This is a genomic window from Bradyrhizobium sp. SBR1B, assembly GCF_014198205.1.
Classification (GTDB): Bacteria; Pseudomonadota; Alphaproteobacteria; order Rhizobiales; family Xanthobacteraceae; genus Bradyrhizobium.
Genome location: NZ_JACIHC010000015.1, coordinates 1 through 57,050, shown reverse-complemented (window position 1 = coordinate 57,050; position 57,050 = coordinate 1). Strand labels below are relative to the sequence as shown.

Annotated in this window: 52 protein-coding genes (1 of these 52 running past the window's edge); 40 read left to right on the top strand and 12 right to left on the bottom strand. The window is 64.7% G+C overall.

Annotated features, from left to right (window positions below; genetic code table 11):
* The 5 genes from GGD61_RS29485 to GGD61_RS29465 all read left to right on the top strand — a co-directional run.
* Positions 1–1,239: the 3' portion of an ABC transporter substrate-binding protein gene (locus GGD61_RS29485; protein ID WP_179738782.1), read on the top strand. Its footprint begins 351 nt before the window's first position; the window shows 1,239 of its 1,590 coding nt (coding positions 352–1,590); the start codon falls outside the window, past its left edge; its stop codon occupies positions 1,237–1,239.
* A 60-nt stretch (positions 1,240–1,299) separates the two neighbouring features.
* On the top strand, positions 1,300–2,223 hold the full coding sequence (locus tag GGD61_RS29480; protein WP_183231736.1) for an ABC transporter permease: 924 nt from the start codon (positions 1,300–1,302) through the stop codon (positions 2,221–2,223).
* 274 nt (positions 2,224–2,497) lie between these two features.
* Positions 2,498–3,319 carry an ABC transporter permease gene (locus GGD61_RS29475; protein WP_018320167.1) on the top strand — a complete coding sequence of 274 codons (822 nt, stop codon included), beginning with the start codon at positions 2,498–2,500 and terminating at the stop codon, positions 3,317–3,319.
* Positions 3,316–4,296: an ABC transporter ATP-binding protein gene (locus GGD61_RS29470; RefSeq protein ID WP_183231709.1), complete on the top strand. Its 981-nt coding sequence runs from the start codon at positions 3,316–3,318 to the stop codon at positions 4,294–4,296. The genes GGD61_RS29475 and GGD61_RS29470 overlap by 4 nt, the downstream gene beginning before the upstream one ends.
* The gene (locus GGD61_RS29465) at positions 4,289–5,329 is read left to right on the top strand and encodes an ABC transporter ATP-binding protein (RefSeq protein ID WP_183231708.1); all 1,041 of its coding nucleotides are present in this window, start codon (positions 4,289–4,291) and stop codon (positions 5,327–5,329) included. Before GGD61_RS29470 ends, GGD61_RS29465 begins: the two co-directional genes overlap by 8 nt.
* Before the next feature lie 272 nt (positions 5,330–5,601).
* Here GGD61_RS29465 and GGD61_RS29460 read toward each other — a convergent pair whose 3' ends face one another.
* The 4 genes from GGD61_RS29460 to GGD61_RS29445 all read right to left on the bottom strand — a co-directional run bounded on the left by GGD61_RS29460 (position 5,602) and on the right by GGD61_RS29445 (position 9,718).
* Positions 5,602–6,630, bottom strand: a complete 1,029-nt coding sequence (locus tag GGD61_RS29460) for an ABC transporter permease (protein WP_183231707.1) — start codon at positions 6,628–6,630, stop codon at positions 5,602–5,604.
* A gap of 12 nt (positions 6,631–6,642) precedes the next feature.
* Positions 6,643–8,145: a sugar ABC transporter ATP-binding protein gene (locus GGD61_RS29455; RefSeq protein WP_092257268.1), complete on the bottom strand. Its 1,503-nt coding sequence runs from the start codon at positions 8,143–8,145 to the stop codon at positions 6,643–6,645.
* Between the two features lie 6 nt (positions 8,146–8,151).
* The gene (locus GGD61_RS29450) at positions 8,152–9,174 is read right to left on the bottom strand and encodes a sugar ABC transporter substrate-binding protein (RefSeq protein ID WP_018320172.1); all 1,023 of its coding nucleotides are present in this window, start codon (positions 9,172–9,174) and stop codon (positions 8,152–8,154) included.
* A gap of 139 nt (positions 9,175–9,313) precedes the next feature.
* Positions 9,314–9,718: a globin gene (locus tag GGD61_RS29445; RefSeq protein WP_177237142.1), complete on the bottom strand. Its 405-nt coding sequence runs from the start codon at positions 9,716–9,718 to the stop codon at positions 9,314–9,316.
* 482 nt (positions 9,719–10,200) lie between these two features.
* On the opposite strand from GGD61_RS29445, the gene GGD61_RS29440 reads away from it, so the two are divergent.
* The 10 genes from GGD61_RS29440 to GGD61_RS29395 all read left to right on the top strand — a co-directional run bounded on the left by GGD61_RS29440 (position 10,201) and on the right by GGD61_RS29395 (position 21,039).
* Entirely contained in the window at positions 10,201–10,575 is a 375-nt protein-coding gene (locus GGD61_RS29440) for a DUF2946 family protein (protein ID WP_092257261.1), read from the top strand.
* 96 nt (positions 10,576–10,671) lie between these two features.
* Entirely contained in the window at positions 10,672–13,074 is a 2,403-nt protein-coding gene (locus GGD61_RS29435; protein WP_183231706.1) for a TonB-dependent receptor, read from the top strand.
* Between the two features lie 26 nt (positions 13,075–13,100).
* Positions 13,101–14,312 (top strand): sialidase family protein, encoded by a 1,212-nt coding sequence (locus GGD61_RS29430; protein WP_092257255.1) that lies wholly within the window; start codon positions 13,101–13,103, stop codon positions 14,310–14,312.
* Positions 14,309–14,806, top strand: a complete 498-nt coding sequence (locus GGD61_RS29425) for a TlpA disulfide reductase family protein (protein WP_092257251.1) — start codon at positions 14,309–14,311, stop codon at positions 14,804–14,806. The genes GGD61_RS29430 and GGD61_RS29425 overlap by 4 nt, the downstream gene beginning before the upstream one ends.
* A gap of 27 nt (positions 14,807–14,833) precedes the next feature.
* Positions 14,834–15,370, top strand: a complete 537-nt coding sequence (locus tag GGD61_RS29420) for a copper chaperone PCu(A)C (protein ID WP_092257248.1) — start codon at positions 14,834–14,836, stop codon at positions 15,368–15,370.
* A 29-nt stretch (positions 15,371–15,399) separates the two neighbouring features.
* Positions 15,400–15,930 carry a YcnI family protein gene (locus tag GGD61_RS29415; RefSeq protein WP_092257245.1) on the top strand — a complete coding sequence of 177 codons (531 nt, stop codon included), beginning with the start codon at positions 15,400–15,402 and terminating at the stop codon, positions 15,928–15,930.
* On the top strand, positions 15,930–17,492 hold the full coding sequence (locus GGD61_RS29410) for a CopD family protein (protein WP_092257242.1): 1,563 nt from the start codon (positions 15,930–15,932) through the stop codon (positions 17,490–17,492). The genes GGD61_RS29415 and GGD61_RS29410 overlap by 1 nt, the downstream gene beginning before the upstream one ends.
* 144 nt (positions 17,493–17,636) lie before the next feature.
* Positions 17,637–18,956, top strand: a complete 1,320-nt coding sequence (proS, locus tag GGD61_RS29405) for a proline--tRNA ligase (protein WP_018320182.1) — start codon at positions 17,637–17,639, stop codon at positions 18,954–18,956.
* Between the two features lie 90 nt (positions 18,957–19,046).
* Positions 19,047–20,327 carry a lipoprotein-releasing ABC transporter permease subunit gene (locus GGD61_RS29400; protein WP_018320183.1) on the top strand — a complete coding sequence of 427 codons (1,281 nt, stop codon included), beginning with the start codon at positions 19,047–19,049 and terminating at the stop codon, positions 20,325–20,327.
* A 7-nt stretch (positions 20,328–20,334) separates the two neighbouring features.
* Positions 20,335–21,039 (top strand): ABC transporter ATP-binding protein, encoded by a 705-nt coding sequence (locus GGD61_RS29395; RefSeq protein WP_092257239.1) that lies wholly within the window; start codon positions 20,335–20,337, stop codon positions 21,037–21,039.
* A gap of 85 nt (positions 21,040–21,124) precedes the next feature.
* Here the strand turns inward: GGD61_RS29395 and GGD61_RS29390 are convergent, their stop codons facing one another.
* Entirely contained in the window at positions 21,125–22,204 is a 1,080-nt protein-coding gene (locus GGD61_RS29390; protein ID WP_183231705.1) for a zinc-binding alcohol dehydrogenase family protein, read from the bottom strand.
* A gap of 110 nt (positions 22,205–22,314) precedes the next feature.
* On the opposite strand from GGD61_RS29390, the gene GGD61_RS29385 reads away from it, so the two are divergent.
* Positions 22,315–23,094, top strand: a complete 780-nt coding sequence (locus tag GGD61_RS29385) for a helix-turn-helix transcriptional regulator (protein WP_092257230.1) — start codon at positions 22,315–22,317, stop codon at positions 23,092–23,094.
* Positions 23,095–23,142: 48 nt separating this feature from the next.
* Here GGD61_RS29385 and GGD61_RS40780 read toward each other — a convergent pair whose 3' ends face one another.
* The 3 genes from GGD61_RS40780 to GGD61_RS29375 all read right to left on the bottom strand — a co-directional run bounded on the left by GGD61_RS40780 (position 23,143) and on the right by GGD61_RS29375 (position 25,498).
* Positions 23,143–23,883: a hypothetical protein gene (locus GGD61_RS40780; protein ID WP_246786078.1), complete on the bottom strand. Its 741-nt coding sequence runs from the start codon at positions 23,881–23,883 to the stop codon at positions 23,143–23,145.
* Entirely contained in the window at positions 23,784–24,449 is a 666-nt protein-coding gene (locus tag GGD61_RS40775; RefSeq protein WP_246786077.1) for a hypothetical protein, read from the bottom strand. The genes GGD61_RS40780 and GGD61_RS40775 overlap by 100 nt, the downstream gene beginning before the upstream one ends.
* 140 nt (positions 24,450–24,589) lie before the next feature.
* Entirely contained in the window at positions 24,590–25,498 is a 909-nt protein-coding gene (locus tag GGD61_RS29375) for a LysR substrate-binding domain-containing protein (protein WP_092257223.1), read from the bottom strand.
* A 108-nt stretch (positions 25,499–25,606) separates the two neighbouring features.
* Here GGD61_RS29375 and GGD61_RS29370 point away from each other — a divergent pair, with 108 nt between their 5' ends.
* The 3 genes from GGD61_RS29370 (at position 25,607) to map (ending at position 28,818) form a co-directional block, all read left to right on the top strand.
* A complete protein-coding gene (locus tag GGD61_RS29370; protein WP_092257220.1) occupies positions 25,607–26,983 on the top strand; it encodes an FAD-binding oxidoreductase in 1,377 nt (458 codons plus the stop codon).
* A 53-nt stretch (positions 26,984–27,036) separates the two neighbouring features.
* The gene (locus GGD61_RS29365) at positions 27,037–27,936 is read left to right on the top strand and encodes a GNAT family N-acetyltransferase (protein WP_177237141.1); all 900 of its coding nucleotides are present in this window, start codon (positions 27,037–27,039) and stop codon (positions 27,934–27,936) included.
* A gap of 132 nt (positions 27,937–28,068) precedes the next feature.
* Positions 28,069–28,818, top strand: a complete 750-nt coding sequence (map, locus tag GGD61_RS29360; RefSeq protein WP_092257216.1) for a type I methionyl aminopeptidase — start codon at positions 28,069–28,071, stop codon at positions 28,816–28,818.
* 22 nt (positions 28,819–28,840) lie between these two features.
* On the opposite strand, the gene GGD61_RS29355 is transcribed toward map, so the two are convergent.
* On the bottom strand, positions 28,841–30,250 hold the full coding sequence (locus GGD61_RS29355; protein ID WP_092257213.1) for a PLP-dependent aminotransferase family protein: 1,410 nt from the start codon (positions 30,248–30,250) through the stop codon (positions 28,841–28,843).
* A gap of 108 nt (positions 30,251–30,358) precedes the next feature.
* Here GGD61_RS29355 and GGD61_RS29350 point away from each other — a divergent pair, with 108 nt between their 5' ends.
* Both GGD61_RS29350 and GGD61_RS29345 read left to right on the top strand, forming a co-directional pair.
* The gene (locus tag GGD61_RS29350; protein WP_018320193.1) at positions 30,359–30,820 is read left to right on the top strand and encodes a carboxymuconolactone decarboxylase family protein; all 462 of its coding nucleotides are present in this window, start codon (positions 30,359–30,361) and stop codon (positions 30,818–30,820) included.
* A 44-nt stretch (positions 30,821–30,864) separates the two neighbouring features.
* Entirely contained in the window at positions 30,865–31,503 is a 639-nt protein-coding gene (locus GGD61_RS29345; RefSeq protein WP_183231704.1) for an HD domain-containing protein, read from the top strand.
* 50 nt (positions 31,504–31,553) lie between these two features.
* On the opposite strand, the gene GGD61_RS29340 is transcribed toward GGD61_RS29345, so the two are convergent.
* Together GGD61_RS29340 and GGD61_RS29335 are read right to left on the bottom strand one after the other, a co-directional pair.
* Positions 31,554–31,820 carry a DUF3551 domain-containing protein gene (locus tag GGD61_RS29340; RefSeq protein WP_183231703.1) on the bottom strand — a complete coding sequence of 89 codons (267 nt, stop codon included), beginning with the start codon at positions 31,818–31,820 and terminating at the stop codon, positions 31,554–31,556.
* A gap of 1 nt (position 31,821) precedes the next feature.
* Positions 31,822–32,142, bottom strand: coding sequence for a DUF3551 domain-containing protein (locus GGD61_RS29335; protein WP_183231702.1), 321 nt, complete (start codon positions 32,140–32,142; stop codon positions 31,822–31,824).
* Positions 32,143–32,395: 253 nt separating this feature from the next.
* On the opposite strand from GGD61_RS29335, the gene GGD61_RS29330 reads away from it, so the two are divergent.
* From GGD61_RS29330 to fabZ, 16 genes are all read left to right on the top strand, one after another.
* The gene (locus GGD61_RS29330; protein ID WP_183231701.1) at positions 32,396–33,118 is read left to right on the top strand and encodes an outer membrane protein; all 723 of its coding nucleotides are present in this window, start codon (positions 32,396–32,398) and stop codon (positions 33,116–33,118) included.
* Positions 33,119–33,606: 488 nt separating this feature from the next.
* The gene (gene dnaE / locus GGD61_RS29325) at positions 33,607–37,110 is read left to right on the top strand and encodes a DNA polymerase III subunit alpha (protein ID WP_092257207.1); all 3,504 of its coding nucleotides are present in this window, start codon (positions 33,607–33,609) and stop codon (positions 37,108–37,110) included.
* 128 nt (positions 37,111–37,238) lie between these two features.
* Positions 37,239–37,982, top strand: coding sequence for a carbonic anhydrase (locus tag GGD61_RS29320; protein ID WP_092257205.1), 744 nt, complete (start codon positions 37,239–37,241; stop codon positions 37,980–37,982).
* Positions 37,983–38,126: 144 nt separating this feature from the next.
* Positions 38,127–38,654, top strand: coding sequence for a DUF2846 domain-containing protein (locus GGD61_RS29315; RefSeq protein ID WP_177237140.1), 528 nt, complete (start codon positions 38,127–38,129; stop codon positions 38,652–38,654).
* 141 nt (positions 38,655–38,795) lie between these two features.
* Positions 38,796–41,345, top strand: a complete 2,550-nt coding sequence (locus GGD61_RS29310) for a caspase domain-containing protein (protein ID WP_183231700.1) — start codon at positions 38,796–38,798, stop codon at positions 41,343–41,345.
* Positions 41,346–41,565: 220 nt separating this feature from the next.
* Complete coding sequence (locus GGD61_RS29305) at positions 41,566–42,561, top strand: 30S ribosomal protein S2 (RefSeq protein ID WP_018320203.1); 996 nt, start codon at positions 41,566–41,568, stop codon at positions 42,559–42,561.
* A gap of 132 nt (positions 42,562–42,693) precedes the next feature.
* Positions 42,694–43,617, top strand: a complete 924-nt coding sequence (tsf, locus tag GGD61_RS29300) for a translation elongation factor Ts (RefSeq protein WP_018320204.1) — start codon at positions 42,694–42,696, stop codon at positions 43,615–43,617.
* 60 nt (positions 43,618–43,677) lie between these two features.
* Positions 43,678–44,394: a UMP kinase gene (pyrH, locus tag GGD61_RS29295; protein ID WP_183231699.1), complete on the top strand. Its 717-nt coding sequence runs from the start codon at positions 43,678–43,680 to the stop codon at positions 44,392–44,394.
* 70 nt (positions 44,395–44,464) lie between these two features.
* Positions 44,465–45,028, top strand: coding sequence for a ribosome recycling factor (frr, locus tag GGD61_RS29290; RefSeq protein ID WP_026202318.1), 564 nt, complete (start codon positions 44,465–44,467; stop codon positions 45,026–45,028).
* 100 nt (positions 45,029–45,128) lie between these two features.
* Complete coding sequence (locus GGD61_RS29285) at positions 45,129–45,887, top strand: isoprenyl transferase (RefSeq protein WP_018320207.1); 759 nt, start codon at positions 45,129–45,131, stop codon at positions 45,885–45,887.
* On the top strand, positions 45,884–46,726 hold the full coding sequence (locus GGD61_RS29280) for a phosphatidate cytidylyltransferase (protein ID WP_092257199.1): 843 nt from the start codon (positions 45,884–45,886) through the stop codon (positions 46,724–46,726). The genes GGD61_RS29285 and GGD61_RS29280 overlap by 4 nt, the downstream gene beginning before the upstream one ends.
* 4 nt (positions 46,727–46,730) lie before the next feature.
* Entirely contained in the window at positions 46,731–47,954 is a 1,224-nt protein-coding gene (gene dxr, locus GGD61_RS29275) for a 1-deoxy-D-xylulose-5-phosphate reductoisomerase (protein ID WP_092257197.1), read from the top strand.
* A gap of 44 nt (positions 47,955–47,998) precedes the next feature.
* Positions 47,999–49,150, top strand: coding sequence for an RIP metalloprotease RseP (gene rseP / locus GGD61_RS29270; RefSeq protein ID WP_038949774.1), 1,152 nt, complete (start codon positions 47,999–48,001; stop codon positions 49,148–49,150).
* Positions 49,151–49,327: 177 nt separating this feature from the next.
* Positions 49,328–51,865, top strand: coding sequence for an outer membrane protein assembly factor BamA (gene bamA / locus GGD61_RS29265; protein ID WP_018320211.1), 2,538 nt, complete (start codon positions 49,328–49,330; stop codon positions 51,863–51,865).
* A 125-nt stretch (positions 51,866–51,990) separates the two neighbouring features.
* Positions 51,991–53,058 (top strand): UDP-3-O-(3-hydroxymyristoyl)glucosamine N-acyltransferase, encoded by a 1,068-nt coding sequence (lpxD, locus tag GGD61_RS29260; RefSeq protein ID WP_092257194.1) that lies wholly within the window; start codon positions 51,991–51,993, stop codon positions 53,056–53,058.
* Positions 53,055–53,516 (top strand): 3-hydroxyacyl-ACP dehydratase FabZ, encoded by a 462-nt coding sequence (gene fabZ, locus GGD61_RS29255; RefSeq protein WP_018320213.1) that lies wholly within the window; start codon positions 53,055–53,057, stop codon positions 53,514–53,516. Before lpxD ends, fabZ begins: the two co-directional genes overlap by 4 nt.
* 30 nt (positions 53,517–53,546) lie before the next feature.
* Here fabZ and GGD61_RS29250 read toward each other — a convergent pair whose 3' ends face one another.
* A complete protein-coding gene (locus GGD61_RS29250; protein WP_092257190.1) occupies positions 53,547–53,870 on the bottom strand; it encodes a KTSC domain-containing protein in 324 nt (107 codons plus the stop codon).
* A 174-nt stretch (positions 53,871–54,044) separates the two neighbouring features.
* Between GGD61_RS29250 and lpxA the strand changes: the two genes are divergently transcribed.
* The 3 genes from lpxA to lpxB are packed head-to-tail and all read left to right on the top strand — an operon-like array spanning position 54,045 to position 56,888.
* Positions 54,045–54,836, top strand: a complete 792-nt coding sequence (lpxA, locus tag GGD61_RS29245) for an acyl-ACP--UDP-N-acetylglucosamine O-acyltransferase (protein ID WP_092257187.1) — start codon at positions 54,045–54,047, stop codon at positions 54,834–54,836.
* A 19-nt stretch (positions 54,837–54,855) separates the two neighbouring features.
* Positions 54,856–55,713: an LpxI family protein gene (locus GGD61_RS29240; protein WP_049814974.1), complete on the top strand. Its 858-nt coding sequence runs from the start codon at positions 54,856–54,858 to the stop codon at positions 55,711–55,713.
* Positions 55,710–56,888 (top strand): lipid-A-disaccharide synthase, encoded by a 1,179-nt coding sequence (gene lpxB, locus GGD61_RS29235; RefSeq protein WP_092257185.1) that lies wholly within the window; start codon positions 55,710–55,712, stop codon positions 56,886–56,888. The genes GGD61_RS29240 and lpxB overlap by 4 nt, the downstream gene beginning before the upstream one ends.
* The last annotated feature ends 162 nt before the right edge of the window (positions 56,889–57,050 follow it).

Below are 57,050 nucleotides of genomic sequence, written 5' to 3'. Positions count from 1 at the left end.
ACCCGCATCATGGACGGCACCAAGGCCTATCCCGGCGCGCGGTTTGTCCGCGTGATCGAGGGTGCGGCCGCGGTCGAGAAGGGCCAGGCCAAGGAGATCTCCGGGCTGAAGAAGATCGACGATTTCACCGTCGAGATGAAGCTGACCGAGAAGGTCGATCCCGGCTTCTACTTCTTCACCGCGCTGACCTCGATCTATCCCGCCGACGAGGGTGCCAAGGAGAGTTTTATCCAGAAGCCGATCGGTCTCGGGCCCTTCAAATTCGTCGAGCACGTACCGGGATCGCGCATTGTCCTGGAGCGGTGGGACCGGTTCTACAAGCCCGGCAAGCCCTACGCCGACAAGATCGTCGTGTCGATCATGGGCGAGGCCGCGGCGCGCGATGTCGCCTTCCGCAACAAGGAGGTCGACACCTCGGTGCTCGGACCCGCGCAATATGTGGCCTACCAGTCCGACGCCAATCTCAAGGGCACCATCGTCGAGGTCGCCGAGGTCTTCACGCGCTACATGGGCATGAATCCATCATTCAAGCCGTTCGCCGACAAGCGCGTGAGACAGGCGATCAACTACGCGATCGATACCGACCTGATCATCAACAAGCTGGTCAAGGGCAAGGCCTATCGCGCCACCAGCTGGCTGCCGCTGACCTCGCCCGCCTACGACAAGGCGATGAAGCCGTACGCTTACGATCCCGCCAAGGCCAAGCAGTTGCTTAACGAGGCCGGCTATCCCAACGGCTTCGAGTTCGAATGGACCACCAGCCAGAACGAGAGCTGGGGCTTGCCGATCGTCTCGGCCGTGATTCCGATGCTGGACAAGGTCGGCATCAAGGCGAAGGTCAAGCAGGTCGAGACCGCGGTGCTGGCGGAGGTGGTTCGCACCGGCGACTACCAGGCCTTCATCTATTCCCAGGCGAGCGGCCCGGATCCGCAGGCGGCCCTCAAGTGCTTCCACTCGTCGACTCCGCAGCCAGCCTGCAACTACATGCTCTTCAAGAACGCCGATTTCGACAAGATCGTCGACGAGGCCGGGCAGGCCGACGACCCGGCAAAGCGCGCCCAACTGCTGCAAAAGGCCAATGCGCTGCTCTATGAGGAGGCACCGGTCTGGTTCTTCAACTACAACAAGGCGGTCATGGCGGTGCAGCCGTGGCTCAAGGGGATTCAGCTCAACGCGACGGAGCTGACCCATCAGAACGTCGAAGACCTCTGGGTCGACGAGACCTCGCCCGCGAAGTGACATGCGCTCTCGCGCTCCCTCCGTCGCCACAGACGATGGAGGGAGAGAGGAAAAGTGCCGATGCTCTCCTTCCTGTTCCGTCGCCTGCTGCAGACCATTCCGACCGTGCTTGCCGTCGTGCTGCTGGTCTTCGTGCTGTTCAGCGTGGTTCCCGGCAGCATCGTCTCCTCCATGAGCGACGACAGCGATCCGCAGGTCGAGCTGCGCATGAAGAAGCAGCTCGGCCTCGACGATCCCGTTTACGTGCGTTTTGGCGCATACATTGCCAAGCTCGCGACCGGTGATTTCGGCACCTCGTTCCGGACCCGCGAGCCTGTCACGACCATGATCGCCAAGCGGGCATGGCCGACGCTGCAACTGATCTTCGCGGCCATGGCGTTTTCCGTCGTGATCGGCGCGCCGCTTGGCTTCATCGCAGCACTGCGACCGGGCGGAATCGTCGATACGCTTGCCATGGTCGTCGCGGTATCGGGCCTTTCCATCGCCAAATTCTGGCTCGGACTGGTTCTGATGTATCTGTTCGCGTTGAAGCTCGGCTGGCTGCCGAGTTTCGGCTACGGCGATGGCGGACTGAAATATCTGCTCCTGCCGGCGGTGACGCTCGGCGTCTCGCCGATGGCGCTGTTTGCCCGGACGACGCGCGCCGCGGTCCTCGAGATCATGACCGCCGATTTCGTCCGCACCGCGCGATCCAAGGGCATGAGCGAGACGCGGGTGGTGAAGTGGCATGTGATGCGCAACGCGCTCGTCATCATTCTCACCACCGTCGGCTTGCAATTCGGTGGCCTGATGGGGCAGGCGGTCGTGGTCGAGAAACTGTTCTCGTGGCCGGGGATCGGCTCATTGCTGGTCGACAGTGTCTTGCAGCGCGACATTCCGGCGGTCCAGGGCTCCATTCTCGTCGTCGTGCTGGCCTTTCTCGCGATCAATCTGCTGATCGACGTACTCTACGGCGTGATCGATCCCAGGATCAGATACGCATGAGCGCGGGCGGGCTCCATCACGCTTGGACGGGAAGGCAATCGCATACGAGGCGCGCGGTGTGGCGTCACGGGTGCTGCGCCGCCTCTCCCGCCTGCGGGGGAGGGTTGGGGTGGGGGGGTCTCCGCATCGGGGTTCCCTGTGTGGCGAGAGCCCCCACCCGCCGCGCTCTCCGAGCGCGTCGGCCTCCCCCGCAAGCGGGAGAGGCCAAACGCGCCCGCGGCGAGTTCTCGCTAAAGCCACACACGATTATCCTTTTCGCGGTGGAGCGCTTGCAATGAAGCTCCGCGCCAATCTCGTCATCGGTGGGGTGTTGTTCGCGCTGGCGATCCTGGTCGGCCTGCTCGCACCCTGGCTGGCGCACACCGATCCCGTGATGGACGCCAATTTGATGAATGCGGAGGAGCCCCCGAGCTGGACCTGGTGGTTCGGGACCGACGACCAGGGCCGCGACATCTATTCCCGCGTCGTGTATGGCGCGCGGGTCTCGCTGACGGTCGGTATCATCTCTCAGCTCATCAACAGCGTCATTGGCGTGGCCTTGGGGCTGAGCGCCGGCTATTTTGGCGGCTGGTGGGACGATGTCGTCAACGCCCTGACCAATCTCATGCTCGCGATCCCCTCGCTGATCTTCGCGCTGGCGATCATGGCGGTGCTCGGACCTGGCCTGACCAGCCTGCTGATCGCACTCGGGCTGACCAACTGGTCCTTTACGTGCCGGATTGCGCGGGCCTCGGCGCTGTCGCTGAGGAGCCAGGGTTACGTGCAGGCTGCGACCGTGCTCGGCTACGGCGATTTGCGCATCATGATCACGCAGCTGCTGCCGAACATGCTGGGCCCCATCATCGTCATCGGCACGCTGGGCATGGGTAGCGCGGTGTTGTCCGAAGCCGCATTGTCGTTCCTCGGCCTCGGCGTCCGCCCGCCGTTTCCAAGCTGGGGCAGCATGCTGTCGGAGGCCCGCGAGCAGATCACGACGGCGCCGTGGCTCTCGGTATTTCCAGGCCTCGCCATCTTCCTGACGGTGCTTGGCCTCAACCTGCTCGGCGATGGCCTGCGCGACATTCTCGATCCCCAATCGCGGAGCCGGCGGACATGACCGGCGCACCGCTGATCGAAGTCGAGGACCTGCGCATCGATCTCGACGACGGATCGAGGCGCGTCGCGGCGGCCGAGGGCGTTTCGTTCCGCATCTCGCGCGGCGAGACGTTCGGCCTCGTCGGTGAATCCGGCTGCGGCAAGAGCATCACGGCGCTCGCGTTGATCGGGCTGTTGCGGCCGCCGCTCTCGATCGGCGGCGGCGTCATCCGGTTCGAGGGGCAGGAGATCCAGCACCTCTCCGCCGCCAGGCAGCGGGAGCTGCGCGGCAACCGCATTGCCATGATCTTCCAGGAGCCGATGACGGCGCTGAACCCGGTCTCGCCCGTGGGCCGGCAGATCGCCGAGATGTTCGTGCTGCACAAGGGCAAGAGCTGGCGGGAAGCGAGCCGGCTGGCGGTCGAGGCGCTGGCGAGCGTCCGCGTTCCCGCGCCTGAGCGCCGCGTCAACGATTACCCGCACCAGCTCTCCGGCGGCATGCGCCAGCGCGTGATGATCGCGATTGCGCTCGCCTGCGGTCCGGATCTCCTGATCGCCGACGAGCCGACCACGGCGCTCGACGTGACCGTGCAGGCCGAGATCATCGAGCTGATGCGGAATTTGTGCGCCGAGCGGGGAACGGCGATCCTGATGATCAGCCATGATCTCGGCCTGGTCGCGAACGTCTGCCGCCGCGTCGCCGTGATGTATGCCGGCCGCATCGTCGAGGAGCGCGGCTCAGCCGATATCTTTCGCTCGCCCTCGCACCCCTATACGCAAGGCCTGGTCGCCTCGCTGCCGCGGCTCGGCAGCCGCGCTGCACTCGGCCGCACTAGGCTCAAGGAGATCGCGGGCGTCGTCCCGGCGATCACGAATTTCCCTGAGGGCTGCCGATTCAATCCGCGCTGCGCGCAGGCGACCGATATTTGCCGAAGAGTCGCGCCGGAGACCGATCTGCTGGCGGCGGGCGGTCTGGTCAGGTGTCATCACCATGCATGAGCCGCAAAACATGCTGGGTGACCGAAGGCCGGACGATGACCTCATCCTCAGCGTCGAGGATCTTGCGGTTCACTTTCCGCTCGGCGGCGGCCTGCTGGGCCGCGGCAAGCGGATGCTCCGGGCCGTCGATGGCGTCGATCTCAAGCTGAAGCGCGGGGAATGCCTCGGCCTCGTCGGCGAGTCGGGCTCCGGCAAGTCGACGGTCGCATTGTCGATCCTGGGCCTGCTGACGCCGACGCGCGGCCGCATCATGCTGGAGGGGCAGGTCGTGAGGAGCAGGCAATCCGGCGATAAGGCGTTGGCGCGCACCGTGCAGATGGTGTTTCAGGACCCTTACGCCTCGCTCAATCCGCGCCAGACCGTTCGCCGCACGTTAGAGGATCCGCTGCGTGTGCACGGCGTCACCGCGAAAAGCGAGATCGAGGACCGCGTCGCGACCATGCTGCGGCATGTCGGCCTGCGGCCTGAACAGTCGGGCCGCTACCCGCATGAATTCTCCGGCGGTCAGCGCCAGCGCATCGGCATTGCCCGCGCGCTGATCCTCAACCCCAAAATCGTCATCTGCGACGAGCCGGTGTCGGCGCTCGACGTCTCGATCCGCGCCCAGATCATCAATCTGCTGCTTGAATTGAAGGACACGCTCGGCCTGTCCTACATCATGATCAGCCACGATCTCGGCGTCGTCGAGCACATGAGCGACCGCGTCGCGGTGATGTATCTCGGCCGCATCGTCGAGAACGGCCAATGGCGCGAGATCTTCGAGCGCCCCGCGCATCCCTATACGCAGGCCCTGATCGCCGCGATTCCTGATCCGCTACACCATGCCCCGCTGGCCACTACAGGCGGCGACCTGCCCAACCCGCTCAATCCCCCAAACGGCTGCGCCTTCAGCCCAAGATGCCGTTATGCGGAGGCGGTGTGCCGGCACGAGCCGGGGCCGCTGCTGGAGACGCGAGCCGATGGACACGCGGTGAGGTGTTGGCGGGCAGACGAGATCGGTGCAGCGAGCCTTGCCCTATCACCGTCACCCTGAGGTGGCCGGTTCTTCAACGCGCCTCGAAGGGCGACGGCCCGGCTGGCAGCGTGGCCGTTCGTCCTTCGAGGCTCCGCATGCGATGCTGTCGCATCGCCTGCTGCGCACCTTAGGGATGACGGGCTCATTGTTGCTTCTGCTACTGTTTTGCCCGACGGGTCAAATCCCGGTGTGGTGCGCTCACGCACTTGCGGCTTCGATAAGCAGCTGAATTTCCTCACAGTTTCTACTGTGCATGGGGTTGTTTTCGCAGTTTTTGTTTTGAGGACTGTCTAGTCCGCCGCCTTTTCTCTCAGCCGCTGCGCATAGACGTTGATGACCAGCGCTGCCAGCAGGATCAGGCCGCGGATCAGGATCTTCAGGAAGCTGTCGATGTTGACGTGGTCGAGGCCGTTGTTGAGAACACCGAGAACGAACAGCCCGACGATGGTGTTGCCGATACCGCCGCGGCCGCCGAACAGGCTGGTGCCGCCGACCACGACAGCGGCGATGGAGTCGAGCAGATAGGTGTCGAACTCGTTCTGCTGCGCGCTGCCGAAATGGGCGACGCCGAGCATGCCGCCGATGCCCGAGCACACCGCCGAGATCACCATCACCGCGCCTAGGATGAGCTTGACGTTGAGGCCGGAATATTCGGCCGCCTCGCGATTGCCCCCGACCATGTAGACGTAGCGGCCGAAGCGCGTGTAGGTCAGCACCAGATGCCCGCCGAGCAGCATCAGCGCGGCGATGATGACGAGCCAGGGGATGCCGCCAATCGAGCCTGAGCCGAGCGTGGTGATCAGGCTCGGCACCTTGTAGGCGATCTGGCCGCGCACCAGCAGCGCCGAGATGCCGGCGGCGATCTGCATCATCGCCAGCGTCATGATGAAGGAGGGGATGCCGATCACGGTCACCCCCAGCGCATTGACGAGGCCGAGCAAGGCGCAGAGCAGGATCGATAGCAAGATGGCGACCGCGCCGGGGAGGGGAATGTTGGCGATGTTGACGTAGGATTCCTGCAGCGTGAAGTAGGCGACCGCGATGCCCGTGACATTGGCGATGCTGGCGATCGAGAGGTCGATCTCGGCGCACAGGATCACGAAGGTGAGGCCGACGGCGATGATGCCGGTGACCGACACTTGCGTGAGGATGTTGCCGAGATTGTCGAGCGTCGCGAAGGAGGGGCTGGCAAAGGCGAAGAAGCCGGACAGGAAGATCAGGGTGAGGAACGGGGCGATGTTGCGCATCTGCGAGCGCAGGAAGGGCGCCAGCCCGCGCGCCCGCTGCCCCGCCGCCAAAGCCGTCTCACTGCTCGTCATTGTGATTCTCCGTCACGCCGCTTCCAGCAGGCGGTCCTTGCTGACCGGCTCGTTCCTGAATTCCCGCACCAGTGCGCCGCGCTTGAGCACGAGGATGCGGTCGGCCAGCGACAGCACCGTTTCCGGCTCGGTCGACAGCACGATGATCGCAAGCCCCTTGGCGCGGAGGTCGCGAACGATGTTGATGACGTCGTTCTTGGCGCCGACATCCATGCCGCGGGTTGGCTCGCACAGCACCAGGAGCTTGGGCGGATAGGTCAGCCATTTTGCCAGCGCCACCTTCTGCTGGTTGCCGCCGGAGAGCATGCCGAGATCGAGGCCGACCACCGGCGGCCGGATCTGCAATTGCTCGACCTGACGCTTCGCGATATCGCGCTCCTGCGCCGGCTTGAGCAGCAGGGAGGAGATGCGGTCCAAAATGCTGATCGAGATGTTCTTGTAGACCGGCTCCTGGTGGAACAGCATGTCGCGGCGGCTCTCCGGCACCAGCGCCACGCCGGCGCGCCGCGCCGCCGCCGTGCTGGCAAAGGTTTTTGGCTGACCCTCGACGAGAAGCGCGCCGCTATCAGGCTTCAGCTTGCCGAACAGGATGCGCGACAGCTCCTGCTGGCCGCAGCCCATGAAGCCGTAGATGCCGAGCACCTCGCCAGCGCGGGCCTCGAAGGAGATGTCCTTCAGGCTGCGGGCGAGCGTCAGCTGGTCGACCTTCAGAACCACCGCGCTGTCGCTCGGTTGCGGCAGCAGCAGGTCGTCGGTGTAGCTGTGCTCGAGCGCTTCGCCGCCGCGGCCGATCATGGCCTCGATCAGCGCGCCCTTGCTGGTGGCGGCGCTGGCCGTCTCCGCGACTTTCCGCCCGTTGCGGAACACGGTCACCGTGTCGGACACGCGCAGGATGTCCTCGATGAAATGCGAGATGAAGACGATGCTGGTGCCTTCTTCGCGCAGCCGCCGCAGCGTTGCGAACAGCCGCTCGACCTCGGGCGGGGAGAGGGCGGAGGTCGGCTCGTCCAGGATCACGATGCGGGCACCGGAGAACAGCACGCGCGCGATCTCGATCAGCTGCTGCAGCCCGATGGGCAAGTCACCCAGCCGGCTCATCGGATCGACGTCGATGCCGAAGCGGGCGAGCTGCTCGCCGGCCTCGCGCGCCATCCGTCGCCATTGCACGAGGCCAAGGGCGTTGGTTGGCTGGTTGCCCAGGAAGACGTTCTCGGCGACCGTGAGGTCGGGCGCGACAGAGAGCTCCTGGTGCACCATGGCAATGCCGGCCGCATGCGCATCGCGCGCCGAGCGGAAATGCGTCTCCTTCCCATCGATCAGGAAGCGGCCGGAGAATTCGGTGTGCACGCCGGCGATGATCTTCATCAGCGTGCTTTTTCCAGCCCCGTTCTCGCCGACGAGACCGTGGATCTCGCCGGGATGGAGCGCGAAGTCGACACCACGAAGCGCTTCGACGCCGCCGAAGCTCTTCGTGATGCCCTGCAGTTCAAGGATGGGCGAACGCACCTCGGGCATGGAAGCTCAGATCAGGAAGTGATCCTGCATCCACTGCATCCCGGCGGCATTGGCCTTGGTCACGACCGGGCCGTCGGTGACGACGTTCTTGGGAATGCCCTGTCCGCTCTTCTCGCCGCCGACCACGGCGGAGACGCCCGCGATGATCGCGCCGCCATGGATGCGGCAGGACGGATTGCGGACGGTCGCGAACATGCGTCCTTCGCTCACCGCCTGAATCGCCGGCGGCATGGCATCGACCCCGCCGATCAGGATGTTGGTGCGGCCGCGTGCCTTCATGATGTTGGCCGCGGCGAGCGCCATGTCGTCATTGTGGAAGAACGCCGCATCGATCTGCGGATACTTGGTCAGATAGGTTTCCCAGAGGCGCGCCGTCTTGGAGACGTCCCAGTCGGCCGGCTGGGTGTCGAGCACCTCGATCCCGGGGAATTGCTTCACCGTGTTGGTGAAGCCCTTTGCGCGCCCTTGCGCGCCGGTGTGGCCGAGCGCGCCCTGCGTCATGATGATCTTGCCCTTGCCGCCCATCGCGTTGCACAGCGCCTGGGTCACCGAGGCGCCCATGAACTCGTTGTCGGGAGCGAGGAAGGAGTGGACGTTGATCTGGTCGAGCGGCGCAATCAGCGTGTCCATGTCGATCACGGGCGTGCCGGCGTCGATCATCTTCTGCACGGGCTGGGTGAGGGTGCCGATACCGAACGCCTGGATCGCGACGAAGTCCCATTTCTGCGAGGCCATGTTGTCGATGGCCGCGCGCTGCTTCACGGCGTCGAGCTGGCCGTCGAACCAGGTGACTTCGACGTTGAACAGCTTGCCCCAGAATTCGGCGGCCTGCTTTCCTTGCGCGCACCATGTAGCCTGCAGGCCCGCATTGGAGAACGCCGCCTTCAACGGCTTCTCGCTTCGCCCGACCTCGGCGGCCAATGCGGGGTTTATGCCCATGCTGCCGAGGAGGGCAGCTCCGGCGCCGGCGGTCGCAGCCGCCTGAAGAAGATCGCGCCTCGTCGTCGAGAAATCTTTCGTCCCGGACATCGCTCGCTCCCATAAATTTTATCGTCGGCGCGTCATTGATTGCGCAACCGATGTCGAAAGTGTCTCACAAGAGTTGATGCCACTCAATCTGCAATCACACGCGCCATCGCAGCACGCCGCGTTGGTGCAGCGCAAAGCGTCAGGCCGTCGTGCCGGCGAGTGCGTCGATGTCGACGAGCAATTTGTCCCAGGCTTGCGCGATCTCGATCGACCATTCATCGCCGAGCAGATCGCGCAGCGTATCCCTGATAATGGTGAAGAAGGCGGTGAACAGCTGGGGCGACGTGCCATAGGCGTCGTGTGAGGCAACCTCGCAGGCGATCAGCCGGAAATGCCCATGACGCATCCCGGCGAAATCGAGAATCGCCTCGATCGTCAGCGCGAGCATCGATCCCTTCACGAGGTCGCCGCCCTCCGAGCGGAACATGGCCTGCGTTTCGGGATGCTCGTCGAACAGGCGCTGGTAGACGAGGGGCGTGAGATCCGCGCAGCGCGAGGCCGCGAGTTCAAAGCTGAGTTCGACTGGATTGGAGGGCATATTCATCGGCGAAAGTGCCATGCGGACAAAAAAAGAGCGGGGCCCTGGCCCCGCTCAAAAATTGTGTCGACCCTATTATCCCCGATTCTAAGATTTGCTCTTGATTGACGGGGCGACGCTGCGTTTTGCGCGCCAGGGGCTCCTCCCGAGACTTGGACCACCAGACTTCGACCTCACGGCCAGCCTGAGCAAGGGGGATGCTAGATCAACTTTTCTCACTTGTCATCATTTTCGGCAACGAATGTTCAAAATTCGAGCAATAGACGAAATGATCGGGCTTTTTTCCCCGCAAGTATATGACAAATATAAGAAATCTGTGGATGTCGGGCCGTTTGATTTGGCTCAAATGCCGGCCCCCGAGCCCATGGTGAGGTCGTCCGGACCACGCTTTTCCGACAAATTTGCGCTGGGCCAAGAAGGCGGCGGAACTGATCTCGACTTGGGCCCGGCGCGGTGTTTAGTTAGCAGACGAACGAACGGTTCGGCGGATGCGCGCGCGGTTACAGAAATTCCTACCCCTGGTCCTGCTCGCCTTGGTGATGCAGGTGCTGGCGCCGATTGCCGCGTGCTGGGCGACGGGCCAAGCCATCGCCGATCCGCTGTCTGCCGCCGTCATCTGCCACAGCGTGAGCGAGGAGGGTGGCCTCGACGAACGGACGGGGACCCCGACCGCGCATGCGGGTGCGTGCGCCCTGTGTTGCCTGGCCCAGGCGGGCGCGTCGCTGGATTCGCCGACGCACGCGGCACTCTCGATTCCCTTCCGCCATGCCGCGCGCGTGGTGTGGCAGCCGGCGGATGCGTCCGCCATCGCCGCTCCCAGGGGGTCGAGCGCCCAGGCCCGCGCCCCACCTCAATTTTCCTGACGTAGCGACAAACCGAACCATTGGCGCGCGCCGTTGCTGTGCCGATGGGCGTGCTCAATGGACCGGTCGAGGTGCCGGATGTCAGGAATTCAAGAGATGTTACGCATTCGTGCGATCGGGCGCGCGGGCTTGCCCGTGCTTTTCGGACTGGTGTCCCCGATCGGTTCAGACGCGCTCGCCCAGGCTGCCTCGGAAGCGATTCCCGCGGTGACGGTCGAGGCGCCCAAGACGTCCCGTCCCAAGCCAATCACCCGGTCAACGCGGCAGCGCTCCACTTCGGCGGCGCGCGCAGCGAGGCCGGTCGCGCCGAACGCGACCGATGGCGCCCAGGGGCAGAACAACACAATGTCCGCCGGCGCAGTGCGGGCCGGTCTCAATCAGGCGCCGGCCGGTCAGACCGCGACGACCATCGATCGCAGCCAGTTCGACAACCGGCCCTCGTTTTCGGTCAGCGACGTCTTGCGGGACAGTCCGGGCATTTCGATCAAGCAGGGTAATGGTCCGCGCGATTTCGGCATCTCGATTCGCGGATCCAACGCCCGAAACGGTTTCGGCATCCGCAATCTCGTGATCTTCGACGACGGTTTCCCCGTCACGCAGCCGGACGGACTGTCGCGTAGCGACCTGATCGATCCCCATGCCTATGGCGCGATCGACGTGATCCGCGGCCCCTCATCGGCGCTCTACGGCAATTATGCGACCGGCGGCGCGCTCAATTTCCGCACACGGCCGGGCGGCACGATCGACGGCGTCGAATACGGCGTCGACGGCGGCAGCTATGGCTACCTCAACAATTACCTTGCGGCCGGCAAGAAGGTCGGGAATTTCGAGGGTTCTCTGTTTGCGAGCGACACCCGAGGCGACGGCTATATCGGCAATAGTTGGTTCAATACGCAGACCGTCAACTTCCTCGGCACGCTCAAGGCGACGCCGGACGACCGCTTCACGGTCAAGATCATCAACAACGATCTCAGCGCGCGGCTGCCGCTTCGACAGTCGCTGAACCAATTCTACACCAATCCCTTCCAGCAGGGCTGTGCGACCGGTGCCACGGCGGCGCCCGGATGCGGTACGGTCAGGCTGTTCAACAATGGCTTCAACGCGACCGCCGGGACCGATACGGAGACGGCCGTACAGGCCGGGCTCGGCCGCAACGACCGCCGCACCATCGTCGGGGGCCGGTGGGAGCACGATTTCGACAACAATACGACCTGGCGCAACCAGTTCGTGTTCGACGACCGGAACATCAGTCAGCCAACTGGCTCCACCAGCTCGATCGGCGACTTCCCGTCCTACAACTACATGAGTGATCTCACCAAGCGAGGAGAGATTCTCGGCCTGGAGTCCACCGCGTTCTTCGGCGCCTTCTACAACACCCTGACGGCATCGAGCGATACGCGAAACGTGATGCCGGGAGGCAACGCGACGCTCGGCAGGCTGTCGAGCAATCTCTACAGCGAGACGACCAATTATGGTGTTCGTGCCAGGGAAGAGCTCAAGCTTACATCGTCGCTAACGGCCGTTGCGGGCATCGGTTGGGAGACGACCTTGCTCAAGGGCACCAACACGGCCTATTCATATGCTGGTCCCACCGGCATCACCACGACGACGCCGACGACCGCGGACCGGCAGTTTCAAAATACTGCGCCAGAGTTGGCGTTGCTCTACAACCTCAACAACGAATGGCTGTTCCGGGCACGCGTTGCCACGGGGTATGGCACACCGCAGGTCTCAAATCTTTTCGTCGCTCAGACGGGATTGCCGGGCAACAATACCCAGCTCCAGGCCCAGAAGAATCTTGGCTACGATCTCGGTTTCGATTGGACGCCGAACAGCGCGTTCAAGCTCAGCGCGACCGGCTTTTACGAGTTTTTCCGTAACGAGATCGTCAACCAGGCGACGTCGGTCGCGGGTGTAAACTACTCGTTCAACGCGCCGCGATCGGAGCATCGGGGCCTCGAGCTTGCCGCCGACTGGAAGTTCTCTCCGGGCTGGCGGTTCATGGCGGCGTACACCTATCTCGACGAGGTCTACACCGAATATGTCGAGAACATCACCAATGGCGCCGTCTTCAGCTTCAACCGTGCCGGCAATAAAATTCCCGGTATCTCGCCTAACGAGCTGACGGCTCGAATTGGCTACGACGAGTTCGCCGGGTCGCTGGCAGGTCTCGGTGGCTTCGTCGAGGTCCAGTGGAAGGACTCTTTCTACATGGACAACGCGAATCTGCTGAAGGCGCCGGGCTACGAACTGGTCAATGTGAACGTCCATTACAAGACCGACTTGGTGTCGGACACCTTCAAGTCACTCAATCTGTTTCTTGAGGTCAGGAACGTATTCGATCGCACCTATGTTGCGCCGGCAAACAACATCGCAAACACCGTGACGGCGGCCGGCCTGCAAATTCCAGGGAACACGCTCGCAAGCACGGCACCGGGGTCGATCTATGCGGGCTCGCCACGCCTGTTCGTTGCAGGTATGAAGGTGGCCTTCAAATAATCCGGGCTCTCGAAGGGAATAGGGCCATGATCCGAACTGGCTTGCTCGCGATAGCCGCTCTCGCATGCCTGCAAGGTGCGGCGCTGGGGCAGATGCACGGCAAGCACGCGTCCGAAGCTGCGTGCGAGGAGCCGACGCTGCGCTGTGCGACCAAGGCGACGCCCGCCTTCGGTCCGGACGGGACGCTGTGGCTGGTCTGGATGGCGGGAGGGCAGGTCTCGGTCGCAAGTTCGCAGGACGAGGGCCGAAGTTTCTCGACGCCCACTCAAGTCACGACGAAGCGGCTGAACCTCGATTGGGGGCCGGATGCGCGGCCGAAGATCGTGGTCGACCGCAAGGGGGGCATCGCGCTCGCGTTCTCGACCTTCAGGGACGAGGCCTTCAACGGTCAGGTGTTCACCACGCGCTCGGCCGACGGCGGGAAAAGCTTCGCGGAGCTGAAGCCGATCACCGCCAGCAACGAGAGCCAACGTTTCGAGGCGCTGGCGCTCGATCAGGATGGAACGGTCTTTGCGGCGTGGCTGGACAAGCGCAATCGCATTTTTGCGAAGGAAGCGGGACAGAAGTACGAGGGGGCCGGGCTGTTCTTCACGTCGTCCAGCGACGGCGGTACCACCTACGCAGACGCGAAGCTGGCGCGTGAGGGCACCTGCGAATGCTGCCGGTTGGGGCTGGCATTCGCTGCGTCCGGGCGGCCGGTCGCAATCTTCAGGAACATTTTTGAGGGCGGCGTGCGCGACCACGCGGTGATGACCTTCACGGACGTCGCCACGCCAGGCGAAGTCCGCCGGGTCAGCAACGACGACTGGCAGATCAATGCCTGCCCACACCATGGGCCGAGCCTCACCGTTGCGCCGAACGGCACCTATCACGTCGCCTGGTACACCAACGGAAAGGCGCGGAAGGGACTGTTCTACGCGCACTCGCGCGACGAAGGCCGCACGTTCTCTTCGCCGATGGCGTTGGGGCGGCCGGATCGCAATCCGACGCGCCCCTTCGTGCTCGCGGGCGCGGCGGGAACGGTGATGGTCTGGAAGGAGTTCGACGGCGAGAAGACCTCCGTCCAGATGACGATCTCCCGCGACGATGGCGAGACGTGGTCGCCGCCGAAGACGATATCGAGCACGACCGACACGTCCGACCATCCTTTGCTCGTCTCCAACGGCAAGCAGACTTACCTGTCGTGGATGACGAAGGCGGATGGCTATCGGCTCAAGGCTATCGAGGACCAACCATGAGATTTCGATTTGTAGGCATTGCGGGTCTTGTCGTTCTGATCGCTTCAGTGGCTGCGCTTGCCGCATCTCCCGCTTTGAAGCCATTCGAACGCGGCACTTGGCAAAGCGTCCTTAGGGGGCACGCCGGCCGCCCCGTGCTCGTGCATTTCTGGGGCGTGACCTGTGGCCCCTGCAAGGTCGAGCTGCCGCTGCTCGGCCAGTTTGCCAAGGATCATCCTGACGTCGACGTCGTCACTGTCAGCGCCGATCTCGTGCCGAACCTGCCGGCCGCCACGCAATCGATGCTCGACAAGGCGGGTCTGTCGTCGACCGAAAATTTCATCTTCAACGACGGCTTTGTCGAGCGCTTGCGGTTCGAGATCGATCCGGCTTGGCAGGGCGACATCCCCAGGACCATGCTCATCTCCCGGGAAGGGACCGTCACGACCATCGAAGGCTCGGCTGAAATTGCCGATCTCGAAAAATGGTCAGCGCAACAACGCTCAAAACACTGAAGTTCAGTCTGCAAAGGGAATACCGATATGAAGACAATCTCGAAAAACGTGCTGTTCGCTGCGTTCGCTCTCGCGATCTCCGCAGCACCGGCGGTCGCCGACGACGTCAAGGCCGGCGATCTCGTCGTCTCGCAGGCCTGGAGCCGGGCGACGCCGGGCGGCGCGAAGGTCGCCGGCGGCTATCTGACCATCGAGAACAAGGGCACGGCGGCCGACAGACTGGTCAGCGTGTCCGCCGATATCGCGGGCAAGGCCGAGATTCACGAGATGGCGATGGACAATGGCGTGATGAAGATGCGCCCGCTCGACAAGGGGCTCGCCATCGATGCCGGCAAGACGGTGAAGCTCGCGCCCGGCGGCAATCATTTGATGCTCCAGGAGCTGAAGGGCGCGTTCAAGCAGGGCGACAAGGTGCCGGTGACGCTGCAATTCGAGAAGGCCGGCAAGGTCGCGGTCTCACTCGACGTCCAGGGCGTCGGCGCGCAGGCGCCTGGCGATGCCGGGCATTCAGGTCATATGGACATGAAGAAAATGCCGGATCACTCGGGAATGAAGATGAAATGAGATTGATCTGGACTCTCGGGAGACCGAACATGTCGAAGCAATCCTGCCTGATCCTGGTTGCCGCGCTCGCCACCTCGCCGGCGGCGGCGCACGTGTCGATCGAGACCAAGCAAGCCACGGTCGGCGCGTCCTACAAGGCCGTCTTCACCGTGCCGCATGGCTGCGCGGGCTCGCCGACGGTGAAGATCCGGGTGCAGATTCCGGAAGGGGTGATCGCGGTGAAGCCGATGCCGAAGGCCGGCTGGACCATCGATGTCGTCGAGGGCAAATATGCCGGGGAATACGACTATCACGGCAACAAGCTCTCCTCCGGCGTCAAGGAGGTGGCGTGGTCCGGCGGCAAGCTGCCGGACAAGAACTATGACGAATTCGTCCTCAGCACGTTCCTGACCGACAGCCTGAAGCCGAACACGGTTCTGTACTTCCCCGTCGTTCAGGAATGCGAGGCCGGCGTCAGCCGCTGGATCGAAATTCCGGCGGCGGGGGCAGGGCATTCACATGAGGGCAAGTCCGAGGGCAAGTCGCCGGCGCCGGGCGTGAAACTGCTGCCAAAACCCTGATGCGCCTCTTCGCCGCGCTTGCGACGCTGCTCCTCGTTGCCGGCTTCGCAAGCGGTGCATCGGCGCATGCGGCGCTGGTCTCGGTCGAGCCGGCGAGCGGCAGCATGCTTGCGACCGGGCCCAAGGCGGTGGAGCTGCGCTTCAACGAGGCGGTAACGCCGGGCGCGATCCGGCTGATCGATGGTGCGGGCAGGGCGCGGGATGATGCGCGCGTCAGCGCATCGGGCGAGACGATTTCGGTCGCGATGCCGGCGGATCTGCCTGAGGGGACCGCGGTCGTCAGCTATCGCGTGATCTCGCAGGACGGCCATCCCGTCACCGGATCGGTGATCTTCTCGATTGGCATGCCGACCGCGACGAAGCCTGCCGCCGCTGAGGATAGCGGGTTGAACGCGCTGATCTGGCTGGCGCGCGTCGGCCTGTACGTTGGGCTGTTCGTCGGCGTCGGCGGCGTGTTCTTCGCGCGCTGGGTTGCGTGGTCGATGACCGGCATGGCTGTCCCGCGCATGGCGCTCGTCCTCGGTCTCCCGAGCGCGCTGGCGTCCGTCGGCGCCTTGGGCCTCGATCTCCTCGGGCTGCCGCTGACAGCCCTCGCGACCGCTGCTCCCTGGAAAGTCGCCCTCGCGACCAGCGCCGGCCCTGCGCTGCTGGTTGCCCTGCTTGCGATGCTACTCGCGTTGATGGCGCTGCGCAGTGCGTGGTACGCGCGTGCGCTTGCGATCATGGCGTTGGTCGGCGTCGGTCTGTCGCTCGCCATGACCGGGCACGCCGCAACGGCCCCGCCTGAGGCGTTGACCCGGCCTGCAATCTTTCTTCATGGCCTCGGTGTCACCATCTGGATCGGTGCTCTCGCGCCGCTCGTGGCGCTGGTGTCGAAGCCGACGATTGCGACGCTCGCGATTGTGAACCGCTTTTCCCGCATTGCTGCGCTCGCGGTCGGCGTGTTGGCCTTGACCGGCCTCGCACTCGCGATCGTGCAGCTCGAAAAGCCTGGAGCGCTGGTCGAGACTCGCTACGGGCTGATCCTCTCGGTCAAGCTAGTTCTGGTCACGGGATTGCTGGCGCTGGCCGCGCTCAATCGGTTCCGGTTGACTCCGGCTCTGGCCCGGAACGAGACAGGGACGCCCGCGCTCAAGCGCTCGATCGTGCTGGAAGGTACGATTGCTCTCGCCATCCTGGCGGTGGTCGCCGGCTGGCGCTTCACGCCGCCGCCGCGGACGATCGTGCCGGAGACGCCTTTGGCGATCCACATCCATAGCGACAAGGCGATGTTCCAGGTCCTGGTCTCGCCAGGCAAGGCGGGGGCCAATGATGTCGTGCTCCAGCTCATGACCGGCGAAGGGACGCCGCTGGCGGCCAAGGAGGCGACGTTGACCCTGAGCCTGCCCGAGCGCGGCATCGAGCCGATGGAGCGAAGGGCCTCGCTCGGGCCCGATGGCTATTGGCATGTGCGCAAGGTCGAGCTGCCCTTTGCCGGCCGCTGGCACGTGCGGATCGACGCGCTGGTGACCGACTTCGAGCAGATCACGCTCGAAGATGAACTCGACGTCACGCCGCCGTGAGACGCAGCTCGGCCTGAACCTGAAGTCCGAGGGAAAAATGACAGGAATTCCGTTGCGTTAGCGGCTTTTCCTCATTCCCGGTCTTGTGTTTTCGCTCTCAATCCGGTTTCACTGCAACCCATCACTGATTCCCAGAGTATTACCATGCGGTTGTCGCGGTTCTTTCTGCCCATCCTGAAGGAAAATCCGAAAGAGGCGGAGATCGTCTCGCATCGGCTGATGCTGCGCGCCGGCATGATCCGGCAGGAAGCCGCCGGTATCTATGCCTGGCTGCCGCTCGGCTTCCGCGTGCTGAAGAAGATCGAGCAGATCGTGCGCGAGGAGCAGGACCGCTCCGGCGCGCTGGAACTGTTGATGCCGACGCTGCAGCTTGCCGATCTCTGGCGCGAGAGCGGCCGCTATGACGCCTATGGTCCGGAGATGTTGCGCATCGCCGACCGCCACAAGCGCGAGCTCTTGTACGGGCCGACCAACGAGGAAATGATCACCGAGATCTTCCGCGCCTATGTGAAGTCCTACAAGAACCTGCCGCTGAATCTCTATCATATCCAATGGAAATTCCGCGACGAGCAGCGTCCGCGTTTCGGCGTGATGCGCGGCCGCGAGTTCCTGATGAAGGATGCTTATTCGTTCGACCTCAACGAAGCCGCGGCGCGCGTCGCCTACAACAAGATGTTCGTGGCGTATTTGCGCACCTTTGCGCGGATGGGGCTGAAGGCGATCCCGATGCGCGCCGAGACCGGCCCGATCGGCGGCGATCTCAGCCACGAGTTCATCGTGCTGGCCGAAACCGGCGAATCCGGTGTGTTCATCAATCGCGACGTGCTGGACCTGCCGGTGCCGGGCGAGGACGTCGACTACGACAGCGACCTGACGCCGATCATCAAGCAATGGACCTCGGTCTACGCCGCCACGGAGGACGTCCACGACGCCGCGCGCTTCGAGCAGGAAGTGCCGGCGGACAAGCGGGTGAACACCCGCGGCATCGAGGTCGGCCAGATCTTCTATTTCGGGACCAAATATTCCGACGCGATGAAGGCCCTGGTGGCGGGTCCCGACGGCGTCGATGTGCCGATCCATGGCGGTTCCTACGGCGTCGGCGTCTCGCGCCTGCTCGGCGCGATCATCGAGGCCTGCCATGACGATGCCGGCATCAAATGGCCGGAGGCTGTCGCGCCGTTCCGCGTGTCGATTCTCAATCTCAAGCAGGGCGATGCCGCGGTCGATGCCGCCTGCGAGAAGCTCTATGCCGAGCTCACCGCCAAGGGCGTCGACGTGCTCTATGACGACACCGACCAGCGCGCCGGCGCCAAATTCGCCGCCGCCGACCTGATCGGTATCCCCTGGCAGATCATGATCGGCCCGAAGGGGCTCGCTGACGGCAAGGTCGAGATCAAGCGGCGAGCCGACGGCTCCCGCGAGACCATGTCGCCTGCAGACGCGGTCGCAAGACTTGTGGGCTGATAAGCCTGGTCGGCTGAATATTGTTCATCGCCCGATATCGCGGCCGCCAATCCGGCCACAATTGACCCCGAATCATGGGATTATCGAGCGATGGATGAGACCATGACCGAAACCGTGCAAACCGCGCCTTTTGCGCCATTCGAGTGGATGCTGTCGGCGCGCTATTTGCGGGCGCGCCGCAAGGAGGGATTCATCTCGGTCATCGCCGGGTTCTCCTTTCTCGGCATCATGCTGGGCGTGGCGACGCTGATCATCGTCATGGCGGTGATGAACGGCTTCCGCAAAGAGCTGCTCGACAAGATCCTGGGGCTGAACGGGCACATCCTGGTCCAGCCGCTGGAATCGCCGCTGACCGACTGGAAGGACGTCGCCGACCGCCTCAGCCAGGTCAAAGGCATCCGGCTCGCCGCACCCGTGGTGGACGGCCAGGCGCTGGCGTCCTCGCCCTGGAACGCCTCGGGCGTGCTGGTGCGCGGCATCCGCTCCGACGACCTCAACAACCTCACCTCGATCGCCAAGAACATCAAGCAGGGCTCGCTCGAGGGCTTTGACGACGGGCAGGGCGTCGCGATCGGCCGGCGCCTCGCCGACCAGCTGTCGCTGCATGCCGGCGACAGCATCACGCTGGTGGCGCCGAAGGGTGCGGTGACGCCCATGGGCACGACGCCGCGCATAAAACCGTACAAGATCGTCGCCGTGTTCGAGATCGGCATGTCCGAATACGATCTCGGCTTCGTGTTCATGCCGCTTGCGGAAGCGCAGGCCTATTTCAACCGCAGCAACGACGTCACCTCGATCGAGGTGTTCACCACCAATCCCGATCAGATCGTCGCCTTCCGTCAGGCCGTGACCGAGGCTGCGGGCAGGCCGGTGTTCCTGGTGGATTGGCGGCAGCGCAATTCGACTTTCTTCAACGCGCTCCAGGTCGAGCGCAACGTGATGTTCCTGATCCTGACCATGATCGTGCTGGTCGCAGCGCTCAACATCGTCTCCGGCCTGATCATGCTGGTGAAGGACAAGGGCAGCGACATCGCGATCCTGCGCACGATGGGCGCCTCGCAGGGCTCGATCATGCGCATCTTCCTGATCACGGGCGCCTCGATCGGCGTGGTCGGCACGCTGGTCGGCTTTGTCGTCGGCCTCGTGATCTGCCTCAACATCGAATCCATCCGGCAATTCCTGTCATGGCTGACCAGCACCGAGCTGTTCTCGCCAGAGCTCTATTTCCTGTCGAAACTGCCCGCCGAGATCGACGTCGGCGAGACCACGGCCGTCGTCATCATGGCGCTGACGCTGTCGTTCCTGGCGACGCTGTATCCGTCGTGGCGCGCCGCGCGCCTCGATCCCGTCGAAGCGCTGCGGTACGAGTGAGGGGTTGATGGAGCAGCAGCAGGGGGCGGAAGACGTTCCGGTCATTTATCTCCACGAGATAAAGCGGCAGTACTTGCAGGGCGAGGTGCCGCTGACGATCCTCGATGGCGCCAAGCTCGCGCTGTGGGCCGGCCAGTCGGTGGCGCTGGTCGCTCCGTCAGGCTCGGGCAAATCGACGCTGCTGCACATCGCGGGGCTATTGGAAGCGCCCGATTCCGGCGAGGTCTATGTCTCGGGCGCGCCGACTTCGCAGCTGCCCGACATCGAGCGCACCCAGCTCCGCCGCACCGATATCGGCTTCGTCTACCAGTCGCACCGGCTGCTGCCGGAATTCTCGGCGCTGGAGAATGTCATGATGCCGCAGATGATCCGCGGTCTGAAGAAGTCCGAGAGCGTCAAGCGCGCCAAGGAGATTTTGGGCTATCTCGGCCTCGGCGACCGCATCACCCATCGCCCGGCCGAGCTGTCCGGCGGCGAGCAGCAGCGCGTCGCGATCGCGCGCGCGGTTGCCAATGCACCGCGGGTGCTGTTTGCGGACGAGCCGACCGGCAACCTCGATCCGCACACGGCCGATCACGTGTTCCAGGCGCTGATGCAGCTGGTCAAGGCGACCAAGGTGTCGATGCTAATCGCGACCCACAACATGGAGCTCGCCGGGCGCATGGACCGGCGCGTCTCGCTGTCGAACGGCCAGGTGATCGAGCTCGAGTAAAAAACGCGAAAACAACCCCATGCACAGTAGCCAAGTGCTTGGCGGGGCTTGCGAAAAAAATCGCCATTGCGCCGCACCCTGAGACTCAAGGCCGGATCACCGTCAGCTTGAATGGCCCGCCATTGGCCGCGGCGTGCGCCACCGCCTCGTTGGCGTGGTCGAGGTCGAAGGCCATCGTCTCATATTCCTCCAGCCTGAGCAGCCCCGCGCGCACCAGCGCGATCAGACGGCTCGCGGCATCGGGCGGGTACATCCAGACGCCGTGGATACTGATGCAGTTGCGCATGATCCAGGGATAGGGCAGTTCAAGGCCCGCGCCGCCGGCCATGCCGACGCCGCCCATCAGCACGACGCGTCCATAGGGGCGCACCGTCATGATCGCCGCGCGCACGACCTCCGTGCTCACCGAGGGCGGCATGATGTCGAACACGCAATCGATCGGGCCGGGCGCTGCGCGCTTCATCGCCTCGCGGTCGTGATCTTCATTGCCCGTAAGCTTGACCGGCCTCACGCGGTTGCCGAAGCGGCGGACGAGGTCGGCCAGGATTCTCTCGTTGCGGCCGGGCGCGACCACGCCGGCTGCGCCCATCGCGAGCGCGACCGAAACGGCGGCGCTGCCGAAATTGCCGGTGGCCCCGCTCACCAGCACGGTCTCGCCTGGTCTAAGGTTGGCAGCGAGAAAGCCTCCGTAAGGCACCAGCAGCGTGCCGAGCGCGCACCATTGCGTCGCCTCCTCCGGCGCGATCGCGCCGAGCCGCTTCACATTCTCGGTCGGCAAGCGCATCTGCTCGGCAAAGGAGCCGTGGCGAAAATGCTGTTGCAGGCGCATGCCGCCGGGGCCGGTGGCGGTGAGCCCTTGCAGGGCGATATCGGGCGCAACGGTGTCGTCGCGCGAGCGCACCGTCGGATCGCAAAACACCCAGTCGCCGACGCTGAGCTTGGTGGCATCCGGGCCGATCGCGCGCACCCGGCCGATGCCGCCGGGACCGGGGATAACAGGCAGATCGAGCGCGTAATTGCGCGTCCCGTCAAAAACCTCGTTCATGTACGACAGCACGCGCGTGGCGACGATGTCGACGACAACCTCACCGGTTCCGATGGTCGGCTTCGGAACGTCCTCGATCACCAGCGGCGATCCAAGGGATTTGAGTACGGCAGCTTTCATGGATGTTCACCTCAAAGTCGCGGTGAATCCCATATGCGCCGCCTTGGACGGGCCAAGAAGGCCTGGTATTATCCTAGTATTCCAAGGACCCTCCATGCGGGAGCGACATCATGGCCGATCCGCGCCGCGTTGAATTCGGCGACTTCCTGAGGTCTCGCCGCGAAAAGCTGTCGCCGAAGACCGTTGGCCTTCCGGTCGGCCGGCGCCGGCGCACCGCGGGGCTGCGCCGCGAGGAGGTCGCGCAGCTCGCCGGCATCGGCGTCGACTGGTACATCCGCCTCGAACAGGGCCGCACCGTCAGCCCGTCGGTGACCACCGTCGATGCGCTGGCCCGCGCACTCCGCCTCAGCAAGACCGAGCACGCGCATTTGAAGGCGCTGGCGCGCGACGGCGCCAGGGGGGCGTTCACGCGCGAGATCGTGCCGTCGCCCATTCGGCGGATGATCGAGAGCCTGCCCCAGCCGGCCTATATCACCGGGCGCCGCTGGGATGTGCTGGCCTGGAACGCGGCGGCCGAAGAGGTCTTTGCCTTCGGTCAGTTGCCCGAGCAGGATCGCAACACGCTGCTGCTGGTGATGACCAACAAGCAGACGCGAAAATTCTACGGCGCGAGCTGGACCGACGTCGCCAGGAGCATGGTCGCGATGTTCCGCGCCAATCACGACGTCTGGGCCGGCGATCCCGCATTCGCTGAACTGCTGACAAGGCTGCGCCAGGGCAGTCCGGAATTCGTCAAATGGTGGGAAGCCCACGACATCCGCAGCACCGCCGCGGGCCTCAAGACCATGAACCATCCGACCAGGGGTGTACTCCGGTTCGAGCACACCAGCTTCCAGGCCAACGACGATCCCGCGCTGAAGCTGGTGATCTACACGCCGGTCGAGAACTGAGGGAGGGGCAGGCTCCAGCTCTTGAAGACTGCTTTGCAAGCCTGCGCGCTACGGCGACTGCGTGGCCGCGGGCGTTGCGCTGGCGTTCGGCAGGGTACCGCCTGCTGTCCATGGATTGTCCGTCCAGGGTGTCGGCTGCAGAGAATTCGCCGGCCAGGGTTTTGCCGGGCCTGTCGCCACCGAGGTGCAGGACGTCCCGAGCTGCGTCCACACCGAGGCCAAACCGGTCGTGTCGATGTTGAAGCTCGTGACGTCAGCCCGTCCCTCTGGTTCCGGCGTGGTTTCCCGGACCTGCAGGGAGTGCGAGGCCAGTACCGCCTTGACCATGTCGGGGTCGACGGCGCCGTTCCAGACCTCGTACTTCCCGAACCGCACCGGAGGCCCTCCGGCTTGCTTGCTCATGTCGGCGCTGGCCGCGATGAGAATCGTTTTCTTGCCGGCGGCCGATGCGTCGATCTCACCCGCGAACATCAGCGGCACGCGCTTCTTGTTTTCGCAGTACAGGCGCCATTCCATGGTCCGGAACGAGGCGTCGCTCTCCTTCTTCACCGCGGCGATCTTGCTGATGAAGGGCCGCGCTCCCTTTTCCAGCCGCCACGTCGTCTCGGCCAACGGTCGCGTGTCGATCCCGAACCGGTAGAGCTCGGGCCGCGTCAGCACGTGCAGCCTTTCAAACTTCACGGTGCTGATCAGCGCATCGAGCTCGCGGCTGATTCCCATCGCCGCAATGAACGCGGCGCGGTCGCGGTCGGCGCCGGCGATCCGGCGCCGCCGCGCTTCGGCGACCACTTCCGGGGCGGATCGCCTCGAAACCGGAGGATCAGCCTGGAGTTATGGACCGCCAGCGCGGCATCGGGCGCAACCTCGCGAGAGGTCGCTCCGAGAAACAGGTAGCCGCAGGCCGAGTTGCACATCGCGTGATAGGTGCTGAGTTCGGCCTCGACCTCGCCGGTCGCGTTCTTGATCTTCAGGCATGCGGCGTCGATCTGCGTGCCCGCGGCGCACGCCGTTGCGATCGTCCGGCCAACCCGGGCGATCGCCTTGCGGCTGCGCAGCAGCCGGGCGATGACATAGGACTGCTCAACGTTTCCACCGGGCGAATGGAGGTAGATCGGGCGCTGCAGGTCCTTGACGCCGGCGAGGAAGCGGCGAATGCGGGACGCTGCGTCCTGATCGATCTGGCCTTCGATCGCGATCCAGCAGTCGCAGCCCGGCCCGCACGCGTCGGGCGCGCCCTTGGCGAGATAGATCGTCAGCCTGGAGGCAAAGCCGGGTTTCTCGGCCGGGGTTCCTTCGGCACGCAATGCGCCGGGAAGCGACAGCAAGGCCAGCAGAAGCAATATTCGGGCGAGCATGGAGCGATCGACTACGTATGGTGAGGGACCGTGACTGACGCTATACGACGATCGGCGTGGTCACAACTTGCGGTGGCATGGCGGTCCACGTTTTTTCGTTGGACACGGAGTGGACATCTCGAACGGCACAGGGACGCGGATCAAGGATTTGACCGTAACCATTCCGAAAAGGCGCGGATGGTTCTCTCGCGCGGATGGCCTGCCTTGCTGACCACATGGAAGCCGTAGCCAGGCAAGCTCAACTTGAACGCCTTCACGAGCGTACCGGCGGCAAGGTCGTGTGCCGTCAGCACATCACTGAACACTCCGATTCCTTGTCCTGCGATCACCGCCTCGATGGCGTGCAATTCCTCGCGGAAACTCAGATGCTGCATGTCCTTGAACGGGGGCACATCACGCCATCTGCGCTGAGCCGCGGAGAGCCATCGCTGCCAGGTGGGCGGCTCACGATCGGCCGGCGACCAATAAGAGTGGATCAGGACGTGATTTGCGAGGTCGACCGGTCGCATCACGCGCCCCGTTGCAAGCAGGCGCGGACTGCAGACGGCCCAGAATGTATCGGTGAAGAGATCTTCGACGATGCCGTCTGTCGGCCGTACTCGGCTGGTCGCGTAGCGAATGGCGACGTCGCCGTCTCCGGCCTGCAGATCGAGCACCGTGTCGGTGCCGATGACCTCCAGCGGCACGTCGGGATGCAACTTGCGCCACAGGGGCAGGCGGGGCACGAGCCAGCGGCTGGCGAATGCGTTGGTTGTCGTCACTCGGAGAGGCTGTTGGGCGCCTTCCTGCTTGACGCTCGCAATGGCCGCGGCAAACACTTCGAGCCCGCCGCGTATGGCGGGGAAAAGCCGCGCTCCGGCATCGGTCAACGAGAGCGGCCTTGGTCTGCGGCGGAACAGAGCGCGACCGCAATAAAGCTCGAGCAACCCGATCTGGTGGCTGATCGCCGTTGGCGTCACGCCGAGTTCTGCCGCTGCCTTCTTGAAGCTCAGATGGCGGGCGGCGGCTTCAAAAGCCCGAAGCTCGATCAGGGGCGGGAGCTTGTGCATGCCGTCCAGTCTAGGTGAAACTAATTCATCGTCACCTGAATTCTTCGGATTTGCGCGGAGATAGTGCGCGGTCAAGGATATGGCGGGTCAAGCTGAGGAGATCAGGTCATGTCGTCCATCGCATCTGTCGCAAGCGCTGCCGCCGATCTTGGCACCTCCTTTGGAGGGCAACTCCTCAAACCGGCGGACGAGGGCTATGAGGAGGCGCGAAAGGTCCATAACGGGCTGGTCGACAAGCGGCCGGCATTGATCGCCAGGTGCCGCAGCGTGGCCGACGTCGTTGACGCCGTCGCTCTTGCGACCAAGCTCGGCCTCGAGGTCGCCGTTCGCGGCGGCGGCCACAATGTAGCAGGACGCGCGACCATCGACGGGGGGATCATGATTGACCTCTCGCCCATGAAGGGTGTCCGGGTCGACCCTGTTGGCAAGACCGTTTGGGCGCAGGGCGGGGCCACCTGGGGCGAGGTCAATCGCGAAACGCAACTTCACGGACTTGCGGTCACCGGCGGCGTGGTCTCGACCACCGGGATTGCCGGCCTGACCCTCGGCGGAGGACTGGGCTGGCTGATGGGCAAGTACGGTCTGGCACTGGATAATCTGCGAGCCGTCGAACTCGTCACCGCCGATGGCAAGGTTTTGCGCGCCAGCAGGCAAGAGGAGCCCGATCTGTTCTGGGCCCTCCGCGGCGGCGGCGGAAACTTCGGGATCGCCACCAGTCTCGAATACGATCTTCATACGGTCGGACCGATCATGACCGGCGGTCCGATTGTCCATCCCATCGAACGCTCCCGTGAGGTGCTCGAATTCTTCCGGACCAGCACGCGGTCGCTCGCGGACGAGCACATGCTGTTTGCATCCCTGACGCATGCGCCGGACGGCTCCGGCACGGAGGTCGCGGTCCTGGTCACCAGTCACTGCGGACCGCTGGCGGATGCCGAACGAGCGGTGCGGCCGCTGAAACAGTTCGGGACTCCGATCCTGGATGCAGTCGGGCCGATTCCCTATTGCGACCTCAACCGCATGCTCGACGCCAACTATCCGAAAGGCGCCTTCAACTATTGGAAATCGAACTTCCTCGCGGAGCTCAGTGATGGCGCGATTGCGACCATGATCGAATGCTTCGCGCGCTGCCCGACTCCCATGGGGCAGTTCCTGGTCGAACACGTCCACGGCGCGGCGGCCCGCGTCGATGCCGGGGATACGGCATTCCCGCATCGGCAGGAGGGCTATAATTTCCTGATTCTCGCGCAGTGGATGCAGGCCAGCGATACCAGCCGCTGCATATCCTGGGCGCGCGACACCTACGAAAGGATGCGACCTTTCTTCGCCTCCGGCCGCTATGTCAATTATCTCGACGATGACGAGACGGGCGATCCTGTCGCGGCGGCCTATGGACCGAACTACCGGCGCCTGCAGCGGATCAAGGCGAAATACGATCCGACGAACTTCTTCCGGATGAACCAGAACATCCGGCCCCTGGCCTGATGGCCGGTTGAGGATTTCGTCGCTCTCATGGCCGTCTTCGGGAGAATTCGAGAATGGCTGTCGTGTGCCGACCCGCTTGTAGCGACGATTTGGCGAGAGCCGACGAGCTCGTGGTCGCCAGCATCAACGAACTCACGGAACGGCGGGGGTTCGGCAAGATGGCTTCCTCTCGCCCGCAGCATTTTCAAGCCTTTTCGCTCGCCGATGATCCCGAAGGTCTATGGGTTGCCGAGGACGACGGAGACATTGTCGGCTTCGCGTGGAGTTGGGTGTGTGGCGAGCTTTGGTTCTTGGCGCAGCTGTTCGTGGCGCCTGATCGGCAGAGCGACGGCATTGGCAATCAATTGCTCGGCAAGTCATTCGCTCACGCGGTAACGCGCGGAGCATCCGTCAAAGCGTTGATCACCTTCACCTTCAACAACGTGTCGCAGGGCCTCTACATCCGTCACGGACTATTCCCGCGCTGTCTGATCTACATGGTCAGCGTGCCTCGTGAACGCCTGGCGTCACGGTTGGCCGAGCCGCCGCTGCGTCTTGAACCTCTTGCCGCCGCGACGGCCCGGTTCGAGCACCTGGTGCCGATCGATGTCAGCGCTCTCGGCGTCTCCAGAGCGAAGCATCATCGATATCTCATCGGCGACAGCACGACGAACGGGTTCACCATTCACGCCGGCCGCGAGTGCGTCGGGTATGTCTATATTTCGGATGGTCACATTGGTCCGCTCGCGGTCCGCCGGCCGGATCTGGTTGGCCCCGCCTTGGCAGCTGCGCTTTCGTTGGCGGCGCGGAGCGATGTTGCAACCATCTCGGCCTTCCTGCCGGGTTCGAGCGAGCCGGCGCTCAAGGTGGCGACCGACCACGGCATGCATCTGACGTTCCCGATGCTGCTGATGTCCAATCGACAGTTCGGAGATTGGGTTAGTTACCTTCCGCGCAATCCGGGCTTCATGTAGATCTGGCAGGACTTGCGATCCCGCGTTGGCGGAACGCTGACGCGGCTGCGCGAACGATTCTGGCGTACATGCTGCGTTTGCAAGCCGGCCTCGCAGGGGCTATGTCCGGGCCTCCCGGACAAGAGCCCTGACATGACAATCTCCGATGACAACGACCTGACGCGCCTGAAAGAGATCGGTCGCATCGTCGCCAATGTGCTGGAGGCGATGGGGAAGGCGATTGAGCCGGGCATGAGCACCTCCGAGCTCGATCAGATCGGGCGAAAGTTGCTGGAGGCCGCTGGCGCGCGTTCGGCGCCGGAGCTGGCCTATGATTTTCCCGGGGCGACCTGCATCAGCGTGAACGAGGAGATCGCTCACGGCATTCCGGGCGAACGGCGGATCGCGCGCGGCGACCTCGTGAACATCGACGTGTCAGCCGAGAAGAACGGCTTCTTTGCCGATACGGGAGCCTCGTTCGCCGTTCCCCCCGTAAACCGCGCGATCGAACGTCTTTGCCGGGACGGCCGGCGGGCGATGTGGACCGGCCTGCAGCAGGTTGGCGCCGGCAGGCCGATTGCCGGCATCGGCCAGGCGATCGGGACATTTGCGCGAAAGAACGGCTACAGCCTGGTCAGGAATCTGGCCAGTCACGGCGTCGGCCTGTCGCTCCATGAGGAGCCGACGGAGATCGCAACCTGGCCCGACCGCTCCGAACGCCGCATCATGAAGGATGGCCTCGTGTTCACCGTCGAGCCGTTCCTCTCCATGGGTGCCGAATGGGCGGAGAATGGCGACGACCCATGGACGCTCTACAGCAGCCCCGAGGCGCCGACCGTTCAATACGAGCACACGGTTGTCGCCACCCGCAACGGACCTTTGATCGTGACGAGGGCGGGTTGAGGCCGCCGAGGTCGGAGTCGGATCATGTCAGACGGTCGATGATCTGAAGGAGCCGGTCGCAGGACGCGTCGATCCTTTTGAGTGGAGACGTCGCGACGCCCAGCAACAGTCCCGGACGCGCCGAAGCCTTCGAGGCATACCAGAGCGAGAGCGGCGTGGGCGCCAGTCCGAACGATGCAGCTTGCCTGGCGATGGCGAGATCAGGCGCTCCGTCCGGCAAGCGCAGGACCGCGGCCAGTCCTGCAATCGCAACGTTCGTGGTGCGCGTTCGAAGCTGCTTCAGCAATGCATCGCCTTGCGCGGTGTAGGCGCGCTTGGTGCGCCGCAGATGCCGCAGATAATGGCCCTCGCGGATGAAGTCTGCCGTGGCGAGCTGCACCGCTGGTCCGGGTGCCGGCGCGAGGCACGCCGCAGTCTCGGCAAATCGCGACGCCAGAGCGGCCGGTGCAACGACAAAGCCAAGCCGTAGGGCAGGCGTTACGGTCTTGCTGAAGGAGCCAATGTGAATGACGCGGCCGGCGCGATCGAGCGAGGCGAGCGCCGGCGTGGCCCGGCCCTTGAGCTGAAGTTCGCTGAGATAGTCATCCTCGATCACCCACGCGTTGTTTTGGGTTGCCCAGTCGAGCAGGCGCGATCGACGTGCCAGTGACAGCGTGGATCCGAGCGGCGCCTGCTGCCCCGGTGTCACGACAACCAGCGTGGCGTCGGGCGCTTGTTGCAGGCCGTCATCGACATCGATCCCATCTGCGTCAACCTTGATTGGCACGATCGACAATCCCGCAAGTTCGAGGCCGTGCCGGGTGAAGGGAAAGCCGGGATCCTCCATCCAGACTTTCTTCCTTTGCCCGAGGTCGAGGACACGGAGCGCCAGGCCGAGGCCGCCGCTGAAGCCGCTGGTGATGATGATCTGGGACGGTGCGCATTCGATCCCGCGCGCCAGCGCAAGATAGGCCGCGATCTCGCGGCGCAAGTCCAGCTCGCCGCGCGGATCGGGGTAGATCGCAGGTGCGCTCATCTCGACGCGAATTGCCCGTGCGCGCATTCGCGCGAGCAGCGTCGCAGGAAAGGTCTCCTGCGAAGGCACGCCCATCTGGAAGATCGCCGGCCCCGCCGTGAGCTCCTGGTACATCTCCATGAACGAGCCGGGGTCCGGCGCCTTGTCCCGCCGCACGGGAATGGACGGTCGGTCGGCGACGTGCGTGCCTGTCGCGCGGGCCGCGATGATCAGTTGGGCCGATGAGAGCTTGTCATAGGCTGAGCGCACGGTGCCGCGCGCGACGCCAAGCTGGGCCGCCAAATCCTGCCATGAGGGCAGGCGCGCGCCCGGGGCGAGCACGCCGCGCTCGATGGCGGCCCTGATCCCCCTGTGGATTTGCTCCGCCAGCGGCGTCTTCGCCGATCGGTCGAGCTTCAACCGCAGCGATCTGGTCATGACCCTTGGTACACGATTTTCTCGCGTTCTTGGTTCTTTTTTATAGACCACGACAGGGGCATCTGAGGGAGGAAAGAGGGGCTTCCTCGATGATCAAGGAGAAAGCGGATGAGTGAACGTCTCAACTACAACCACATTGCGCCGGCAGGCGCGAAGGCACTGGGCGGCGTCTATGGCTACGTGATGCAGAGCGGGCTTCCCGCGACGCTGGTGACCCTCACTTACCTGCGCATCTCGCAGATCAACAACTGCGCCTACTGCCTCGACATGCACACGCGGGATCTGCTGAAGAGCGGTGTGAAGGTCGAAAAGCTCGCGCTGCTGCAGGCTTGGGCCGAGGGCGGCGATCTCTTCGACGACCGCGAGCGCGCGGCTCTCGCCTGGGCCGAGACTGTCACCCGCGTCGCCGAGACCAACGTGCCCGATGAGGCCTATCAAGCCGCCCGCAAGGTCTTCAGCGAGCGCGAGCTTGTCGATCTTACGATCGCAATCAGCCTGATGAATGCGTACAATCGCATGTCGATCAGCTTCCGAAATACTCCGCAGGCCGCGCTCGAGAAGGCGGCCTGACGGATCGCGCGGCATCAGCCGAAACGCAAAGCAGGAGCTTGAAGATGATGAGTGTGATTTCCGGCGTCAAAATCCCCGACAGCAAGCTGGCGCGCGAGGCGGCTGAACTGGTGCGCAGCTACGAAGACGACGTGCTTTTCAACCATTCCGTCCGGGTCTACGTCTTCGGCGCCATGAAGGGGCTGCGTCAGCAGCTTAGATTCGATCCCGAACTTCTCTATGTCGCGGCGTTGTTTCACGATCTCGGCCTCGTCGACCATTACCACACGCAGACAAAGCGATTTGAGGTTGACGGAGCCGACGCTGCGCGTGAGTTCTTGCGGGCGCGCGGCATCGCCGAGCCGCAAGCCGATCTGGTGTGGGAGGCAATCGCGCTGCACACCACGCCCGGCATTCCGCAATTCATGCGGCCGGAAATCGCGCTCACCAACGCGGGTGTCCTGGTGGACGTCGTCGGCATTGGGTATGACGACTACACGCCGGAGCAGCGCGACCAGGTGATCTCGGCGTTTCCGCGCGGTGACTTCAAGAACGAGTTCCTGAAGGTGCAGACCTGCTCGGCGCTGAAGAAGCCGCAGACGACGTTCGGGACGGTCAATTTCGACTACATCGAGGATCACGATCCCAGCTTCCGTAAGCCGAATGCGTGCACGCGCATCCGCAGCACGCCCTGGCAGAGCTGAGCCGATCGCCGCACGCCTACGCCGCCCTATCTCCGCCGGAAACTGAACGGTTAGGATCCGGGGCGAGGCGGCGGGCTCGAGCGGCGAGAGCGCGTTGGTTTCTTAGGCGGAAAATACGGGTTCATCACGCATGTCGCCGAACGCCCGACGGCGAGATATCGGCACTGCTCGAGCGAGCCGTAGCGGCAGTCGAAATAGCCGACCTGGCCGTAGATCTGCATGCACACGGGATAGCTCGGATCATAGGTCTGCGCGCATGCAGATCCGCCCGCGAGAAGCAGGCCGATCACGGCCAGTGCGAGGCGGGCGCAGCGCATCTCAGCGCGGCAGGAAGTAGCCCGGTGAATAGCCCTGCGTCTGCGCGCGCGGACGATTCTGATAGGCGTAGGGGTCGTCGCTCTGTCCGACGAAATACGGATTGGCGATGCAGGTCAGCGCGCGTCCCGATGCGCTCGCCTGACACTGCGCGTAGGTGTCGAACCTGCAATTGCTCAGGCCCGGCCATTCATCGCCGGTGAGGCAGAATGGATGATGCGTGCCGAACGCGTGCGCGGGTGTTGATGCGCTCGACACGAATGCGAATGTGGCGAGTGCGAGCGAAAGTGTGGCGACAATGGGGAGGACAATTCGTCTGCGCATCTTCAATTCTCCATCACGCGAATGTGCGCGCGACGTTGTTACGCGCGCATGCAATTTATCGCGTGTCGCCGACAATGGAACTACAGAAAACACTTATTTCAAAGGGTTTCCAGAACGTGCTGATAAATCTTCATTAATGAAGCGCGGGCCTTTGGAGCGAACTGTTGCGTCGAGGTTACAGCAATTCCGTCGATCACTGTTATGACCACGCTGCGGCCAGGGGGCCTAACGACGAAACTGGAACGGGACTCAAATGAAGAAGAATTTGTTGCTTGCCGCTGTGAGCCTTGTCGCGCTGGGCGCGACTGCGCCGGCGCTGGCTGCTGACCTCGCAGCTCGGCCGTACACCAAGGCACCGCCGGCGGCGATCGCCGCGGTCTATGACTGGAGCGGCTTCTATATCGGCGTCAACGGCGGCGGCGGTTCGGCGGACACGTCGTGGAACCTGGTTAACTTCGGTGCGGAAGGCTCGCACAACTCGACCGGCGGCACGGTCGGTGGTCAGGTCGGTTACCGCTGGCAGTCCGGCCAGTTCGTGTTCGGCCTCGAAGGCCAGGGCAACTGGGCCGACTTCTCGGGTGACAACATCAGCGGCATCACCGGATTCCGGAATCGTACGCGCGTCGACTCGTTCGGTCTGATCACCGGCCAGGTTGGCTACGCCTGGAACAACGTCCTGCTCTACGCAAAGGGCGGTGCGGCTGTCGTCAGCAACAAGTACGACGTCTACAGCACTGTTACGGGTGCAAACCTCGACCGGGCTGACGAGACCCGCTGGGGTGCCACGGTTGGCGCGGGCCTGGAGTATGGCTTTGCTCCGAACTGGACGGTCGGCGTCGAGTACAACCACATCTTCCTCGGCGACCACGACATCACCTTTGCCAGCGGCGCTGTCGAGCGCGTCAAGCAGGACGTCGACATGGGTCTCGTCCGCCTGAACTACAAGTTCGGCGGCCCGATCCTCGGCCGTTACTGAGACTGATCGCTCGTCAACGAGCGGTCCTCGAAAAGCCCCGGCTTAGGCCGGGGCTTTTTTATTGCGTGAATTCAGCGAGTTAACCATTGCCTTTGGAGGGCGTCCGCCAGGCTTGACTCTTGAGAACGAAATGAGAACAATGTTCTGCATACGTTCCAACAAGGGAGCAAGCCATGTTCAGGGTTTTCGTGGAAGAGGCCGCCGCACTGGCGTCGATCACGCTGTTCGTCGGGATGATCGCGATCTGGGCGCAGGTCATACCGCAGCTCTAGGGGCAGCGTTTTTGTAAACCGATGCTCTCCCGACCGGTGCCCCCTTGGGGAAAAGCGGGACGACGCGGCCAATTGGCCGCTCCGGCGTGGACTCTGAAGCTGCGACACCTCACCATTGCGAGGCGAGTCGGCAAGCGAAGGCAGATGGCGAGTGCATGATGCCTTTGAGGAGCCGGCGACCGCTCCATTCCATCTGCAAGAGGCCGTCACGCGACCATGCCGAGCGCCGGATTTGTCCACCTTCACGTTCACTCGGCCTATTCGCTGCTCAAGGGCTCGATCAAGATCGCCAAGTTGGCCGAGCTTGCCAAGAAGGACCACCAGCCGGCGCTGGCGCTGACCGACACCGACAATCTGTTCGGTGCGCTGGAGTTCTCCGACAAGATGGCGGGCTCCGGCATCCAGCCGATCGTCGGCTGCGAGCTGGCGATCGATTTCGGCGACCAGGATCCGAATGCGCGCAACGCGATGGGGCCGTCGCGCGTGGTGCTGCTGGCCGCGCAGGAGCGCGGCTATCGCAGCCTGATGCGGCTCAACTCGCGCGCCTTCCTCGAGTCGCCGGATAGCCACGCGCCGTTCGTCAAGCTCGACTGGTTCGAGGGCGAGACCGAAGGGCTGATCGCGCTGACGGGCGGACCCGACGGGCCGATCTCGCTGGCGCTTGCCGGCGGTCATGCCGAGCTCGCCGCCCTGCGCTGCGAGCGTCTGGCCGGCCTGTTCGGCGACCGCCTCTACATCGAATTGCAACGCCACAACACCGAGAAGGAGCGGCGCGTCGAAAGCGGCCTGATCGACATCGCCTACGCCAAGGGACTGCCGCTGGTCGCGACCAACGAGCCGTATTTCGCCGCGACCGACGATTACGAAGCGCATGACGCGCTGCTGTGCATTGCCGGCGGGCGGCTGATCGCCGAGACCGAGCGCGAGCAGCTGACGCCGGATCATCGTTTCAAGACCCGCGCCGAGATGGCGGTGCTGTTCGCCGACATTCCGGAGGCGCTGGCCTCGACGGTGGAGATCGCCGAGCGCTGCTCGTTCCGCCCGATGACGCGCAAGCCGATCCTGCCGTTCTTCACCGTCGGCGCTGCGTCGAGCTCGGATGCCGCTGCAGTTGAGGCCGCGGAGCTGAAGCGCCAGGCGGAGGAGGGGCTCGCCAATCGCCTGCGGGTCCACGGCCTGTCGCAGGGCACGACGGACGAGGATTACAGCAAGCGCCTGGCGTTCGAGCTCGACGTCATCATGCGCATGAAATACGCGGGCTACTTCCTGATCGTGTCCGACTTCATCAAATGGGCGAAGGGCCAGGGCATTCCGGTCGGGCCGGGCCGCGGTTCCGGCGCAGGCTCACTGGTGGCGTGGGCGCTGACCATCACCGACCTCGACCCGATCAAGTTCGGCCTGCTGTTCGAGCGCTTCCTCAATCCCGAACGTGTCTCGATGCCGGACTTCGACATCGACTTCTGCCAGGACCGCCGCGGCGAGGTGATCAGGTACGTCCAGGAGCGCTACGGCCGCGACCAGGTCGCGCAGATCATCACCTTCGGAACGCTGCAGGCGCGCGGCGTGCTGCGCGACGTCGGCCGCGTGCTGCAGATGCCCTATGGCCAGGTCGACAAGCTGACCAAGCTGGTGCCGCAGAATCCGGCCGCGCCCGTCACGCTCGCGGCCGCAATCGAAAGCGAGCCAAAACTCCAGGCGTTCCGCGACGAAGATCCGATCGTGGCACGCGCCTTCGACATCGCCCAGCGGCTCGAAGGCCTCACCCGCCACGCCTCGACCCATGCCGCCGGCATCGTGATCGGCGATCGTCCCTTGAGCGAGCTCGTGCCGCTCTACCGCGATCCCAAATCCGACATGCCGGTGACCCAGTTCAACATGAAATGGGTCGAGCCCGCGGGCCTCGTCAAATTCGACTTCCTCGGCCTGAAGACGCTGACGGTGCTTGACGTCGCCTGCAAGCTGCTCAAGCCGCGCAACATCGACGTCGATCTCGCGACGCTGCCGATCGACGACGCCGAGAGCTACCAGATGCTGGCGCGCGGCGAGGTGGTCGGCGTGTTCCAGGTTGAAAGCCAGGGCATGCGGCGCGCGCTCGTCGACATGCGCCCCGACCGTTTCGAGGACATCATCGCGCTGGTGGCGCTGTATCGCCCGGGTCCGATGGCGAACATCCCGACCTATTGCGCGCGCAAGCACGGCGACGAGGAGCCGGAATATCTGCATCCCGTGCTGGAGCCGATCCTGAAGGAGACCTTCGGCGTCATCATCTACCAGGAACAGGTGATGCAGATCGCGCAGGTGATGTCGGGCTATTCGCTCGGCGACGCTGACCTCTTGCGCCGCGCCATGGGCAAGAAGATCCGCGCCGAGATGGACAAGCAGCGCGACATCTTCGTCGCGGGCGCGGTGAAGAACGGCGTGCCGAAGGGGCAGGCCGAGACCATCTTCGAGCTCCTGGCGAAGTTCGCCGACTACGGCTTCAACAAGAGCCACGCGGCGGCCTATGCGCTGGTGTCTTATCACACCGCCTATATGAAGGCGCATTATCCGGTGGAGTTCATCGCGGCGTCGATGACGCTCGATCTCAACAACACCGACAAGCTCTCCGAATTCCGCTCCGAGGCGCAGCGCCTCGGCATCAAGGTCGAGCCGCCGAACATCAACCGCTCCGGCGCGACCTTCGAGGTCGGCGACAAGGTCATCTACTATGCGCTCGCGGCGCTGAAGGGCGTCGGCATCCAGGCGATCGAGCAGATCATCGAGGAGCGCACCAAGCGCGGGCTGTTTACCTCGCTCGCCGACTTCGCCGCGCGGGTCAATCCGCGCGCGATCAACAAGCGCATCATCGAAAGTCTCGCCGCCGCCGGCGCGTTCGACACGCTGGAGCCGAACCGCGCCCGCGTCTTCGCCGGCGCGGACTCGATCCTGGCCGCCTGCCAGCGTGCGCATCAGGCCGAGACCATCGGCCAGAACGACATGTTCGGCATGTCGGCGGATGCGCCGACCATCATGCTGCCGCAGATCGAGCCCTGGCTGCCAGCCGAAAAGCTCCGCCGCGAATACGACGCCGTCGGTTTCTTCCTGTCGGGCCATCCGCTCGACGATTACGCCACCGTGCTGAAGCGGCTGCGGGTGCAGTCATGGGCCGAATTCTCGCGCGCGGTGAAGACCGGTGCCACCGCCGGCAAGGTCGCGGCCACCGTGGTCTCGCGCATGGAGCGGCGCACCAAGACCGGCAACAAGATGGGCATCATGGGGCTCTCCGATCCCACGGGCCACTTCGAGGCGGTGCTGTTCTCCGAAGGTCTCGCGCAATATCGCGACGTGCTGGAGCCGGGCGCTGCCGTGCTGCTGCAGCTCGGCGCCGAGCTGCAGGGCGAGGACGTCCGCGCCCGCGTGCTGCATGCCGAGCCGCTGGATGATGCCGCCGCCAAGACGCAGAAGGGCCTGCGCATCTTCCTGCGCGACACCAAGCCGCTGGAATCGATCGCCAAGCGCTTGGCCGGTCCCGACATGGCCGCCTCGAACGGCGCCGCGCCGAAGGTCGGCAGTCCCGGTATCGCGCCGCGCTCGAATGGCGACGGCGAGGTCTCGCTGGTGATGATGCTCGACCTCGAGACCGAGGTGGAGATGAAGCTGCCCGGCCGTTTCAAGGTCTCGCCGCAGATTGCCGGCGCGATCAAGGCGGTCGCGGGCGTGGTGGACGTGCAGCAGCTCTGACATTGCCGGCGCCCCCGCAAACCAAAGCTTAACTATTTGGCTCCCGCCCGGTTTCGAAGTCGCTCGCACGCAGCTATTAGTTGTTGTTCCGAGAATCTCGATCGGCGAAGCCAGGAAGAACAACAGCCATGTGCGACAAATGCTCTGAAAATCTGCATCAATCGGTTGCCCCCTCCCGGCGCTCGATGATGCTTCTTGCCGCTTCGGCACTCGGAGTGGCGGCGTTTGGCGGGACCGCATTAGCCAAGGAGGCGAAGGCGCCGCCCAAACCCCAGAACGTGCTTTCGCCCGATGCGGCGCTCAAGCGGCTGATGGAGGGCAATTCGCGCTATGTGTCGGGTGTGTCGCGCCGCCACGACTTCACGCATGAGCGCGAAGCGCTGGTCGGCGGTCAGAATCCCTACGCCGCCGTCTTGAGCTGCGCCGATTCGCGCATCGCGCCCGAATATGCGTTCGACAGCGGACGCGGCGATCTGTTCGTGTGCCGCGTTGCCGGAAACTTTGCCGGCGACGAGACGGTTGCGAGCATGGAATACACCGTCGCCGTGCTGGGCACGCCCCTGATCCTGGTGCTCGGCCACGACAATTGCGGCGCGGTCGATGCGACCATCAAGTCGCTGAAGGACGACAAGCCGCTGCCGGGACACATCCCGACGCTGGTCGCGGCGATCGCACCTTCGGTGAAGACGGCGGCCCAGCAGAGCGGAAATGCGCTCGACAACGCTATTCGCCAGAACGTCATCGACAACGTTGCCAAGCTGAAATCGGCCGCCCCGCTTCTCAACGCAGCGGTCGAACAGGGCAAGCTCAAGGTGGTCGGCGGTATCTATCGGTTGCGTACAGGGACCGTCGAGTTGATTGCCCAGGGTTAAAGCCCGGCGTTTGGAGCATCGGGCGTCGTGTGCAGCAGCTCCGACGCCCGGCCCGCGCCATCCACGCGATGGTTGCCGGGCGTTGTTGCAACCTGTCGCTGATTCCAGCTAGCATGAATCCCGGGGAATGGACTGGGGTGTGCGATGCTGCGACGGGGCGCGTTGTTGTTGGCCATTGGTGTGATGCTGGTGGGCTGTGTCAGCGATCAGGTCGGGACCGACTTTGCCTCTGTGTCAAGAAAGGTCGGGCCTCCGCGCGCCGGGCACTCCCGCGTCGTCCTGCTCCAGGACAAGCGGAATGGCCTCAGCATGGCGATCTGCGCCTGCGAGGTGAAGCTCGACGGTGCTGCACTCGGCAAAATCGTCGCCGGGAAATATGCCTATGCCGATCGTCCCGCGGGTCGCCATGAATTGCTGGTGACGGAGCTGATGTTTCCGGGCGACACCAAGCGCGAGATCGTGATGGAAGCCGGCCGGACGCATTTCTATCTCATCAAGAGCAGCCCCAGGCACGATGCCGCGACGGGCGGCGCGGTCCTCGGCGGCCTGGTCGGGCTTGCAGCCGTTTCCATCGCGACGGCAGGAGAGGCGAATCCCGGGCCGGCCGAACTCATTGCGCTGGACGAGGCGACCGCGCGAACGAAGCTCGCCGAGCTGCAAGCTGTGGAGTAAGGTGAGGTTGACCTGAAGCGGACGCCAGCAGCGGCGTGGCCACGCCACTGCCTTAATCCGAGCTTTTCGTTCAACCGCCGTTCAGCCGGCTGCGCGCCTCATGCGTGGTGGCACCTCAACTACAGTAGCGGGCAAGCAGCCATGCGTGGGACGTTCCGAGTCTTCATTTGCCTTCTCCTGCCGATCGTGGCCCTTGCCGCTGGCACGCCGGGAGCAGCAAACGCGCAGCAGCAGGAGAAGCGCATCGCGCTCGTGGTTGGCAACGGCGCCTATGCCAAGTCGCCGCTGGCAACGACTGCGAACGACGCCGGCCTGATCGCGCAGACGCTGCAGGCGGCCGGCTTCGACGTCGTCGGTGCCCGAGATCTCGACGGCGACACGCTGCGCAAGAGTTTTCGCGACTTCATCCAGAAGGCCCAGGCCTCGGGGCCGGGCACGGTCGCGATGATCTATCTCGGCGGCTACGGCGTGCAGCTTGCCGGCGAGAACTATTTCATCCCGGTCGATTCCAACATCACCCGCGACACCGACGTTCCGACCGAGGCGTTGCGGATCAGTGATTATGTGCGCCAGCTCGCCTCGATCCCGCTCAAGGCCAACATCGTCGTGCTCGACGCGGCCCGCGCGCAGCCCTTCATCGAGGGCGGCCAGCCGATCGCGAGCGGTCTGGCGCTGGTCGAGCCCGAGCCGAACATGCTGATCGCGTTCAACGCCGCGCCCGGCACGGTCGCGCCGGAGGAGCCGGGGCCCTACGGCATCTACGCCCAGTCGCTGGCCGAGATGATCCGGACCGGCGGCCTGCCGCTGCCTGAGGTGTTCGACCGCGTTCGCCTGCGCGTCAACGAGGCCTCCAAGGGCGCGCAGGTGCCCTGGAACGAGCAGAAGATCTCGGCGCCATTCTCGTTCTTCGAGCGCGGACCCGACGCGCCGCCGCCGGAGGCCGCGCCCGACCAGGTCGCCGCGATCCGGAGCAAGCCGATCCGCGACCTCGGCGTGCGGGATGCCTATGCCGCCGCGCTCGAGCGCGACACGCTGCCGGCTTATGAGGAGTTTCTCGCCGCCTATCCCGGTGATCCCTTGGCGAAGCGCGTGATGGCGATCGTCGCGGCGCGCCGCGAAGCGATCACCTGGCGACGCACTTACCGGAACGACACGCCGGAAGCCTATTGGTCGTATCTGCGCCGCTATCCGCGCGGGCCGCATGCGGCGGACGCGCGCCGGCGCCTCGCGATCCTCACGGCGCCGGCCGAGCCGCCGCCGAGCTTTGCGATGATCGACTACGACGTGCCGCCACCGCCGCCGGAGGAGGTGGTCTATGTCGACCGTCCGGTGCTGTATTTCAGCGATCCCGATTTCGGCTTCGCGCCGCCACCGCCGCCTCCGGTCTATTATCTGCCGCCGCCGCCGCCGGATTTCGTCGTGTTGCCGCCGCCGCTGCCCGTGGTCGGCCTGTTCGTGCTACCGCAGCCGGTGTTCGTGCCGATCCCGGTGTTCGTCAGGCCGCCGGTCTATGTCGCGCCGCCGCCGAACAACATCATCTACCAGAACATCCATAATACGACGGTGATCAACACCGTGATCAACCGCCTGCCTGCACCAGCACCGGCTACCGGCGCAGGGGCCGGACCGGGCAATCTGGCGCCAGCGATTGCCGGCCGTGCCAACCCGGCCGGGCCTGCCGTGCCGCAGGCGGTCGTGCAGCGCGCCGCGCTGATCCAGCAGGGTAAGGCGCCGATGCCGCCGAGCGCGACGATCCAGCCGACGGCGAGGCCCGGCGCGCCTCCGGTGACGCCGACGACGGCAGTCGCGCCGACCGCAGCGCCAACGGCTGCGCCGCAGACGGCGCCGACACTTGCTCCGCAGACCAGGCTGCCCCAGGCCAACACGCTGCCAGTTCCTGGTGCCCATGGCGGCCCGCCGCCACCGCCAGCGGGGGCAGGGGCTCTGCCGGGCGGAGGGCCCGTGCCGCCGACGGCGACCGCACCCGGTGCGACACCGCCGGCTCGTCCGGGGGCGCCGACCACAGCTGCTCCCGGCACAACGGCCGGTCCCGGCACAACACTGCCTGCGCATTCCAATGCGCCAACGGCTGCCGCGCCGGCAACCGCTGCGCCCGCCGTGACCAACCCGACTGCTGTGCCCGGCCAGCCCCCCAGGCCGCCGGTGGCACAGACGCCGCCCGGCATCGGGCCTGCGGATCGCGCCAAGTCTGCGACCCGTGAGCCTGCTGGCTCGCCGCCCGCCGCTGCAGGCGCGCCGGCGACACCTCCGGCCGCGGCCGGGAGGCCGATCGCGCCGCCGCCTTCAGCGGCACGTGAGCCGATCAGGCCGCAGCATCTGCCATCTGCGGCCCCGCCGCAGGCGGCCAGGCCGGCTGCACCGCCGCCGCGGCCGCAGGCCGTGGCGCGGCCCACGCCACCACCCCCGCCGCATGTGTCGGCGCCGCCACCGAGGATGGCCGCACCTCCGCCGCCACGCCCGGCTCCTCCGGTTGCCGTCGCGCGGCCGGCGCCTCCGCCCATGGCGCGGCCCGCTCCACCGCCGCCGGTGGCCCGACCGGCACCCCCGCCGCCGCCGCGTATGGCCGTTGCGCCACCACCCCCACCGCGCCCGGCCGCGCCGCCTCCGCCGCGTCCCGCACCTCCGCCGCCGGCGGCCAAGAAGTGCCCGCCGAACCAGCCCAGATGCTAATCGGGTGCTAGGAGAGGCCCGGTCTCCAGGGAAAGGGCCTCTCGCAGGCGAAAACCGCCTCTGAACGGCCCTTATTTCCTTGCTTCTGGCCGAAATGGCGCTATATAGCGCGCCATCTCACACGGAAACATGGCTCACAAGGCCGTCCGGTGGCAACCGGGGCGAGGACGCTCCGTTTTGCTCACACGTTTCCGGAGGAACCAACCGGAGAATTAGAACGATGGCGCTACCCGATTTCACCATGCGTCAGCTGCTTGAAGCTGGCGTGCACTTTGGTCACCAGTCTCACCGCTGGAATCCGAAAATGGCTCCGTTCATTTTCGGCGCTCGCAACAACATTCACATCGTCGACCTCGCGCAAACCGTGCCGATGCTGCACAACGCCTTGCAGGCGGTCAGCGACACCGTCGCCAAGGGCGGACGCATCCTGTTCGTCGGCACCAAGCGCCAGGCACAGGACGGCGTCGCGGACGCTGCCAAGCGCTGCGCGCAGTATTTCGTCAATTCGCGCTGGCTCGGCGGCACGCTGACCAACTGGAAGACGATCTCGGCCTCGATCAAGCGTCTGCGTCACCTCGACGACGTGCTCTCGGGCGGCGATGCCAGCTCCTACACCAAGAAGGAGCGCCTGACGCTTCAGCGCGAGCGCGACAAGCTCGACCGCTCGCTCGGTGGCATCAAGGACATGGGCGGTCTGCCCGACCTGATCTTCGTGATCGACACCAACAAGGAAGACATCGCGATCCAGGAAGCCCAGCGGCTCAACATCCCGGTCGCTGCGATCGTCGACACCAATTCGGACCCGAAGGGCATCACCTATGTGGTGCCGGGCAATGACGACGCCGGTCGTGCGATCGCGCTCTATTGCGACCTGATCGCGCGTGCCGCGATCGACGGCATCTCCCGCGCCCAGGGCGATTCGGGTATCGACGTCGGCGCCTCGGCACGTCCGCTCGCTGAAGAGCTGCCGGCGGCTTCGTCGAGCGGCTTCCAGGGCCTCGCAGGTCCGCGCGGCACCGCCGACGACCTCAAGAAGCTCCCGGGCGTGTCGGGTGCGATCGAGAAGAAGTTCAACGACCTCGGCATCTTCCACTTCTGGCAGCTCGCCGAGCTCGATCACGACACCGCGCACACGATCGGCGAAGAAGTCGGTCTGCCGAGCCGTGCGGACGCCTGGGTGGCCAAGGCCAAGGCGCTGACCGCGGAAGCGGAATAGTCAAGAGAGCGATGGGTTGGCCGGACAAGATCCGGCCACCATTTCAGTTGACGCGAATCCCTGAGATGGACCGCGGCGGGGCGCTTCGATGCCACGCCGCGGCGAACCAGCAGGCACAAAGGATTTTCAACGATGGCAACGATCACAGCTGCGATGGTCAAGGACCTGCGCGAGTCGACCGGCGCGGGCATGATGGACTGCAAGGCCGCGCTGACCGAAAACGACGGTAACATGGAAGCGGCGCAGGATTGGCTGCGCAAGAAGGGCCTGTCCAAGGCCGCCAAGAAGTCGGGCCGCGTCGCGGCCGAGGGCCTGATCGGCGCCCTGACCAAGGGCACCAAGGGTGTCGTGGTCGAGGTCAACTCCGAGACCGACTTCGTCGCGCGCAATGGCCAGTTCCAGGGCCTCGTCAAGATGGTCGCCCAGGTCGCATTCGACGCCGGCTCCGATGTCGAGAAGATCAAGGCCGCCAAGGTCGGCGACGTCACGGTCGAGGCCGCCATCAATGACGCGATCGCCACCATCGGCGAGAACATGACGCTGCGCCGCGCAGCTTCGCTCGAAGTGAGCCAGGGCGTGGTGTCGAACTACGTCCACGGCGCGGTCGTCGAGGGCGCCGGCAAGATGGGCGTGATCGTGGCGCTGGAATCGCCCGGCAAGGCCGATGAGCTCGCAACGCTCGGCCGCCAGATCGCGATGCACATTGCCGCCGCGAATCCGCTGGCGCTCGATCCGTCCGGCCTCGATCCGGCGGTCGTCAAGCGCGAGAAGGACGTGCTCGCCGACAAATATCGCCAGCAGGGCAAGCCCGAGAACGTGATCGAGAAGATCGTCGAGTCCGGCCTCAAGACCTACTACAAGGAAGTCTGCCTGCTCGAGCAGGCCTTCATCCACGACACCGGCAAGTCGGTGGCGCAGGCGTTGAAGGAAGCCGAAGGCAAGGTCGGCGGCGCTGTGAAGATCGCCGGCTTTGTGCGCTATGCTCTCGGTGAGGGAATCGAGAAGCAGGAAAGCGACTTCGCGGCCGAGGTCGCTGCGGCCAGCGGCAAGAAGTAAGCGCCGGAACGTTCCTTCCGGCGTGCCGCCGGAAGCGGCGCTCGGACAAGGAAAGTGCTCATGTCTGATCCGGTCTATCGTCGCGTCGTGATCAAGCTGTCCGGCGAATATCTCGCGGGACAGCAAGGCTTTGGCATCGATCAGCCGACCGTCGACCGGGTTGCGGACGATCTGATCGCGGCCCGCAAGCTCGGCACCGAGGTTGCGGTCGTGATCGGCGGCGGCAACATCGTGCGCGGCGTCGAGGTCTCCGCCCGCGGTGTGTCGCGCCCGACCGGCGACACCATGGGCATGCTCGCCACCATGATGAACTGCCTCGCGCTGGAGGCGGCGATCGAGCGCAAGGGCACGCCGGCGCGCACGCTGTCGGCCTTCGTCATGCCCGAGATTTCCGAGCTGTTCACCCGCACTGCGGCGCACAAATATCTCGCCGAGGGCCGGATCGTGCTGCTCGGCGGCGGAACCGGCAATCCGTTCTTCACCACCGATACGACCGCGGTGCTGCGCGCCGCCGAAATCGGCGCCCAGGCGGTGCTGAAAGCGACCAATGTCGACGGCGTCTACTCGGCCGATCCGAAGAAGGATCCGTCCGCCACGCGGTTTGACCGGCTGACCCATTCGCAGGCGATCGAGGGCGGCTACAAGGTGATGGATGCGACCGCCTTCGCGCTTGCCCGCGAGACGTCTCTGCCTATCATCGTATTCTCGATCGCGGAGCCGGGTTCGATCGGCGCGATTCTACGTGGCGTCGGCCACGGAACCATTGTCGCCGGCTGACCGCTCATCCGTCGCGCGCGTTCAGGGAAGGTCGCGGGAGCGGTCGCCGGGATCTTGAAGGAGAAACGTGATGCCCACCGGTACTTTCGACCTCAACGAAGTGAAGCGCCGCATGCAGGGCGCCGTCCAGTCCCTCAAGCACGAGCTCGGCGGCCTGCGGACGGGGCGCGCCTCCGCCTCGATGCTCGATCCGGTGCAGGTCGATGCCTATGGCAGCCACATGCCGCTCAATCAGCTCGCCACCGTCAGCGTGCCGGAGCCCCGCCTGATCTCGGTGCAGGTCTGGGACAAGTCGATGGTCAAGGCGGTGGAGAAGGCGATCGTCGATTCCAACCTCGGCCTGTCGCCCGCGACCGAAGGCCAGGTGCTGCGCCTGCGCATCCCCGAGCTGAACGAGGAACGGCGCAAGGAACTGGTGAAGGTCGCGCATAAATATGCGGAAGCCGCCAAGGTCGCCGCGCGCCACGTCCGCCGCGATGGCCTCGACGTGCTCAAGAAGCTCGAGAAGAATCACGAAATGTCCGAGGACGACCAGAAGCGCCACGCCGACGAGGTGCAGAAGGCGACCGACGGTACGATCACCGAAATCGACCAGTTGCTGGCCGCCAAGGAAAAAGAAATCCTCACCGTCTGAAGCGCGATGAATGTCATCGCGCTTCAGGTTATTGTAAGCGCATGATCTTTTCGGAAAACCGCTTCGCACTTTTCCGGATCATGCTTTAAGGCCACCTTCAATGTCGAACGCCGCCGCGCCCGCAACGGAAGGACCCGATCGGTCCGAGGCGCCCGCGCATGTCGCCATCATCATGGATGGCAACGGGCGTTGGGCGGCCGCGCGCGGTCTGCCGCGTGCGGAAGGGCATCGCCGCGGCGTCGAGGCCTTGCGTCGCGTCGTGCGTGCCTCGCACGAGCTCGGCATCCGCTACCTCACCATCTTCTCCTTCTCGTCGGAGAACTGGTCGCGTCCAGCGAGCGAGATCGGCGATCTCTTCGGTCTGCTCCGCCGCTTCATCCGCAACGATCTCGCCAGCCTGCATCGCGACGGCGTCAAGGTCCGCATCATCGGCGAACGCGATGGGCTGGAGAGCGACATCTGCGCGCTGCTCAACGAGGCCGAGGAGCTGACGCGCGACAACACGCGCCTCACACTCGTCGTCGCCTTCAATTACGGCTCGCGGCAGGAGATCGCGAAGGCGGCGCAGAAGCTGGCGCGCGAGGTCGCGGAAGGTAAGCGCGATCCTGCCACGATCGACGCCGAAACGCTGGGCGCGCATCTCGATGCGCCCGACATTCCCGATCCCGATCTCATCATCCGCACCAGCGGCGAGCAGCGCCTGTCCAACTTCCTGATGTGGCAGGCCGCCTATAGCGAGCTCGTGTTCGTGCCGATCCACTGGCCCGATTTCGACAAGGCGGCGCTGGAAAGCGCGATCGCCGAATTCGCCAGGCGCGAGCGCCGTTTCGGCGGCCTGGTCGCGAAAACCGCCTCGTGAGCGAACAAGACGCCGCACCGGTGGGCGCCAAGCCTGCCCCGAACAATCTGGTGATGCGGGTCCTCGCAGCGCTGGTGCTGGCGCCGCTGACCATCGCGGTCGCTTATGCCGGCGGCTGGCTGTGGGCGCTGCTCGTCACCCTGGTGTCGATCGGGCTGTTCGCGGAATGGCTGACGGTGGTGGGCGCGGGCTCGGCCGCGCTGACCGGGGCGGGGACGATCGTCATCGCGATGATGGGGGCCGCCGTCGCTTTTGGCGGGCTGAAGACCTCAATCATCGTCGGCCTCGTCGGCGGCGCGATCGTGACGCTGATCGCGCGCGGCAAGTTCCTCTGGGCGGCGACCGGATTCGCTTATGCAGCGGCAGCGCTGCTGGCCTCGATCCTGGTGCGGAAGGATCTCCTCAACGGCTTCTCTGCGCTGATGTTCGTGCTGCTGGTGGTTTGGGCGACCGATATCGGCGGCTATTTTGCCGGTCGCAGCATCGGCGGGCCGAAGCTCTGGCCGCGCGTGAGCCCGAAAAAGACCTGGTCCGGGGCGCTGGGCGGCTTCGTCGCAAGCCTTCTGGTTGCGGTGGGCTTTGCGGCTTGCGGGTTCGGAAAGATGGGACCATTGCTGCTCGTCAGCGCCATCCTTTCGGTGGTGTCGGCACTGGGCGATCTGTTCGAATCGGCGGTGAAGCGGCGCTTCGGTGTCAAGGATTCCAGTCACTTAATTCCCGGCCATGGCGGGCTTCTGGACCGCCTGGACGGTTTTGTCGCCGCCATCCTGGCGGCATGGATTATCGGCTTTCTCCGCCATGGTGTGCATAGCGCCGGAAGCGGTCTTATGGTTTGGTGAGGATATGAGCGCGGTTCCATTGCGTAATAACAAGGCTGCGGCGTCCAGCGTCCGCAGCGTCACGGTTCTCGGCGCCACCGGCTCGATCGGCGACAGCACGATGGATCTGCTGCGTGCCTCGCCCGAGCGCTATCGCGTCGAGGCGCTGACGGCGAACGGCAATGTCGAAGCGCTGGCCAAGCTCGCCAAGGAATTCTCCGCGCGCTACGTCGCGATCGCCGACACCTCCAAGCTCGCCGAGCTCAAGGCCGCCTTGGCCGGGACCAGCACCGAATGCGGTGCCGGCGAAAGCGCGGTGATCGAGGCCGGCGCGCGTCCGGCCGATTGGGTGATGGCGGCCGTGAGCGGCGCTGCCGGATTGAAGCCGGCACTCGCCGCGGTCGATCGCGGTGCGCATGTGGCATTGGCCAACAAGGAATGTCTGGTCTGCGCCGGCGATTTCTTCATGCAGCGTGCGGCCAAGGCCGGCGCCTGCATCCTGCCGGCCGATTCCGAGCACAATGCGCTGTTTCAGGCGCTTGCCTCGGGCAATCGGGACGAACTCGTCCGTGTCATCATCACGGCGTCGGGCGGCCCGTTCCGCACCTGGAAGCCGGCCGACATCGAGCAGGCGACGCTCGAGCAGGCCCTGAAGCACCCGAACTGGAGCATGGGCCAGAAGATCACGATCGATTCGGCGTCGATGATGAACAAGGGGCTCGAGGTGATCGAAGCGTCGTACCTCTTCGCGCTGTCGCCCGACGAGATCGACGTCCTCGTGCATCCGCAGTCGATCATTCACGGCATGGTCGAGTTCTCCGACCGTTCGGTGATGGCCCAGCTCGGCGCGCCCGACATGCGCACCCCCATCGCGCACTGCCTGGGCTGGCCCGACCGCATCAAGGGGCCGGCGGCCAAGCTGGACCTCGCCAAGATCGGCCAGCTGACCTTCGAGGCGCCCGATTTCGAGCGCTTCCCCGGACTACGGCTGGCTTTCGACTCGCTCCGGACCGGGAAGGGGGCGACCACCGTCTACAACGCGGCCAACGAGGTCGCGGTCGCCGCGTTCATCGCCGGCAAGATCCGGTTCGGCGCGATCGCCCGGCTGGTGGAGGCAACACTGGACGACTGGATCCGCAGCGGGAACCAGGCCCCCCTGACGTCCGCCGATGATGCAATCTCTGTTGACCATGTTGCTCGAAATAGAGCTGCCGCCCTATTGCCTCAAATTGCCTTAAAGGCATCCTAGATGGTTCGGGGCCAGGGCCTTGCGGCGCTGGATGAGGGAATTCGATGATCGACTTTTTTGTCCATAGTTTCAATACGTTGAGCCATGGGCTCCTCGGCTACGCGGTTCCCTTCCTGTTTGTCCTGACGATCGTCGTGTTCTTCCATGAACTCGGCCATTTCCTGGTCGCGCGCTGGGCGGGCGTTCGCGTGTTGACCTTCTCGCTCGGCTTCGGACCTGAGCTGGTCGGTTTCAATGACCGCCACGGCACCCGCTGGAAGATCTCGGCCATCCCGCTCGGCGGCTACGTCAAGTTCTTCGGCGACGAGAGCGAGGCCTCGACCCCTTCGGCCCAGACGCTCGCGGCCATGACGACCGAGGAGCGCGCCGGCAGCTTCCACCACAAGAAGGTCGGCCCGCGCGCGGCCATCGTCGCGGCCGGACCCATCGCCAATTTCATCCTGGGCGCGCTGATCTTCGCGGGCATGGCGCTGTATTACGGCAAGCCGAGCACGATCGCGCGGGTCGATGGCGTCGTCGCCGATGGCGCCGCGGCCGCGGCCGGCTTCAAGATCGGGGACGTCGTCGTCCAGATCGACGGCAAGCCGATCGAGAGCTTTGCCGACATGCAGCGAATCGTTGCGATGAATGCGGGTTCGGCGCTTGCCTTCCAGGTGAAGCGGGACGGCGCCATCGTCTCGCTGACCGCAACGCCGGCCCTGCTCGAGCGCAAGGATCCGTTCGGCAACAGCCACCGTCTCGGTGTGCTCGGCGTCGAGCACAAATCGCAGGCCGGCGAGGCCTCGACCGCCCCGGTGGGCATCGGTGAGGCGCTCAAGATCGGGGTCGAGCAGGTCTGGTTCATCATCACCAGCACCTTCAAGTTCCTGGGCTCTCTGTTCGTCGGAAACGGCAATCCCAACGAGGTCAGCGGCGTCCTGGGCATCGCGAAGATGTCGGGGCAGGCGGCCAGCGCCGGGTTCCAGTTCGTGATCAATCTGTGCGCGGTGCTGTCGGTGTCGATCGGCCTGCTGAACCTGTTCCCGATCCCGCTGCTCGATGGCGGTCACCTGATGTTCTATGCGGCGGAGGTCGTCCGCGGCCGGCCCCTGTCCGAGCGGACTCAGGAGATGGGGTTCCGAATCGGGCTCGGTTTGGTGCTGATGTTGATGGTGTTTGCGACCTATAACGACATCCTGCGGATGGCGGCATCTTGATGGAGGCTTTTTTGTGGCGTTGCTGATGAGCAACGTCTTGGAATGAAATTGAAATTACGGCGCTTTCGGCCGTTTGCGGCGTCGGTGAAATTGGCTACAAGCGGCCTGAACTTGGGGAATCTTCCAGACCGGCGTTGGGGTTGGGTCTGGCTCGGAATGATAAGGGCGCGTTGCGCGATGAAGTTTGGACTGCGACTCCGGGGGGGCTTGCTCGCAACCCTGATCATGTTCGGCGCGCCGGTGATTGCCCCGGTCGGGGCTGTTTTTGTGTCTTCGTCTGCGCTCGCTCAGACCGTGCAGTCGATTTCCGTCGAAGGAAATCGCCGGGTCGAGGTGGAGACGATCCGCTCCTATTTCAAGCCGGGTCCGGGCGGCCGCCTGGATCAAGGCGCCATCGACGACGGCCTCAAGGCCCTGATCGAGACCGGCCTGTTCCAGGACGTGAGAATCAACCGCGGCGGCGGCGGCCAGATCGTCGTCTCCGTGGTGGAAAACCCGGTGATCGGCCGCATCGCCTTCGAGGGCAACAAGAAGATCAAGGACGAGCAGCTCACCACTGAGGTCCAGTCCAAGGCGCGCGGCACCTTCTCCCGCGCTATGGTGCAGTCCGACACGCTGCGAATCGCTGAAATCTATCGCCGGTCCGGCCGCTACGACGTGCGCGTCACGCCTGAGGTCATCGAGCAGCCGAACAACCGCGTCGATCTCATCTTCACGATCGAGGAGGGCGCCAAGACCGGCGTCAAGTCGATCGAGTTCATCGGCAATGTCGCATTCTCGTCCTATCGCCTCAGGGACGTCATCAAGACCCGCGAATCGAACCTGCTGAGCTTCCTGGCCAGCGGTGACATCTATGATCCCGACCGCGTCGAAGCCGACCGCGACCTGATCCGCCGCTTCTATCTCAAGAACGGTTTCGCCGACGTCCAGGTGGTGGCCGCGCTCACCGAATACGATCCGGAGAAGAAGGGCTTCAACGTCACCTTCAAGATCGAGGAAGGATCTCAGTACCGCGTCGGTGCGATCGACTTCCGCTCCAGCATTCCGAACTTCGATCCCTCGTCGATGCGCGCCTATTCGCGCGTCAATGTCGGCTCGCTCTACAACGTCGAATCGGTCGAGAAGTCGGTCGAGGAGATGCAGATCGAGGCCTCGCGCCGCGGCTATGCCTTCGCCGTGGTCCGGCCCGGCGGCGACCGCAATTTCGAGGCGCACACCGTTTCCGTCGTGTTCAACATCGACGAAGGTCCGCGCACCTATATCGAGCGCATCAACCTGCGCGGCAACACGCGTACCCGCGATTACGTGATCCGCCGCGAGTTCGATATCTCCGAGGGCGACGCCTACAACCGCGCCCTGGTCGACCGTGCCGAGCGGCGCCTGAAGAACCTCGACTATTTCAAGAGCGTGAAGATCACGACGGAGCCCGGCTCGTCGAGCGATCGCGTCGTCCTGATCGTCGACATGGAAGAGAAATCGACCGGCGACTTCTCGATCTCGGGCGGTTACTCCACCACCGACGGCGCGCTGGCCGAAGTCTCGATCTCCGAGCGCAACCTGCTTGGCCGCGGTCTGTTCGCCAAGGCGTCGGTGACCTATGGCCAATACGCACGCGGCTACTCGCTGTCGTTCGTCGAGCCGTATCTGCTCGACTACCGCGTCGCGCTCGGCCTCGACCTCTATCAGCGCCAGCAGCTGTCCAACAGCTACATCTCCTACGGCACCAAGACGCTCGGCTTCTCGCCGCGCCTCGGCTTCTCCTTGCGTGAAGATCTGGCGCTCCAGCTGCGCTACTCGATCTACCAGCAGGAAATCACCCTGCCGAACTACCTGGCGAACTGTAACAACGTTGCCGGCTCAGCGGCATTCAATCCAAGCCCGGCTTACGCCGCCGCTAACGGTATCAGTCTTGTCTCCACCAACGGCCTCGGCTGCTACAGCGACGGTGAAGCCTCGCTGCCGGTGCGCAAGGAGCTTGCCAACGGCAAGACTTTGACCTCGGCGCTCGGCTACACGCTGACCTACAACACGCTGGACAACAACAAGAACCCCACCGACGGTCTGCTCATCGACTTCCGTCAGGATTTCGCCGGCGTCGGCGGCGACGTCTCCTACATGAAGTCGGTCATCGATGCGAAGTACTACACTCCGCTGGTGTCGGACATCGTCGGCCTCGTCCGCCTGCAGAGCGGCATGCTGAACAAGATGGGCAGCGATCTGCGCATGCTCGATCACTTCCAGATGGGTTCGAACCTCGTCCGCGGCTTTGCTCCGAACGGCATCGGCCCGCGCGATTTGAATCCGTTCGGTACGCAGGACGCCCTCGGCGGCACCAAGTACTGGGGCGCTTCGCTCGAACTGCAGATGCCGTTCTGGTTCCTGCCGAAGGAAGTGGGTCTGAAGGGGGCGGTTTATGCCGATGCCGGCGGCCTCTACGACTACCAAGGACCAACCAGCTGGGCGTTTAATGGCGTCTCAGGCACCAACGAAGTCAATGCACCTGGTTGTATCCCGTCGTCGATCAATCCATCGAGCGCCGGAACCTGTACCGGCCTCGTGTATGACGACAGCAAGGTGGTCCGCTCGTCGGTTGGTGTCGGCCTGATCTGGCAGTCGCCGTTCGGTCCGCTGCGCTTCGACTACGCCGTGCCGCTCAGCAAGGGCAAGTACGATCGCACGCAGGAGTTCCGGTTCGGCGGCGGCACCACGTTCTAATTCGATCAGCACGGCACGATCCGGATCACTGGAACCGGTTTCCGAAAGGGATCGTGCCGATCCAAGAGATGGAGCATGATGCGGCTCGACCGCTTCATGCCGAAGCCGGACCGCGACGGGGTGGAATGGCGCAGCCGACCTTCTTCACAAAGCCGCCTGCCTCAACGCTGGCTGACATCGCCACGCTGACCAAGGCGCAGCTGGTCGATCCCGCCAGGGGCGGCCACATCATCACGGGCCTCGCTTCGCTTGACGAAGCGGGCCCGATGCATCTGGCGTTCTTCGACAACCTCAAATACGCCGATGAGCTCAAGGCGACCAAGGCTGGCGCTTGCCTGGTGAGCCCGCGCTTCGAGCCCCAGGTGCCCGCGCACGTGGCCGTGCTGCGAGCGGCGCAGCCGTTCCGGGCCTTTGTCAGGATCGCGCGGGAATGGCACGGCGAAGCGCTGAGGCCGCAATCCTGGGTCGGCAATGACGGCATCGCGCCGTCGGCGATCATCGATCCCTCGGCCCGGCTCGAGGACGGCGTGATCGTCGATCCCCTGGCCGTGATCGGCCCGGATGTGGAGATCGGCAGCGGCACGGTGGTCGGCGTCGGGGCGGTGATCGGGCCCGGCGTCAAGATCGGCCGGGACTGCAATGTCGGCGCGCGCACCGCGATCCAGTGCGCCCTGATCGGCAACAATGTGCTGATCCATCCCGGCTGCTCGATCGGCCAGGACGGCTACGGCTTCATCTTCTTCGGCCCCGAGGGCCATCTGAAGGTGCCCCAGACCGGGCGGGTGCTGATTCAGAACGACGTCGAGGTCGGCGCCGGGACCACGATCGATCGCGGCAGCTTGCGCGACACCGTGATCGGCGAGGGGACGAAAATCGACAATCAGGTCCAGATCGGTCACAATGTCACGATCGGACGGCACTGCCTGTTGGCTGCCCAGATCGGGCTCGCCGGCAGCCTGTCCATTGGCGACAACGTGGCACTCGGAGCGAAGGTTGGCATCAACAACCACCTCAAGATCGGGGACGGGGCCCAGGTGACCGCGATGAGCGGCGTCAAGGACGACATCCCGCCGGGCGGACGCTGGGGTGGCTTTTTCGCCAAGCCGACCAAACAATGGTTCAAGGAGATCATCGCGGTGGAGCGCTTGGTACGCGACAGCAGGGCTGATCCGAAGGATGAGGGACGGGAATGACGGCGGAATCACCTGTTAAGTTCGAGCTGGTGGACATCAATGCCATCCTCCAGACGCTGCCGCACCGCTTTCCGATGCTGCTGATCGACCGCGTGATCAACATCCGCGCCGACTATAGCGGCATCGGCATCAAGAACGTCACCTTCAACGAGCCGGCCTTCCAGGGGCATTTCCCGGAGCGCCCGGTCTATCCCGGCGTCATGATGATCGAGGCGATGGCGCAGACCGCGGGCGTGATCGGCATCAAGTCAGTCGAAGGGACCGAAAAGCCGCGGGCGGTCTATTTCCTCACCATCGACAAGTGCAAATTCCGCAAGCCCGTGCTGCCCGGCGATACCATCGAGTATCACATGCGCTCGGTCGGCCGCCGCAAGGCCATGTGGTGGTTTCACGGCGACGCCAAGGTCAACGGGCAGGTGGTTGCGGAAGCCGACGTCGGCGCCATGCTGACGGACTGAGCGGCACGCGGGCCGCGCTGGACGGATTCCTCACGCGCCGCAATCGTAGCGGCCGCCGGGTGCCTCGCGCTTAATGTTTTGGTTGAAGAACTGGCCCATGGACGGTGCGCCCAGGAGACGGTCGGCTGTCTCGGCCGCGACGCCGCAATAGCGCGTATAGCTGCCGCCAGTCGCGACGACGAGGTCGCGCTGCGTACGGTCGTAGCAGACACGCTGAAGCACCGTGCTGCGGTTGATGTCGCGGCATTCGAATGTCGCGAGGTCGATAGGGTGGCGTTCGCCGGTCTCGACCGTCTCGGACACGATCGGTGCAGCCGCGAGCTGTGCGAGCAGAAGTGCCAGGGCCCTGACCATGAAAGCTGAAGCTCCGCATGAAGTTGTTGAGGAGCCGGGAAGGCACCTCATCCGGTACTTGAAACAGGCAGAGATGATACGTCACTGGACAGATCGGGCATAGTCGCGCTAACCACCGGAAAACTGAGCGACTTCAATGCATAACCAGACCTTCTTGACGAGTAAGATTGCTTGATGAGCAAGATTGATCCCACCGCACGGGTTGAGGACGGCGCCGTGATCGGCGAGGGCACCGAGATCGGGCCGTATTGCATCATCGGCTCAAATGTCGTGATCGGCGCGAACTGCAAGCTCATTGGGCATGTTACCGTCATCGGCCATACATCGATCGGGGACGGCGGCGTGATCTCGCCGTTCGCGGTGCTCGGCGGCGCGCCCCAGGATCTCAGCTACAAGGGCGAGCCGACGAGGCTCGAGATCGGCTCTGGCTGCGTCATCCGCGAAGGCGCGACGATGAACGTCGGCACCATCAAGGGCGGCGGCCTAACGCGCGTCGGCAACGGCGGCTACTTCATGAACAACAGCCATGTCGGCCATGACTGCATAGTCGGCAACAACGTGATCTTTGCGACCTCGGCGACGCTCGGCGGGCACTGCGAGATCGGCGACGCCGTCTATATCGGCGGCCTCTCCGCAGTGCACCAGTTCACGCGCATCGGTCCATATGTGATGGTCGGAGGGGTCTGCGGCGTGCGCGACGATGTCATCCCGTATGGGCTCGTTAACGGCCAGTATGCGGTGCTCGAAAGCCTCAACCTGATCGGCATGAAGCGGCGCAAGTTCACCAAGCAGCGACTGGCGACGGTGCGCGGGTTCTATCAAAAGCTCTTCCATGGGCCCGGTACCTTCGCCGAGCGGCTGGAGTCGGCGCGCCCGCTCGCGGGCGAAGATCCGGCGATCGCCGAAATCCTCGACTTCATCGGCAAGGGCAAGCGCCCGCTCTGTCTTCCCGCCATTGCGAAGTGATTTCGGGATGGCCGCGGACATGACATCGGCGGCGTCGGACATCTCATCGCCGGTCGGCATCGTCGCCGGCGGAGGCGCGATGCCGTTTGCGGTTGCCGACTCGCTTGCCGCCCGCGGCATCACGCCGGTGCTGTTTCCGCTGCGCGGGGCCTGCGATCCCGCGCGGGTGGAGAAATTCCGCCATCGCTGGATCTCGGTCGGCCAGCTCGGTCGCGCAATGCGGCTGTTCCGCGAGGAGGGGTGCCGCGACCTGATCTTCATCGGCACATTGGTGCGGCCCTCGCTCTCCGAGATCCGGTTCGACGTCAAGACGATGCGGCTGCTCGGCAATGTCATCCGCGCCTTTCGCGGCGGCGACGATCATCTCCTGTCCGGCGTCGGCCGCATCCTCGAGCAGGACGGCTTTCGCATGGTCGGCATCAAGGACCTCGCACCCGATCTCCTGATGCCCGAAGGCTGCATCAGTCGCGCCTGGCCCAGCGATACCAGCAAGACCGACATCGCGCGCGGCCGCGCGGTGCTGACCGCGCTCGGCCCGTTCGACATCGGCCAGGCTGCGGTGGTGATCGACGGCCATGTGGTGGCGGTCGAGGACATCGAGGGCACCGACGCGCTGCTCGCGCGCGTCGCGCGGCTGCGCGAGGAGGGACGCATTCGCGCGGCCGCCGGCCGCGGCGTTCTGGTGAAGGCGCCGAAGAGCGGCCAGGATCTGCGCTTCGACCTGCCGACGATCGGCCCGCGCACCATCGAGGGCGTCGCGGCGGCCGGCCTTGCGGGCCTCGCCGTCATCGCCGGCAACACCATCGCCGCCGAACCGCAGGCGATGATCGGCCTCGCGGACGCCAAATATCTCTTCGTCATCGGACTGCCGGCGTGATGCAGTCGCGCGATCCCAAGCGCAAGATCTTCCTGATCGCCACGGAGGAGTCCGGCGACCGGCTCGGCAGTGCCTTGATGAAGGTGCTGCGTCAGCGCCTCGGCGACGGCGTGCAGTTCGTCGGCATCGGCGGCCGTACCATGGCGCGCGAGGGGCTGGAATCGCTGTTTCCGATCGAGGAGCTGTCGATCGTCGGCTTCGCCGCGGTGGTGCAGCAATTGCCGAAAATTCTGCGGCTGATCCGCGAGACGGCCGACGCCGTGGCCGAGGCGGCGCCGGACGCGCTCGTCATCATCGACAGTCCCGACTTCACCCATCGCGTCGCCCGCAGCGTGCGCGCGAAGAATCCTGAGATCCCGGTTGTCGATTACGTCTCGCCGCAGCTCTGGGCGTGGCGGCCGGGGCGGGCGCGGACCATGCTCGGATATGTCGACCATGTGCTCGGTCTGCTGCCGTTCGAGCCCGAGGAATACCGCAAGCTCGGCGGACCGCCATGCAGCTATGTCGGCCATCCCCTCATCGAGCAATTGGCCTCGCTGCGGCCGAACGCAGAGGAGCAGGCACGCCGCGACAGTGAGCCGCCGGTGCTGCTGGTGCTGCCCGGCAGCCGCCGCAGCGAGGTCAGGCACCATCTCGACGTGTTTGGCCGGGTGCTCGGCCGCTTGCAGGCGGAAGGCCGTGCCTTCGAACTGATACTGCCGACGATGCCGCATCTGGAAGCCACCATCCGCGAGGGCATCGCGAGCTGGCCGGTCAAGCCAAGGGTTGTGACCGGCGAGAACGAGAAGCGCGCCGTGTTCCGGATCGCGCGTGCGGCGCTGGCCAAGTCCGGTACGGTGACGCTGGAGCTCGCACTGTCGGGTATTCCGATGGTGACAGCCTACCGCGTCGGTGCAATCGAGGCCTTCATCCTGCGCCGCGCGATCCGCGTCTCCTCGGTGATCCTCGCCAATCTCGTGATCGGCAGGGATGTGATTCCGGAGTATCTGCAGGAGGAGTGCACGCCGGAGAAACTGGCGCCGGCGCTCGCCGAGGTGCTGACGGATTCGCCGCTGCGCAAGCAGCAGGTCGAGGCCTTTGCCCAGCTCGATCAGATCATGTCGACCGGCAACAAGTCACCGAGCGTGCTTGCGGCCGACATCGTGCTGGCAACGATGCGCAAAGGACGGCGGTAACAGAGGTCTCGTAGGGTGGGCAAAGGCGCGTCGCGCCGTGCCCACGATTCGTCGCGATGAGAAGAATTCGTGGGCACGCTTCGCTTTGCCCACCCTTGTAATAGCGCGATCGTTTATCTTTGACCTGTTCCATGAGGAATGGCCTGCCGCGGTTTGCACCCC

Bases quoted from the DNA above. Each gene is read 5' to 3' on its own strand.
- GGD61_RS29480 (WP_183231736.1), top strand. From the start codon at position 1,300: ATGCTCTCCTTCCTGTTCCGTCGCCTGCTGCAGACCATTCCGACCGTG.
- GGD61_RS29475 (WP_018320167.1), top strand. From the start codon at position 2,498: ATGAAGCTCCGCGCCAATCTCGTCATCGGTGGGGTGTTGTTCGCGCTG.
- GGD61_RS29470 (WP_183231709.1), top strand. From the start codon at position 3,316: ATGACCGGCGCACCGCTGATCGAAGTCGAGGACCTGCGCATCGATCTC.
- GGD61_RS29465 (WP_183231708.1), top strand. From the start codon at position 4,289: ATGCATGAGCCGCAAAACATGCTGGGTGACCGAAGGCCGGACGATGAC.
- GGD61_RS29460 (WP_183231707.1), bottom strand. From the start codon at position 6,630: ATGACGAGCAGTGAGACGGCTTTGGCGGCGGGGCAGCGGGCGCGCGGG.
- GGD61_RS29455 (WP_092257268.1), bottom strand. From the start codon at position 8,145: ATGCCCGAGGTGCGTTCGCCCATCCTTGAACTGCAGGGCATCACGAAG.
- GGD61_RS29450 (WP_018320172.1), bottom strand. From the start codon at position 9,174: ATGTCCGGGACGAAAGATTTCTCGACGACGAGGCGCGATCTTCTTCAG.
- GGD61_RS29445 (WP_177237142.1), bottom strand. From the start codon at position 9,718: ATGAATATGCCCTCCAATCCAGTCGAACTCAGCTTTGAACTCGCGGCC.
- GGD61_RS29440 (WP_092257261.1), top strand. From the start codon at position 10,201: ATGCGCGCGCGGTTACAGAAATTCCTACCCCTGGTCCTGCTCGCCTTG.
- GGD61_RS29435 (WP_183231706.1), top strand. From the start codon at position 10,672: ATGTTACGCATTCGTGCGATCGGGCGCGCGGGCTTGCCCGTGCTTTTC.
- GGD61_RS29430 (WP_092257255.1), top strand. From the start codon at position 13,101: ATGATCCGAACTGGCTTGCTCGCGATAGCCGCTCTCGCATGCCTGCAA.
- GGD61_RS29425 (WP_092257251.1), top strand. From the start codon at position 14,309: ATGAGATTTCGATTTGTAGGCATTGCGGGTCTTGTCGTTCTGATCGCT.
- GGD61_RS29420 (WP_092257248.1), top strand. From the start codon at position 14,834: ATGAAGACAATCTCGAAAAACGTGCTGTTCGCTGCGTTCGCTCTCGCG.
- GGD61_RS29415 (WP_092257245.1), top strand. From the start codon at position 15,400: ATGTCGAAGCAATCCTGCCTGATCCTGGTTGCCGCGCTCGCCACCTCG.
- GGD61_RS29410 (WP_092257242.1), top strand. From the start codon at position 15,930: ATGCGCCTCTTCGCCGCGCTTGCGACGCTGCTCCTCGTTGCCGGCTTC.
- proS (WP_018320182.1), top strand. From the start codon at position 17,637: ATGCGGTTGTCGCGGTTCTTTCTGCCCATCCTGAAGGAAAATCCGAAA.
- GGD61_RS29400 (WP_018320183.1), top strand. From the start codon at position 19,047: ATGGATGAGACCATGACCGAAACCGTGCAAACCGCGCCTTTTGCGCCA.
- GGD61_RS29395 (WP_092257239.1), top strand. From the start codon at position 20,335: ATGGAGCAGCAGCAGGGGGCGGAAGACGTTCCGGTCATTTATCTCCAC.
- GGD61_RS29390 (WP_183231705.1), bottom strand. From the start codon at position 22,204: ATGAAAGCTGCCGTACTCAAATCCCTTGGATCGCCGCTGGTGATCGAG.
- GGD61_RS29385 (WP_092257230.1), top strand. From the start codon at position 22,315: ATGGCCGATCCGCGCCGCGTTGAATTCGGCGACTTCCTGAGGTCTCGC.
- GGD61_RS40775 (WP_246786077.1), bottom strand. From the start codon at position 24,449: ATGCTCGCCCGAATATTGCTTCTGCTGGCCTTGCTGTCGCTTCCCGGC.
- GGD61_RS29375 (WP_092257223.1), bottom strand. From the start codon at position 25,498: ATGCACAAGCTCCCGCCCCTGATCGAGCTTCGGGCTTTTGAAGCCGCC.
- GGD61_RS29370 (WP_092257220.1), top strand. From the start codon at position 25,607: ATGTCGTCCATCGCATCTGTCGCAAGCGCTGCCGCCGATCTTGGCACC.
- GGD61_RS29365 (WP_177237141.1), top strand. From the start codon at position 27,037: ATGGCTGTCGTGTGCCGACCCGCTTGTAGCGACGATTTGGCGAGAGCC.
- map (WP_092257216.1), top strand. From the start codon at position 28,069: ATGACAATCTCCGATGACAACGACCTGACGCGCCTGAAAGAGATCGGT.
- GGD61_RS29355 (WP_092257213.1), bottom strand. From the start codon at position 30,250: ATGACCAGATCGCTGCGGTTGAAGCTCGACCGATCGGCGAAGACGCCG.
- GGD61_RS29350 (WP_018320193.1), top strand. From the start codon at position 30,359: ATGAGTGAACGTCTCAACTACAACCACATTGCGCCGGCAGGCGCGAAG.
- GGD61_RS29345 (WP_183231704.1), top strand. From the start codon at position 30,865: ATGATGAGTGTGATTTCCGGCGTCAAAATCCCCGACAGCAAGCTGGCG.
- GGD61_RS29340 (WP_183231703.1), bottom strand. From the start codon at position 31,820: ATGCGCTGCGCCCGCCTCGCACTGGCCGTGATCGGCCTGCTTCTCGCG.
- GGD61_RS29335 (WP_183231702.1), bottom strand. From the start codon at position 32,142: ATGCGCAGACGAATTGTCCTCCCCATTGTCGCCACACTTTCGCTCGCA.
- GGD61_RS29330 (WP_183231701.1), top strand. From the start codon at position 32,396: ATGAAGAAGAATTTGTTGCTTGCCGCTGTGAGCCTTGTCGCGCTGGGC.
- dnaE (WP_092257207.1), top strand. From the start codon at position 33,607: ATGCCGAGCGCCGGATTTGTCCACCTTCACGTTCACTCGGCCTATTCG.
- GGD61_RS29320 (WP_092257205.1), top strand. From the start codon at position 37,239: ATGTGCGACAAATGCTCTGAAAATCTGCATCAATCGGTTGCCCCCTCC.
- GGD61_RS29315 (WP_177237140.1), top strand. From the start codon at position 38,127: ATGCTGCGACGGGGCGCGTTGTTGTTGGCCATTGGTGTGATGCTGGTG.
- GGD61_RS29310 (WP_183231700.1), top strand. From the start codon at position 38,796: ATGCGTGGGACGTTCCGAGTCTTCATTTGCCTTCTCCTGCCGATCGTG.
- GGD61_RS29305 (WP_018320203.1), top strand. From the start codon at position 41,566: ATGGCGCTACCCGATTTCACCATGCGTCAGCTGCTTGAAGCTGGCGTG.
- tsf (WP_018320204.1), top strand. From the start codon at position 42,694: ATGGCAACGATCACAGCTGCGATGGTCAAGGACCTGCGCGAGTCGACC.
- pyrH (WP_183231699.1), top strand. From the start codon at position 43,678: ATGTCTGATCCGGTCTATCGTCGCGTCGTGATCAAGCTGTCCGGCGAA.
- frr (WP_026202318.1), top strand. From the start codon at position 44,465: ATGCCCACCGGTACTTTCGACCTCAACGAAGTGAAGCGCCGCATGCAG.
- GGD61_RS29285 (WP_018320207.1), top strand. From the start codon at position 45,129: ATGTCGAACGCCGCCGCGCCCGCAACGGAAGGACCCGATCGGTCCGAG.
- dxr (WP_092257197.1), top strand. From the start codon at position 46,731: ATGAGCGCGGTTCCATTGCGTAATAACAAGGCTGCGGCGTCCAGCGTC.
- rseP (WP_038949774.1), top strand. From the start codon at position 47,999: ATGATCGACTTTTTTGTCCATAGTTTCAATACGTTGAGCCATGGGCTC.
- bamA (WP_018320211.1), top strand. From the start codon at position 49,328: ATGAAGTTTGGACTGCGACTCCGGGGGGGCTTGCTCGCAACCCTGATC.
- lpxD (WP_092257194.1), top strand. From the start codon at position 51,991: ATGGCGCAGCCGACCTTCTTCACAAAGCCGCCTGCCTCAACGCTGGCT.
- fabZ (WP_018320213.1), top strand. From the start codon at position 53,055: ATGACGGCGGAATCACCTGTTAAGTTCGAGCTGGTGGACATCAATGCC.
- GGD61_RS29250 (WP_092257190.1), bottom strand. From the start codon at position 53,870: ATGGTCAGGGCCCTGGCACTTCTGCTCGCACAGCTCGCGGCTGCACCG.
- lpxA (WP_092257187.1), top strand. From the start codon at position 54,045: ATGAGCAAGATTGATCCCACCGCACGGGTTGAGGACGGCGCCGTGATC.
- GGD61_RS29240 (WP_049814974.1), top strand. From the start codon at position 54,856: ATGACATCGGCGGCGTCGGACATCTCATCGCCGGTCGGCATCGTCGCC.